47 protein-coding genes and 3 pseudogenes are annotated in these 57165 nt (G+C 72.1%); 30 read left to right on the top strand and 20 right to left on the bottom strand.

Features of this window, described 5'->3' with window-relative positions:
* Positions 1-546 precede the first annotated feature (546 nt).
* The 4 genes from J7I94_RS10685 (at position 547) to J7I94_RS10670 (ending at position 6244) form a co-directional block, all read left to right on the top strand.
* The gene (locus J7I94_RS10685) at positions 547-1632 is read left to right on the top strand and encodes a mechanosensitive ion channel family protein (protein ID WP_215166758.1); all 1086 of its coding nucleotides are present in this window, start codon (positions 547-549) and stop codon (positions 1630-1632) included.
* A gap of 159 nt (positions 1633-1791) precedes the next feature.
* Complete coding sequence (locus J7I94_RS10680; RefSeq protein ID WP_215166757.1) at positions 1792-4011, top strand: NADP-dependent isocitrate dehydrogenase; 2220 nt, start codon at positions 1792-1794, stop codon at positions 4009-4011.
* A gap of 128 nt (positions 4012-4139) precedes the next feature.
* Positions 4140-4925 (top strand): N-formylglutamate amidohydrolase, encoded by a 786-nt coding sequence (locus J7I94_RS10675; protein WP_215166756.1) that lies wholly within the window; start codon positions 4140-4142, stop codon positions 4923-4925.
* Between the two features lie 95 nt (positions 4926-5020).
* On the top strand, positions 5021-6244 hold the full coding sequence (locus tag J7I94_RS10670; RefSeq protein WP_215166755.1) for a cytochrome P450: 1224 nt from the start codon (positions 5021-5023) through the stop codon (positions 6242-6244).
* A 42-nt stretch (positions 6245-6286) separates the two neighbouring features.
* Here the strand turns inward: J7I94_RS10670 and J7I94_RS10665 are convergent, their stop codons facing one another.
* From J7I94_RS10665 to J7I94_RS10655, 3 genes are read right to left on the bottom strand one after another with little or no spacing between them, the layout of a single operon-like run.
* Positions 6287-6754 carry a hypothetical protein gene (locus J7I94_RS10665; protein WP_215166754.1) on the bottom strand — a complete coding sequence of 156 codons (468 nt, stop codon included), beginning with the start codon at positions 6752-6754 and terminating at the stop codon, positions 6287-6289.
* Complete coding sequence (locus J7I94_RS10660; protein ID WP_215166753.1) at positions 6751-7326, bottom strand: RNA polymerase sigma factor; 576 nt, start codon at positions 7324-7326, stop codon at positions 6751-6753. The genes J7I94_RS10665 and J7I94_RS10660 overlap by 4 nt, the downstream gene beginning before the upstream one ends.
* A gap of 59 nt (positions 7327-7385) precedes the next feature.
* Entirely contained in the window at positions 7386-8819 is a 1434-nt protein-coding gene (locus J7I94_RS10655; RefSeq protein WP_215166752.1) for a S8/S53 family peptidase, read from the bottom strand.
* Between the two features lie 149 nt (positions 8820-8968).
* Here J7I94_RS10655 and J7I94_RS10650 point away from each other — a divergent pair, with 149 nt between their 5' ends.
* Complete coding sequence (locus J7I94_RS10650) at positions 8969-11794, top strand: CHAT domain-containing protein (protein WP_251074963.1); 2826 nt, start codon at positions 8969-8971, stop codon at positions 11792-11794.
* 48 nt (positions 11795-11842) lie between these two features.
* On the opposite strand, the gene J7I94_RS10645 is transcribed toward J7I94_RS10650, so the two are convergent.
* Positions 11843-13648, bottom strand: coding sequence for a LuxR family transcriptional regulator (locus J7I94_RS10645; protein WP_215166791.1), 1806 nt, complete (start codon positions 13646-13648; stop codon positions 11843-11845).
* A 112-nt stretch (positions 13649-13760) separates the two neighbouring features.
* On the opposite strand from J7I94_RS10645, the gene J7I94_RS10640 reads away from it, so the two are divergent.
* Positions 13761-14846: a M12 family metallopeptidase gene (locus tag J7I94_RS10640; protein WP_215166750.1), complete on the top strand. Its 1086-nt coding sequence runs from the start codon at positions 13761-13763 to the stop codon at positions 14844-14846.
* Between the two features lie 293 nt (positions 14847-15139).
* Here J7I94_RS10640 and J7I94_RS10635 read toward each other — a convergent pair whose 3' ends face one another.
* Both J7I94_RS10635 and J7I94_RS39510 read right to left on the bottom strand, forming a co-directional pair.
* A complete protein-coding gene (locus tag J7I94_RS10635) occupies positions 15140-15436 on the bottom strand; it encodes an antibiotic biosynthesis monooxygenase family protein (protein ID WP_215166749.1) in 297 nt (98 codons plus the stop codon).
* A gap of 36 nt (positions 15437-15472) precedes the next feature.
* The gene (locus J7I94_RS39510) at positions 15473-15814 is read right to left on the bottom strand and encodes a cupin domain-containing protein (RefSeq protein ID WP_374198376.1); all 342 of its coding nucleotides are present in this window, start codon (positions 15812-15814) and stop codon (positions 15473-15475) included.
* A gap of 89 nt (positions 15815-15903) precedes the next feature.
* On the opposite strand from J7I94_RS39510, the pseudogene J7I94_RS39505 reads away from it, so the two are divergent.
* Positions 15904-16307: pseudogene (locus J7I94_RS39505) on the top strand (DUF475 domain-containing protein); the annotation flags it as partial.
* Between the two features lie 3 nt (positions 16308-16310).
* Here the strand turns inward: J7I94_RS39505 and J7I94_RS10620 are convergent.
* Entirely contained in the window at positions 16311-16727 is a 417-nt protein-coding gene (locus tag J7I94_RS10620; protein ID WP_215166748.1) for a MarR family winged helix-turn-helix transcriptional regulator, read from the bottom strand.
* Between the two features lie 105 nt (positions 16728-16832).
* Between J7I94_RS10620 and J7I94_RS10615 the strand changes: the two genes are divergently transcribed.
* The gene (locus J7I94_RS10615) at positions 16833-17756 is read left to right on the top strand and encodes an alpha/beta hydrolase (protein WP_308114537.1); all 924 of its coding nucleotides are present in this window, start codon (positions 16833-16835) and stop codon (positions 17754-17756) included.
* A gap of 42 nt (positions 17757-17798) precedes the next feature.
* On the opposite strand, the gene J7I94_RS10610 is transcribed toward J7I94_RS10615, so the two are convergent.
* The 3 genes from J7I94_RS10610 to J7I94_RS10600 all read right to left on the bottom strand — a co-directional run bounded on the left by J7I94_RS10610 (position 17799) and on the right by J7I94_RS10600 (position 22358).
* On the bottom strand, positions 17799-18587 hold the full coding sequence (locus J7I94_RS10610) for an OBAP family protein (RefSeq protein WP_215166746.1): 789 nt from the start codon (positions 18585-18587) through the stop codon (positions 17799-17801).
* 71 nt (positions 18588-18658) lie between these two features.
* Positions 18659-20218 (bottom strand): glycosyl hydrolase 53 family protein, encoded by a 1560-nt coding sequence (locus J7I94_RS10605; protein WP_215166789.1) that lies wholly within the window; start codon positions 20216-20218, stop codon positions 18659-18661.
* 118 nt (positions 20219-20336) lie between these two features.
* Complete coding sequence (locus tag J7I94_RS10600) at positions 20337-22358, bottom strand: beta-galactosidase (RefSeq protein WP_215166745.1); 2022 nt, start codon at positions 22356-22358, stop codon at positions 20337-20339.
* Between the two features lie 184 nt (positions 22359-22542).
* Between J7I94_RS10600 and J7I94_RS10595 the strand changes: the two genes are divergently transcribed.
* From J7I94_RS10595 to J7I94_RS10580, 4 genes are read left to right on the top strand one after another with little or no spacing between them, the layout of a single operon-like run.
* Complete coding sequence (locus tag J7I94_RS10595; RefSeq protein ID WP_215166744.1) at positions 22543-23856, top strand: ABC transporter substrate-binding protein; 1314 nt, start codon at positions 22543-22545, stop codon at positions 23854-23856.
* Positions 23853-24779: a carbohydrate ABC transporter permease gene (locus J7I94_RS10590; protein ID WP_215166743.1), complete on the top strand. Its 927-nt coding sequence runs from the start codon at positions 23853-23855 to the stop codon at positions 24777-24779. Before J7I94_RS10595 ends, J7I94_RS10590 begins: the two co-directional genes overlap by 4 nt.
* Positions 24776-25681, top strand: a complete 906-nt coding sequence (locus J7I94_RS10585; protein WP_215166742.1) for a carbohydrate ABC transporter permease — start codon at positions 24776-24778, stop codon at positions 25679-25681. The genes J7I94_RS10590 and J7I94_RS10585 overlap by 4 nt, the downstream gene beginning before the upstream one ends.
* Complete coding sequence (locus J7I94_RS10580; protein ID WP_215166741.1) at positions 25678-26709, top strand: LacI family DNA-binding transcriptional regulator; 1032 nt, start codon at positions 25678-25680, stop codon at positions 26707-26709. Before J7I94_RS10585 ends, J7I94_RS10580 begins: the two co-directional genes overlap by 4 nt.
* A gap of 291 nt (positions 26710-27000) precedes the next feature.
* On the opposite strand, the pseudogene J7I94_RS39500 reads toward J7I94_RS10580, so the two are convergent.
* Positions 27001-28248: pseudogene (locus J7I94_RS39500) on the bottom strand (MFS transporter); the annotation flags it as partial.
* Between the two features lie 167 nt (positions 28249-28415).
* Between J7I94_RS39500 and J7I94_RS10570 the strand changes: the two are divergent.
* Complete coding sequence (locus J7I94_RS10570; protein ID WP_215166740.1) at positions 28416-29048, top strand: TetR/AcrR family transcriptional regulator; 633 nt, start codon at positions 28416-28418, stop codon at positions 29046-29048.
* A 78-nt stretch (positions 29049-29126) separates the two neighbouring features.
* Here J7I94_RS10570 and J7I94_RS10565 read toward each other — a convergent pair whose 3' ends face one another.
* Positions 29127-29876 carry an SDR family NAD(P)-dependent oxidoreductase gene (locus tag J7I94_RS10565; protein WP_215166739.1) on the bottom strand — a complete coding sequence of 250 codons (750 nt, stop codon included), beginning with the start codon at positions 29874-29876 and terminating at the stop codon, positions 29127-29129.
* A gap of 127 nt (positions 29877-30003) precedes the next feature.
* Here J7I94_RS10565 and J7I94_RS10560 point away from each other — a divergent pair, with 127 nt between their 5' ends.
* Entirely contained in the window at positions 30004-30468 is a 465-nt protein-coding gene (locus J7I94_RS10560) for an Rrf2 family transcriptional regulator (RefSeq protein ID WP_215166738.1), read from the top strand.
* An 824-nt stretch (positions 30469-31292) separates the two neighbouring features.
* Here J7I94_RS10560 and J7I94_RS10555 read toward each other — a convergent pair.
* The 5 genes from J7I94_RS10555 to J7I94_RS10535 form a co-directional block, all read right to left on the bottom strand.
* The gene (locus J7I94_RS10555) at positions 31293-31556 is read right to left on the bottom strand and encodes a hypothetical protein (RefSeq protein ID WP_215166737.1); all 264 of its coding nucleotides are present in this window, start codon (positions 31554-31556) and stop codon (positions 31293-31295) included.
* Entirely contained in the window at positions 31556-32152 is a 597-nt protein-coding gene (locus tag J7I94_RS10550; RefSeq protein WP_251074949.1) for an aldo/keto reductase, read from the bottom strand. The genes J7I94_RS10555 and J7I94_RS10550 overlap by 1 nt, the downstream gene beginning before the upstream one ends.
* A 616-nt stretch (positions 32153-32768) precedes the next feature.
* Positions 32769-34121: an MFS transporter gene (locus J7I94_RS10545; protein ID WP_215166736.1), complete on the bottom strand. Its 1353-nt coding sequence runs from the start codon at positions 34119-34121 to the stop codon at positions 32769-32771.
* Positions 34093-34905 (bottom strand): thioesterase II family protein, encoded by an 813-nt coding sequence (locus J7I94_RS10540; protein WP_215166735.1) that lies wholly within the window; start codon positions 34903-34905, stop codon positions 34093-34095. The genes J7I94_RS10545 and J7I94_RS10540 overlap by 29 nt, the downstream gene beginning before the upstream one ends.
* A gap of 33 nt (positions 34906-34938) precedes the next feature.
* Complete coding sequence (locus J7I94_RS10535; RefSeq protein ID WP_215166734.1) at positions 34939-35628, bottom strand: FadR/GntR family transcriptional regulator; 690 nt, start codon at positions 35626-35628, stop codon at positions 34939-34941.
* A gap of 190 nt (positions 35629-35818) precedes the next feature.
* On the opposite strand from J7I94_RS10535, the gene leuA reads away from it, so the two are divergent.
* Positions 35819-37624, top strand: a complete 1806-nt coding sequence (leuA, locus tag J7I94_RS10530) for a 2-isopropylmalate synthase (protein ID WP_215166733.1) — start codon at positions 35819-35821, stop codon at positions 37622-37624.
* On the top strand, positions 37621-38445 hold the full coding sequence (locus J7I94_RS10525; RefSeq protein WP_215166732.1) for an ABC transporter ATP-binding protein: 825 nt from the start codon (positions 37621-37623) through the stop codon (positions 38443-38445). The genes leuA and J7I94_RS10525 overlap by 4 nt, the downstream gene beginning before the upstream one ends.
* A gap of 59 nt (positions 38446-38504) precedes the next feature.
* Here the strand turns inward: J7I94_RS10525 and J7I94_RS10520 are convergent, their stop codons facing one another.
* Positions 38505-39371 carry a hypothetical protein gene (locus J7I94_RS10520; protein WP_215166731.1) on the bottom strand — a complete coding sequence of 289 codons (867 nt, stop codon included), beginning with the start codon at positions 39369-39371 and terminating at the stop codon, positions 38505-38507.
* A 261-nt stretch (positions 39372-39632) separates the two neighbouring features.
* On the opposite strand from J7I94_RS10520, the gene J7I94_RS10515 reads away from it, so the two are divergent.
* The 12 genes from J7I94_RS10515 to J7I94_RS10460 all read left to right on the top strand — a co-directional run bounded on the left by J7I94_RS10515 (position 39633) and on the right by J7I94_RS10460 (position 52542).
* Positions 39633-40769, top strand: coding sequence for an MFS transporter (locus J7I94_RS10515; protein ID WP_251074948.1), 1137 nt, complete (start codon positions 39633-39635; stop codon positions 40767-40769).
* Between the two features lie 175 nt (positions 40770-40944).
* Positions 40945-41313, top strand: a complete 369-nt coding sequence (locus J7I94_RS10510; protein ID WP_215166730.1) for a cupin domain-containing protein — start codon at positions 40945-40947, stop codon at positions 41311-41313.
* Positions 41314-41366: 53 nt separating this feature from the next.
* Positions 41367-42902 (top strand): AMP-binding protein, encoded by a 1536-nt coding sequence (locus J7I94_RS10505; RefSeq protein WP_215166729.1) that lies wholly within the window; start codon positions 41367-41369, stop codon positions 42900-42902.
* Between the two features lie 37 nt (positions 42903-42939).
* Positions 42940-43365: a hypothetical protein gene (locus tag J7I94_RS10500; RefSeq protein WP_215166728.1), complete on the top strand. Its 426-nt coding sequence runs from the start codon at positions 42940-42942 to the stop codon at positions 43363-43365.
* Positions 43353-44510 (top strand): cytochrome P450, encoded by a 1158-nt coding sequence (locus J7I94_RS10495; protein ID WP_215166727.1) that lies wholly within the window; start codon positions 43353-43355, stop codon positions 44508-44510. Before J7I94_RS10500 ends, J7I94_RS10495 begins: the two co-directional genes overlap by 13 nt.
* Before the next feature lie 29 nt (positions 44511-44539).
* Positions 44540-44776 (top strand): phosphopantetheine-binding protein, encoded by a 237-nt coding sequence (locus J7I94_RS10490; RefSeq protein ID WP_215166726.1) that lies wholly within the window; start codon positions 44540-44542, stop codon positions 44774-44776.
* A complete protein-coding gene (locus tag J7I94_RS10485) occupies positions 44776-45516 on the top strand; it encodes an SDR family NAD(P)-dependent oxidoreductase (protein WP_215166725.1) in 741 nt (246 codons plus the stop codon). Before J7I94_RS10490 ends, J7I94_RS10485 begins: the two co-directional genes overlap by 1 nt.
* A 40-nt stretch (positions 45517-45556) precedes the next feature.
* On the top strand, positions 45557-46378 hold the full coding sequence (locus J7I94_RS10480) for a hypothetical protein (protein ID WP_215166724.1): 822 nt from the start codon (positions 45557-45559) through the stop codon (positions 46376-46378).
* 126 nt (positions 46379-46504) lie between these two features.
* Entirely contained in the window at positions 46505-47878 is a 1374-nt protein-coding gene (locus J7I94_RS10475) for an MFS transporter (RefSeq protein ID WP_215166723.1), read from the top strand.
* Positions 47871-49970 (top strand): molybdopterin oxidoreductase family protein, encoded by a 2100-nt coding sequence (locus J7I94_RS10470; protein WP_308114536.1) that lies wholly within the window; start codon positions 47871-47873, stop codon positions 49968-49970. The genes J7I94_RS10475 and J7I94_RS10470 overlap by 8 nt, the downstream gene beginning before the upstream one ends.
* The gene (locus tag J7I94_RS10465) at positions 49967-51301 is read left to right on the top strand and encodes an NAD(P)/FAD-dependent oxidoreductase (RefSeq protein ID WP_215166722.1); all 1335 of its coding nucleotides are present in this window, start codon (positions 49967-49969) and stop codon (positions 51299-51301) included. Before J7I94_RS10470 ends, J7I94_RS10465 begins: the two co-directional genes overlap by 4 nt.
* Entirely contained in the window at positions 51298-52542 is a 1245-nt protein-coding gene (locus J7I94_RS10460) for an FAD-dependent oxidoreductase (RefSeq protein ID WP_215166721.1), read from the top strand. The genes J7I94_RS10465 and J7I94_RS10460 overlap by 4 nt, the downstream gene beginning before the upstream one ends.
* Positions 52543-52544: 2 nt before the next feature.
* On the opposite strand, the gene J7I94_RS10455 is transcribed toward J7I94_RS10460, so the two are convergent.
* The gene (locus tag J7I94_RS10455) at positions 52545-53717 is read right to left on the bottom strand and encodes an IS110 family transposase (RefSeq protein ID WP_215166720.1); all 1173 of its coding nucleotides are present in this window, start codon (positions 53715-53717) and stop codon (positions 52545-52547) included.
* 265 nt (positions 53718-53982) lie between these two features.
* On the opposite strand from J7I94_RS10455, the gene J7I94_RS10450 reads away from it, so the two are divergent.
* Entirely contained in the window at positions 53983-54885 is a 903-nt protein-coding gene (locus tag J7I94_RS10450) for a 2-hydroxy-3-oxopropionate reductase (RefSeq protein WP_215166719.1), read from the top strand.
* 326 nt (positions 54886-55211) lie between these two features.
* On the opposite strand, the pseudogene J7I94_RS10445 reads toward J7I94_RS10450, so the two are convergent.
* A pseudogene (locus J7I94_RS10445) lies at positions 55212-56413 on the bottom strand (IS3 family transposase).
* 3 nt (positions 56414-56416) lie between these two features.
* Between J7I94_RS10445 and J7I94_RS10440 the strand changes: the two are divergent.
* The gene (locus J7I94_RS10440) at positions 56417-57151 is read left to right on the top strand and encodes a site-specific integrase (protein WP_215166718.1); all 735 of its coding nucleotides are present in this window, start codon (positions 56417-56419) and stop codon (positions 57149-57151) included.
* Positions 57152-57165: the final 14 nt, after the last annotated feature.

Here is a 57165-nt window from a genome sequence, read left to right as displayed (position 1 = left end):
GCGCGGCCGTGTCCCGGGGGGTCGCCTCCGGTACGGCGGTCTCGTCCCGTACCGCGCTCGTGTCCCGTACGGCGCTCGCCTCCCGCCCGGTCACGTCCCGCAGCACGCCTGCGTCCCGCACGCCCGCGTCCCGCCCGGTCGCGTCCCGCAGCACGCCTGTGTCCCGCACGCCCGCGTCCCGCGCGTCCTGTGCCCCCACGTACGACTCCTCGAAATGAACGACGCCTGACCCCTCGCTTCGCGCCCGAGCAAGATAACGCGGACGGTCCGGCCCGGGACCGCCGCCGTAGTACCCGGGCCGGGCCCGGTGCGGTGGTGCGGTACCCGTCGTCCGTACGGCCCGGTGGCCGAAGCCCCGCCCCCGGCCGGCGGGCGCGGTACGGTCCACCGGCCGGGATGCGGCAGGATGAGCGGTCGCGCCGCTCGAACAGATCACCGAGCGGTGTGATCGCCCTTCCGGAATCGAGCAGGTGACGACGTGACGAGACTTCACATCCGGCCGTCGGCGAGGGTCCTCGCCGCCGCTTCCCTCCCCGGAGGTGACCGGTGACCCGCGACCTCACCGTGGACGACCTGGTGGTGGCCGGCATCGCCCTGGCCGCCGGGCTGCTGGTCGCCTTCCTGCTGCGCGCGCTGCTGCGCTGGCTGGCCGGACACGCCGGCCGCACCCGCTGGAGCGGGGACGACGTGATCGTGGCCGCGCTGCGCACGGTGGCACCGTGGGCGGCGGTCTCGGGCGGGGTCGCCGGAGCCGCGGCGGCACTGCCGCTGAACCGCACGATCCAGCACACCGTCAACCAGACGCTGACGGTCCTCCTCATCTTCGTCGTGACGGTGTCCGCGGCGCGGGTGATCGCCGGGCTGGTGCGGACGGTCACGACCTCCCGCTCCGGGGTCGCCGGGTCGGCCACGATCTTCGTCAACATCACCCGGGTGCTGGTGCTGGCCATCGGCTTCCTGGTGGTGCTGCAGACCCTGGGCATCTCCATCGCCCCGCTGCTCACCGCCCTGGGCGTGGGCGGTCTGGCGGTCGCCCTGGCCCTCCAGGACACCCTCGCGAACCTCTTCGCGGGCATCCACATCCTCGCCTCGAAGACCGTGCAGCCCGGGGACTACATCCGGCTCAGCAGCGGTGAGGAGGGCTACGTCGAGGACATCAACTGGCGCCAGACCACCGTCCGCGACCTGTCCAACAACCTGGTCGTGATCCCCAACGGGCAGCTCGCCAAGACGAACATGACCAACTTCATGCGGCCCGAGCAGCAGCTGACCATCACCGTCCAGGTCGGCGTCGCCTACGACAGCGATCTGGAGCAGGTGGAACGGGTGACGGCCGAGATCGTCACCGAGGTCATGACGGAGATCACCGGCGCCGTGCCGGAGCACGAGCCGGCGATCCGCTTCCACACCTTCGGCGACTCCCGGATCGGCTTCACCGTCATCCTCGGCGTCGGCGAGTTCAGCGACCAGTACCGGATCAAGCACGAGTTCATCAAGCGGCTGCACCGGCGCTACCGCGAGGAGGGCATCCGCATCCCTTCCCCCGCCCGGACGGTCGCCCTCCAGCAGGGCGCGGTGGTCTTCCCCCAGCAGCGCACGGGCGAGGACGCCGCGCAGCCGCTGCACGACTGACGCCCGTGGCCGGAGCCGACGGGCGCCCGTCGGCTCCGGACCGGAAGTCCGGACCGGAAGTCCGGCCCGGGAACTCCGCGGCGGACCCCTGTCGAGACCAGGCCGGTCACGAGATATCTTGATGTCGAGCAATGTTGCAGACGTGGAGCGGAGCACCCGGTGACTGACTCGACCATCATCTATACGCACACTGACGAGGCCCCGGCCCTGGCAACGTATTCCTTCCTGCCGGTGGTCCGGGCGTACGCCTCGCAGGCGGGTGTCCCCGTGGAGACCCGGGACATCTCGCTGGCCGGACGCATCATCGCCGTGTTCCCGGAGTACCTCACCGAGGACCAGCGCATCCCGGACGCCCTCGCCGAGCTGGGCGAGCTGGCCAAGACCCCCGCGGCCAACATCATCAAGCTGCCGAACATCTCGGCGTCGATCCCGCAGCTCAAGGCCGCCGTCGCCGAGCTGCAGGCCCAGGGCTACGCGCTGCCCGACTACCCGGACGACCCGAAGACCGACGAGGAGCGCGACATCCGCGCCCGCTACGACAAGGTCAAGGGCTCCGCGGTCAACCCGGTCCTGCGCGAGGGCAACTCCGACCGCCGCGCCCCCGCCTCGGTCAAGAACTACGCCAAGACCCACCCGCACCGCATGGGCGCCTGGACCGCCGAGTCCAAGACCAACGTGGCGACCATGGGCGAGAACGACTTCCGCTCCACCGAGAAGTCCGTGGTGATCGCCGAGGACGGCGCGCTGCGCATCGAGCTGGCCGGCGACGACGGCAGCACCACCGTGCTGCGCGAGTCCGTCCCGGTGAAGAAGGGCGAGGTCGTCGACGCCTCCGTGCTGCGCGTCGCCGCGCTGCGCGAGTTCCTCACCGCGCAGGTCGCCCGCGCCAAGGCCGAGGGCATCCTGTACTCGGTGCACCTGAAGGCCACGATGATGAAGGTCTCCGACCCGATCATCTTCGGCCACGTGGTGCGCGCCTTCTTCCCGAAGACCTTCGCGCAGTACGGCGAGACGCTCGCCGCGGCCGGCCTGACCCCGAACGACGGTCTGGGCGGCATCTACAAGGGCCTGGAGTCCCTGCCCGAGGGCGCCGAGATCAAGGCGTCCTTCGACGCCGAGCTGGCCGAGGGCCCCGAGCTGGCGATGGTCGACTCCGACAAGGGCATCACCAACCTGCACGTGCCCTCCGACGTCATCATCGACGCCTCCATGCCGGCCATGATCCGCACCTCCGGCCACATGTGGGGCCCCGACGGCCAGGAGCACGACGCCCTCGCCGTCATCCCGGACTCCTCCTACGCCGGCGTGTACCAGGCCGTCATCGACGACTGCCGCGCCAACGGCGCCTACGACCCGTCCACCATGGGCTCGGTCCCGAACGTCGGCCTGATGGCGCAGAAGGCCGAGGAGTACGGCAGCCACGACAAGACCTTCGAGATCCCCACCACGGGCACGGTCCGTCTGGTCGACGCCGACGGCAACGCTGTCCTGGAGCAGACGGTCTCCGCCGGGGACATCTTCCGCGCCTGCCAGACCAAGGACGCCCCGATCCGCGACTGGGTGAAGCTCGCCGTCACCCGCGCCCGCGCCACCGGCGACCCGGCCGTCTTCTGGCTGGACGAGGGCCGCGCCCACGACGCCAACCTGATCGCCAAGGTCAAGGAGTACCTGCCGGAGCACGACACCGAGGGCCTGGACATCCGGATCCTCGACCCGGTCGAGGCCACCAAGCTGTCGGTGGAGCGCATCCGCCGCGGCGAGAACACCATCTCGGTCACCGGCAACGTGCTGCGCGACTACCTCACCGACCTCTTCCCCATCCTGGAGCTGGGCACCAGCGCCAAGATGCTGTCGGTGGTCCCGCTGATGGCGGGCGGCGGCCTGTTCGAGACGGGCGCCGGCGGCAGCGCGCCGAAGCACGTCCAGCAGCTGGTCAAGGAGAACTACCTGCGCTGGGACTCGCTGGGCGAGTTCTTCGCGCTGGTGCCGTCCCTGGAGCAGTTCGCCGAGGCCACGGGCAACACCCGCGCCAAGGTCCTCGCGGACACCCTGGACCGCGCGACGGCGACCTTCCTCAACGAGGACAAGTCCCCGACCCGTCGCGTCGGCGGCATCGACAACCGCGGCAGCCACTTCTACCTGTCCCTGTACTGGGCCCAGGAGCTGGCCGCGCAGACCGACGACGCGGAGCTGGCCAAGGCCTTCGCCCCGCTCGCCGAGACGCTCACCGCCAACGAGGCGAAGATCGTCGAGGAGCTGAACGCCGTCCAGGGCAAGCCCGCGGAGATCGGCGGCTACTACCAGCCCGACCCGGCCAAGGCCGCCGAGGTCATGCGCCCGTCGGCGACCTGGAACGAGGCGCTGGCGACCCTCGCCTGATCCTCACCCGGCCCGAAGGCAGACGGACACCCCGTCTCCGCCCGTGCGGAGGCGGGGTGTCCGTCTGTCCCGCCCCCTGTCCACGTCCTGTTTTCACGTCCTGTTTCCACGTCCTCACGGAGCAGTCCATGGCGTCCTTCGCACTCGTCCCCGGCGCCCCCGCGTCCCCCGTGATCCTCCACGTGCCGCACTCCTCACGGCACATACCCGCCGACGTACGCCCCGGCATCGTCCTGGACGACGCCGCGCTGGAACGGGAGCTGGACCACATCACCGACTCGCACACGGCACGGATCGCCGAGGCGGCGGCCGGCCTGGCCGGCCTCACCCCCTGGCGGTTCGTCAACGGGGCCTCGCGGCTGGTCGTCGACCCGGAGCGGTTCCCGGACGAACGGGAGGAGATGACGGCCGTCGGGATGGGCGCCGTGTACACGCGGACCTCGCACCGTGAGGTCCTGCGGGGCGACGGCACCGACCCGGAGCCGCTGATCGAGCGGTACTTCCGGCCGTACGCGCGGGCGATGACCGAGGCGGTGGCCGGCCGGCTCGCCGCCACCGGGCGCGCGGTGATCATCGACGTGCACTCGTACCCCACCGAGCCGCTGCCCTACGAGCTGCACGGTGCGGGGCCGCGTCCGCCGGTCTGCCTGGGCACGGACGGCTTCCACACCTCGCCCGAACTGCTCGCCGCGGCCCGGAAGGCGTTCGCGCCGTGCGGGGAGACGGGGCTGGACAGCCCGTTCAGCGGGACGTACGTACCGCTGGACTTCTACGGGAAGCGGGCCGAGGTCGGCGCGCTGATGGTGGAGATCCGCCGGGACACGTACATGACCGAGCCCGGCGGTCCGGCCGGCCCCGGACTGCCCCGGCTGGCCACGTCCCTGGCCGCCCTCGTCGACGCGGTCTCCGGCTGACCGGCCCGGCCCGCCCGCCCTGCCCCGCCCCCGGCCGACCATCGGCTGGAGCACTCCCGCGCGACATGGGCCCCCCGCCCGGTGAAGGTGGGGGAATGACGCAGGAGACCAGCACACTCACCGACCGGAACCCGCCCCCGGTGCGGGACTGGCCCGCGCTCGACCTGGACGGTACGGAGTTCGACCCGGTCCTCGCCGAGCTGATGCGCGAGGGCCCGCTGACCCGCATCCGGCTGCCGCACGGCGAGGGCTGGGCGTGGCTGGCCACCAGGCACGAGGACGTGAAGCTGATCACCAACGATCCGCGGTTCGAGCGGTCGGAGGTGACCCGCCGCCAGGTGACGCGGATGGCACCGCACTTCAAGCCCCGCCCCGGCTCACTCGCCTTCGCCGACCAGCCCGACCACAACCGGCTGCGGCGCGCGGTGGCCGGGGCGTTCACCGTCGGCGCGATGAAGCGGCTGCGGCCCCGGGCGCAGGAGATGCTGGACGCCCTGGTGGACGGCGTGGTGCGGGACGGGCCGCCCGCGGACCTGGTCGAGCGGGTCCTGGAACCCTTCCCGATCGCCGTCGTCAGCGAGGTGATGGGGGTGCCGGCCGCCGACCGGGAGCGGGTGCACTCCTGGACCCGGGAGATCATCTCCACCTCCGGCGGGGTCGAGGGCGCCGAGCGGGCCAAGAACAGTCTGTACGGCTGGATCACCGAGACCGTCCGGGCCCGCGCGCACGATCCCGGCGAGGACGTCTACTCCCTGCTCGGTGCCGCCGTCGCGCGCGGCGAGGTCGCCGAACAGGAGGCGATCGGGCTGGCCGGGCCGCTGCAGATCGGCGGCGAGGCCGTCACCCACAACTGCGGCCAGATGCTGTACCTGCTGCTCACCCGCCCCGAGCTGATGGCCCGGACACGGGAGCGGCCCGAGGAGCGGGGCGCCGTCCTGGACGAGCTGCTGCGCTACATCCCGCACCGCTCCTCGGTGGGCCTGGCCCGGATCGCGCGGGAGGACGTCGAGCTGCGCGGCCACCGCATCCGCGCGGGCGACCCCGTCTACGTCTCCTACCTGGCCGCCAATCGCGACCCGGACGTCTTCCCCGACCCGGACCGGATCGACCCCGGCCGGGACGCGGGCCCGCACCTGGCCTTCGGCAACGGGCCGCACTACTGCACCGGCGCCGTGCTCGCCCGGCTGCAGCTGGAGCTCCTCGTCGGCACGCTGCTGGACCGGCTGCCCGGGCTGCGGCTGGCGGGCGGCCCCGAGCAGGTCGCCTGGCGGCGCCGGACCATGATCCGCGGCCCGCGGACCCTGCCCTGCGCCTGGTGACGCGGGCCCGCGGACCCTGCCCTGCGCCCGGTGACCTACGGCTCAGGCGCGCAGCCACTCGGTGACGACGACCTCCCCGCCGGCCCGCAGCCGCAGCGCGAACGGGCCGGACGGCGGTGCCTCGTCCGTGAACCGTCCCATGTCGTCGGCCGCGAGCGACCGGGCCGTCCGCAGCCCGCTCAGCACCTCGATCCGGGCCGACTGCGGCGGCATCACCTGTCCGAACAGGCCCTCGGCGCTCACCTCGATGTCCAAGCTCACCTCCCCGGCGCGGAAGGTCAGCATCCGCGGCGGGTCCGTCTCGCCCCGGATGGGCAGGGCGTCGACGAGCGAGTCGAACGTCAGCTCGGCGAGTCCGGCGTCCAGGTCGCGCAGCGCGAACGCCTCCACGGCGATCCGGCTCAGCTCGGCCGGTATCGGGTCCAGGATGGCGGCCGCCTGCCGCAGTTCCTCCTCCAGCAGCGAGTCGTCGAACCCGTCGTCCACACTCTCGTCACGCATCTCGCTCATGCCGCCCCCCGGGCTTCCAGTCGCGCCCGCAGGCGCCTCAGACAGCGCTGACGCATCGGTCCGATGCTGCCGACGGCGATACCGAGCGCCGCCGACACCTCCTGATAGCTGGGCGGCGGCGACGCCATCAGCACACGCAGCACCTGCCTGCACCGCTCGCCCAGTTCCTCGAACTCCTGCCACAGCCACCGGACCCGCTCGCTCTGCGCGGCGGCCTCCTCGGAGTCGAGCACCGACTCCTCCGGTGTGAGGTCCTCGCTCACCCGGTCGAGCAGCTGCGGATCGTCCGTCGGCGTCCACCGACGGGCCGCCTTGAGCACCTTCAGGCACTCGTTGCGCGCGGTGCTGGCCAGCCAGGAGCCCGCCTTCTCCGGTTCCCGGATGCGCCCCAGGTGCTGGGCGAAGCGGAACCAGGCGGTCTGGTACACCTCGTGCGCGTCGGCGTCCGACAGCCGGTGCGCCCGCGCCACGGACCACACCAGCGGGCCCAGCCCTTCCACCAGCGCCTTCCAGGCCGCCGCGTCGCCGTCGGCGGCGGACTGGACGAGCGCCCCGACATCTGTACGGTCCACGGCCCCACCCCTCGTGTACGACACGCCATCGTACGCCGTGGAAGGGGCCGTTCCGCCCCTCATGCCCCGTCGGCCGGGGGTTCGACGGGGACCGGTCGCCAGGTGGGCGGCAGCAGCGCCGGTACGTGCCCGCCGCGCACCTCGGTGTACGCGGTGTTCGACGCCAGGAGCTGTCCCCGGGCCGTGCGCGCGTCGGTCTCCTTGTGCGCCGTCATGTGCGCGGCGATCAGGCCGGCGACGACGGGGGTGGCGAACGAGGTGCCGCTCCACTGCGCGTTCCCTTCGAACATCACCTGGTCCGCCTTGGCGGGCGCCTCGCCCGGCTCGCTCAGCAGGCCGGTGTGCCGGGGCGCCTGGCAGGTGCAGGCGTAGGCGGAGCCGTACCGGCAGGCGTCGTAGGTGGAGTGCTGGTAGACGTACGGGACGGGGGTGTCGAAGCCGGTGAGGGCGCTGGTGAGGCGCTCGCCGGGGGCGTACGCCTTGACCCAGGGGCCGTGGTTGGAGAAGCAGGCGCCGCCCTCGCCGTCGGAGCGCAGCGCGCCGACCGACAGCACGGAGTCCTCCCAGCCGGGCAGGTCGGCGTAGGCCGCGGGCCAGAACGGCGTGGCGCTGCCGTTGTTGCCGGCGGCGGCGACCAGGAGGGTGCCGCGGGTGCGCAGCTCCTCCATGAAGGCGTGCACGCCGAGCAGGCCGTCGGTGCGGCCGTTGGGGGTGCCGGCGGAGAGGCTGATGACGTCGGGCCAGCCGTCCTGGTCGACGGCCTCGAACAGCTTCTCGCCGAACTCGGACTCCAGGATCGCCCCGGCGTCGTTGAGGGTGTTGCGCACGGTGATGTCGGTGTTGGGCGCCACGGCCGCGAGGAGCCCGGCGATGAAGGTGCCGTGGCCGACGTACTGCATCAGGACGCCGGCTTCGTCCCACTCCTTGATCTGGAGGTCGCCCCGGGTGTGGGCGAGCAGCGGGCTGGACCGGTGGTCGCGCGTGAGGCCGGTGTCGATGACGAGGACGCCGACCGCCGAGCCGGGGTCGTACGGGGTGCCGGCCGCCGCCGGGTTGGGCGGTTCGGTGCGGGGCACCGGAACGGGCTCGTCGCCGGGGCAGGCGTTGACGGCGATGTGCACGACGTGGTTGCGGCTGACCAGACGGCGCTGTGCGCGGCCCTCGGCGGCGCTCAGGGACCGCAGGGCGTTCGCGACGGCCGGGTCGCCGGCGCCGGTGCCCTGGCCCGGGTCGCCGACCTGGATACGGGTGATGCCACAGCGGTTGGTCTCACGGCTCGCGCGGCGCACGTGGTCGGCGTCGAGCCCGGCGACGGCGGTGAAGTGCTCCCGGACGGTGTCCTCGACGACGCGTGCCTCCTCGCCGTCGCGGGCGAGGACGACGCCCTTCTCGTAGAGGAACTCGGCGGAGTCGTCGGGGCCCATCGCCAGCGGGACGTCGGGCATCGAGCGCTGGATGTGGTCGAACTGCTCGCGGAATCGCTGTGGTGCCATGGCGGGTCCTCTCCCCCGGAGGCGGCGTTCGTCAATCAGAGTCCGGAGACAGCTGATTGATACAGACCCGCACCTGTGTGACGTGGTGCGCTGCCACTACCATCCTTGAGGTGACAGCGGGAAGCGACTCGGTTTTCGATCTGCTGCCGATGGTGTTCGCGGCCCCGAACGAGGCACTGGCGAGGGCGGAAGGGCTTCTGGACGCCGCCCCGCCGCCGCTGCACGCCTCGATCGCCCATCAGGTGATCGGCATCTGGCAGCGGGACTTCGGCGACACCCGGCTGGCACTGGCCCATCTGCGGCGGGCCCGCGATCTGGCGGCCCGGGCGGATTCACCCGAAAGAGAGGCCGACGTCCTGGCCACTCTGGGGGTGGCGCTGGTGCACACGGGCCGTACCCGGCAGGGCCTGGCCGCCTTCGAGCGGGGCGTGGCGCGCGGGACCGGGCACACCCGGGCGCGGGTGCTGTACCGGCGGGCGTACGTGTGGTGGGTGCTGGGCCGGCACGGGGAGGCGCTGGAGGACGTACGGCGGGCGATAGTCGTGCTGCGGCAGGCCGGTGACGTCATCTGGACGGCGCGGGCGCTGACGCTGCGGGCGACGGTGCACCTGGCGCTGGGGGCGGTGGAGCGGGCGGAGGCCGACTTCGCGGCGGCGGAGGAGCTGTGGGGCACCACGGACCAGGAGCACGACAAGGCGGACGCGGTGGAGAGCCGGGGGCTGGCCGCGTTCCGGTCCGGGGACGTGCCGGCCGCGCTGCGGCTGCTCGACGAGGCGAGTGAGCGGTACGCGGCGCTGGGCACGCCGATGTTCATGCTGAACATCCGGCGCAGCGAGGTCATGATGGCGGCCGGGCTGGCCCCGGAGGCGCTGGCCGAGGTCGATCAGGCGATCACCGTCCTGGACGGCATCGGCGGGCAGTCCACCCGCAAGGCTGAGCTGCTGCTGGTCGCGGCGCGGGCGGCGCGGCTGGCGGGCGACGCGCAGACCGCGGTGGCGCGGGCGGCCGTCGCGGTGCGGCTGTTCGCGGCGCAGCGGCGCACCTGGTACGAGACGCACGCCCGGCTGGTGCTGATCGAGGCGCGGGTGGCGGCCGGGCGGGGTGCGGGGCGGCTGGTCGCGGACGCGGCGGCGGTGGCGGAGAAGCTGGCCTCGTTCGGGGCGCCGGCCGCGCCGGAGGCGTCGCTGCTGGCCGGGCGGATCGCACTCGACCTGGGCTGGACGGCGGACGCGGAACGCCACCTGGCGGTCGCCGCGCGCAGCCGGCACAGCGGTCCGCCGCTGGCCCGGATGACGGGCTGGGCGGCGCAGGCGCTGCGGGCGCGGGCGGCCGGTTCCACGCGCGGGGTGCTGGAGGCGTGCCGGCGCGGTCTGGACGTGCTGGACGACCACCGGATGACGCTGGGGGCCTCGGAGCTGCGGGCCCGGGCGACCGCGCAGGGCGCGGAGCTGGCGGCGCTGGCCCAGGAGGCGTCGCTGGCCTCGGGCGGGCCGCGGCGGCTGCTGGTGTGGAGCGAGCGGTGGCGGGCGACGGTGCTGACGGCGCCGCCGGCCCGGCCGCCGGCCGACCCCGTGCTGCTCAGCGACCTGACGGCGTTCCGGGAGATCGCGGCGCGGGCGGAGGAGGCCCGGATGGAGGGCCGTCCGGTGGCGGCGCTGGAGCGCGAACAGCGGCGCCTGGAGCGGGAGATCCGCGCGCGGACCCTGCACATGCGCGGGGAGGCGCCGGGCGGCGGGGACCGGTTCGACGTCGGCCGGCTGCTGGCGGCGCTGGGGGACGACGTACGGCTGGTGGAGCTGGCGGTGCTCGACGGCCGGGTGCAGGTGCTGCTGTGCGGGCAGGGTCGGGTGCGGCGGTTCGAGGCGGGGCTGCTGGCGGAGGCGGAGCGGGAGGCCGAGCACGTCCAGGCCGGGCTGCGGCGCCTGGCCCATCCCGGCGCGGAGGCCCGGCTGCCGGTGGTGGAGGCCGCCGGGCGCCGCCTGGAGGAGCTGCTGCTCGGTCCGGCGGCGGCGCATCTCGGGGCCGGACCGGTCGTGGTGGTACCGCCGGGGCGGCTGCACCGGGTGCCGTGGGCACTGCTGCCGGCGCTGCGCGACCGGGTCCTGAGCGTCTCCCCGTCGGCGACCAGCTGGCTGCGCGCCCGGGAGACGGCGCCCCCGTCCGGCGGCCGGCACATCCTGGTCCGCGGCCCGGGACTGGCCAGCGGCGGCGCGGAGGTCCCGCTGCTGGCCGAGGGGTACGGGGCACAGGCGATGCCCTCCGAGGGCTACGGGGCACAGGCGATGCCTTCCGGGGACTACGGGACGCCCGTGACACCCACCGGGAGCCACGGGCCTCGCGCCCCGCGCCCCGAGCCCGACCGCCTCCGTCACAAGGCGCCGGCGACGCGCGTCGACGGGGCCGGCAAGGCCGCTGCCGAAGGGAATGCGGCCGACGGGGCTGTGGCCGTCGGGAACGGGGAGCCGGGGTACCCGGCGCCGGGGCTTCCGGTCGCGCGCGGGGCGCCGGTCGTGCTGGAGGGCGACGGGGCCCGCGTGCCCCGGGTGCTGCGGGAGCTGGACGGGGCGGCGCTGGCGCACATCGCGGCGCACGGCACGTTCCGGGCGGACAGCCCGTTGTTCTCGTCGCTGCGGATGGCCGACGGGCCGCTCATCGTGCACGACTTCGAGCGGCTGGACCGCAGCCCGTACCGGATCATCCTGTCCTGCTGCGACACCGCCCGGTTCGCGTCGGTGGGCGCGGACGAACTGCTCGGCCTGGTCACCGCGCTGCTGCCGCTGGGCACGGCCGGGGTGGTGGCGTGCACGGCGCCGGTCAACGACGCGGCGGTGGTGCCGTTGATGCTCGCCCTGCACAAGGGCCTGGACGCCGGGCTGTCGCTGGCGGAGGCGCTGCGCGACGCGCGGGCCGCGCTGCCGGGGGACGCGGTGCACCAGGCCACCGGGTGGGCGTTCTCGGCGTTCGGGGCGGCCTGAACCCGGCCGCCCCTCGCGCCCCGTGCCCGGTGTGTGCCGGGTCCCCGGTCAGGCCGCCGCTCGCGCCCCGGGCAGCTCCACCAGCCACGGCAGCGCGCCCCGGTCGCCGCCACCGAGGCGGGCGTAGGCGCTGTAGAGGTGGTTGCCGACGGTCCGGACGGAGAGGGTGAGTCTCTCCGCGATCTGCCGGTTGCTCAGTCCGGCGGCGGCGAGGGTGACGATCTGCCGCTGCCGGGCGGTGAGTTCGCCGAGGACCAGCCCGGACAGGGCCGGGGTCCGGGCGCCCTGGCAGCGGCGGGCCAGGGCGACGGCCCGGGTACGGGCGGTGCGCGCGGCGCTCGGGTCGCGGTGGACCCGTGCCGCCTGGGCATGCGCCTCCGCCGCGAACAGCAGGAAGCCCCGGCGCTCCAGCTCCCCGGCGGCCCGGTCCAGGGCCGGTCCGTCGCGGCGTGCGAGGGCGTCCGCGTGGGCGGCGAACACCCCGGTCAGCCGTCCGGCGGCCCGCTCCGGCACGCCGAGCCGTACGGCGTCGTAGGCGTCGTCGGCCACGGCGGCCAGGGCCGCGTCGAGGTCGCCGCGCGCGGCGGCGGACCAGACGGCGGCCCCGCCGTCGGACACTCCGCCGTCGGACACGGCTCGGCCCGACTGCGCTGCGGCGAGGGCGAGTTCGGTACGGCAGACAGGGTCGCCGGGGGACGAGCGCAGCCCCTCGCGGGCCCATGCCGCGGCTTCCCGCAGCCGGCCGCGCAGCCGCGCGAACCGGGCCCGCACGGCCGCGTCGCCGGCCGGTACCCGGGCCCCCTCGGCGACCAGCCACTCCCCCACCGGTGCCTCGGCGTCGCGTACGTCGGCCCGCTCGACGCGCCGGGCGAGGGCGGCCGTCTCCGCCTCCAGGGCCCGTCCGCAGCCGCCGGGGGCGCGGGTCAGCCGCCGGGCCCGCAGCCGGCCCGCGGCGGCGCGCAGCACCGGGCCGTGCAGGGGATGGGCGAGCCGTACCGTGCCGTGCTCGTCGTCGACCTCGACCAGGCCCTCGGTCTCCAGCCGTTCCAGCACGTCCAGGTCGAGGTCGTCCAGGGCGGGCGCCAGGGGTTCGGCGAAGGCCAGCCGCTCCAGGGTCTCCCGCTCCTCGGGCGTGCGGCGGCCGAGGGCGGGGGCGGTACGTTCCCGCAGGGTCGCGGTGACCGGCACGGGGCCGCGCCAGCTCCACTCCCCCGTCTCCGGGACCGTGCTGAACGGGCCCCGTTCGCGTACCGCGCCGAGCAGTTCGCGCAGCAGCCGCAGGTCCCCGCGGCACAGGCGGTGCAGCCGTCCGGCGGTGAGCGGTTCGGGGGCGGTGCCGACGGCCGCCGTGAGCAGGTCGGCGGTCTCCTCGCGGGGCAGCGGTTCGAGGATGAGACGGGGCAGCAGTTCGCCGGTCCACAGCCGGGAGACCGCCTCGGGCGCGGCGGCGGTGTCCGTCACGACGACCAGCAGCCGGGTGCGGCCGTGCACGGCGAGTTGGTGGACCAGGGCGGCCGAGGAGTCGTCCAGCAGATGGGCGTCGTCCACCACCAGCAGCCGTACGCCGGAGAGCAGTTGGACCGCGCGGTGCAGCGTGACGGGTTCGGGCAGCAGGTGGGCGAAGGCGGCGAACGGCAGGTGGCGGGTCTCGGGTGTGCCGGCCGCGCGGACGTGGTCGGTACCGCGGAGGGCCTCGGTGACCAGCCGGGTCTTGCCACGGCCCGCCGGGCCGGTGATCACGGTTCCGGGCCGGCCCGCGGTCACCGACCGGCGTACCAGCTCCAGTTCGTCCGCGCGTCCGGTGAACGGCCAGGTCCCGGCCGCCGGTGTCCTCGCGCCCCGCTCCAGGGGCATCACGTCGAAAGTCGTCACGACAAGGAGAGTCCGGTTGCTCAATTCTGATACAGGGGCAGTTGAGTAGACCTCGACTCAGGCGCCGGGGCCGCCCGGACGGCACGCTGATCACATGACCGCCCGCTACTGCTCGCTGCCGCAGCAGCCCGCCCCCGCGTTGCCGCCGGGGCTGGCCGCCGAGCGGCTCGGCGCGCTCGTCGGCGGGCGGCGGATGTGGGTCAACGGCACTGTGCTGCACTACTACTTCTTCGACGGTGACGCCGACGCCTCGGTCATCACGGTCCCGGGTACGGGCCGTACGCGCCGGGTGCCGTGGGCCGGGAGCGAGGAGCAACGCGAGCTGGTGCGGTCCTGCTTCCGTGAGTGGCGGGACCTCGGTATCGGACTCGTCTTCACCGAGGTCGGCGACCGCTCCGAGGCGGAGCTGCGGATCGGTTTCCAGGCGGGCGACGGCTCGTGGTCGGCGGTGGGGAAGGACGCCCTCAAGGTCGGCCTGAACGAACGCACCATGAACTTCGGCTGGGACCTGGCCGCGTCGGGGGACCGCTGCACGGCCCTGCACGAGATCGGGCACGCGCTGGGGATGCTGCACGAGCACCAGAGCCCGTTCGCCGGGATCCACTGGGACGACGAGGCCGTCTACGCGGAGCTGTCCGGCCCGCCGAACCACTGGAGCCGGGACCGGACGTACTTCAACATACTGCGCAAGCTCGACGCGGACGAGGTCAACGGGGCCGTCTGGGACCCGCAGTCGATCATGGAGTATCCGTTCCCGTCCGGGCTGGTCCTGGAGCCGGAGCAGTACCGCGGCGGGTTGCACCCGCCCGGCACGCTCTCGGCCGCCGACAAGGAGTTCGTCCTGCGCTGGTACCCGCCGGCCGATCCCTCCGGGCCGACCGCGCTGGTGCCGTTCCGCTCGGTGCCGCTCGGGCTGGGCGCGGGTGAGCAGGCCGACCTGGTCATCGAGCCGCCGGAGACCCGCGACTACACCGTGGCGGTCTTCGGTGAGGGCGACACCGTCGTCGTGGTCTTCGAGGAGCGGGAGGGCGAGCCGCGCTTCCTCGTCGGCGAGGACGACGGTGGCACGCCGCACAACGCCAGGCTCAGAACACGGCTCGTCAAGGGCCGCCGCTACGTCGTCCGGGTCCGCCTGTACTCCTCGTGGGGTCCGGGCGAGACGGCGGTCATGTGCTGGTGACAGCACGGGCCGTCACACCGGAAGGGGAGCGCCACTGACCGGCGCCGGGGAAGCGGCCGGATCGCGTTGCCTTCGGGGGAGGGAAACGCGGTCCGGTCGCGCCGCGCCGGGTCCGCCGCACGGGGGTCGGCGGACCCGGCTCTCGCCCTGAGGGGTTCCAGTGTCTCTCCGTACCGGCTCAGCCTGGTCCCGAGGCTCGGCGCGGGAGCCTCGACGGGTGAGGGCGCGCGGCCGGTGGCACGGATCACCGGTCCCCGACGCGGATCATGCCGCGGTTCGGTACGGGGCCGGCGTCATGGTGCGAGGACGGAATATACGTCTTCGACCTGCGGCGGAGCCGCGTAGTGCGGGCCGGCCATGGCCCGCCGGCGGGCGAAGCCCCCGGAGCCGCGGAAGGTGACGGTGTGGTGCTCGACCGTCTCCCACCGGACCGTCAGCCGGTAGCGGGAGGGATGTTCGACACTGCGGTGCAGGTCGACTCCGTGGCAGCCGTCGGCCGCGAGGAAGAAGGGCAGGGCCTGGGCGACGGCCTCCTCGAACTGCTCCTCCTGGCCCGAGTGGATCTCGATCTCGGCGATCTCGGTGATCACGGTGCTGGTTCCTGCTCTCGGGATACGTCGGTCCGGTCAGTCGCGGTGCGTGGCGGCCTTGTTGTGCTCGGCGTCGACGCGTGCGGTGACACCGGTCTCGACGAGGGTGCGGGTGGCGTCGACGGAGGCGTAGATCCACAGGATCCGCATCGGCTCGGTGGCGGAGGCGTCGCGGAAGCGGTGGGGAGTGCCGGCGGGGACGTAGGTGGTGTCGAAGCGGGTGACGTGTTCGGTGCCGTCGATCTCGACGACGGCACCGCCTTCGAGGATGGTCATGCTCTCCGGGCAGTTGTGGGTGTGCAGGGCGATGCCCGCGCCGCCCTCGAAGAGGGTCTGGCCGGTGAGGAAGACCTCCGCGCCGACGGCCCGGGTGACCAGCGGGATGGTGCGGGCGCCGCCGCCGCGGCTGAAGGAGGTCAGCTCGGCCGGGCGCAGGACCGCGGGCTCGAAGGAGGCGAAGCAGGGCCGTGCTGCCGATCTCCGCGATGACCTTCGCCACCCACGGCCACCAGCACGGCGGCACCCACGTCGACAAGGCCGAGACCGCTGCTGGCCGGCATCGCGGGCCTGATCACCTACCTGATCGTCGGCGGACTCTCCGGCTTCTTCGAGGACAAGCTCGCAGAGGAGGAGGAACGCGAGCACGAGGCCGAGGAAGCCGCCGCCCGCTCGGGCAGGCCCAAGTCGGCGGTCGCCCGCCGGCGAGACGGCGTTCTTCATGTTCCTCTGCCTGGAAGTCCTGGACGCCTCCTTCTCCTTCGACGGGGTGATCGGCGCCTCCTTCTGGTCCTCCGTACGCCGCGACAAGCGGCTCGCCCAGGCCGAGGGGCCAGGAAACAGCGAGAAGGCGGAAGTCTCCTCCGGAGTGTGAGTCTCAGGCGGGCGGGGCGAGCAGGTCCTGGAGGATGCGCCGCAGCTCGGCGCGGTCCTGCGGAGTGATCCTCGCCAGCCTGCGGTCGTACTCCGCCGCGAGGGCGGCGAGCGCCCGGTCCCGGGCCTCGACGCCCTCACCGGTCAGGACGAGCCGGTGACGCCGCAGGTCCTCGTCGTCGATCTCGCGCCGGACGAACCCCTTGGCGACGAGGTTGCGGACATAGACCGTGACGCTCGCCTTGGGCAGCAGCAGTGCCGTGGCGATCTCGGCCGGGTACCGCGACGCTTCCACCTCGGCCAGCACGAAGAACTCCTTCGTCTCCAGCCCCAGCTCGGCCAGTTCCGGCGTGCAGGCGTCCATCACGACGCTCAGCAGCCGCTGGTTCAGCGTCCACAGCTGCGCCCCGTCGACCGGCATGCGGTCCCCCATCAAGAATCGAAGTGGTACGGTCCTGTATTAGTTTCAAACTGTACCAGTAGACGTTCCGTACTGGACGATGACGGAACGACAACCTCACGAAGGGTGCCCGCCATGCTCCAGCACATCACGATCCCGCGAGGGCCGATCCACCTCGCGGCCGACCTCCACCTGCCCGACGACGCCGACAGCTCCACGCCGCTGCGCGCCGTGGTGCTTTCCACGCCCGGCAGCAGCGTGAAGGAGCAGATCGGCGCGAACTACGCCTCGCGCCTCGCCGCCCGCGGTATCGCGGCGCTCGTCTTCGACCCCGCCCACCAGGGGCAGAGCGGAGGCGAACCCCGCGACCTGGAAGACCCCTACCGCCGAGGCGAGGACATCTCCTACGCCCTCGACGCGCTGACCACGATCCCCGGTATCGACCCGCATCGCGTCGGCGTCCTCGGCATCTGCGCCGGAGGCGGCTACGCCGTGCACACCGCCCGCACCGACCACCGCATCAAGGCCGTCGGCACAGTCGTCCCCGCCGACATCGGCACCGCGTTCCGCGGCTTCCAGCCCGACGGCCCGGCCACCGCGCTCGACGCCCTCGCCGACGCGCGCACGGAGGAGATCCGCTCCGGCGAGCCGGCCCGGGTGAACTGGCTGCCCGACACCCTGGAGGACGCCGCGGCGGCCGGGCTGACCGACATCGACACCACCCAGGCGATCACCTACTACCGCACCGAACGGGGCATCGCCGAGCACACCACCAACCGCCGCCTCGCGCGCGGCGACTCCCTCCTGCTGGGCTACGACGCGTTCCACCTGGTCGACCCGCTCATGACCCAGCCACTGCAGGTCATTCTCGCCGGACGCGTCGGCACCACCGGCTCCTACGACGCCGGCATGCGGCTGTGGAAGACGGCACCCAATCCCGTCGACCTCATGGTGATCGACGGCGCCGGACACTACGAGATGTACGACGAGCCCGAGTACGTCGACGCCGCCGTCGAACGGCTCGCGCGCTTCTACGTCGCCCACCTGTGAGGCGTCCGGCCGCGCGCGGGACCGGCCGGGCCGGCGCGGCGGCTACCGTTTGAAGTCGACCTCTTCGAGGCGGGTCCGTACGGTCCGGCCGCTCTCCCACGCGTTGGCGCCCGGTGCCACCTCCGGGACCGGGATGTCCGCCCGGCCGCGCCGCTTGCGGGACGTCGAGACGCCGAGCCTCTCGTCCCGGGCCCGGACCAGTTCCGGCGCGAGCTGTCCGTCCTCGGTGAAGCCCATCATCAGCTGCGGGATGCCGTAGGGGAAGTCGTCGCGGTCGTACTGCCAGGTGTGGAACGTCTTGCCGTAGGTCGTCACGAGATCCTCGAAGTAGGCGTGCTCGGCCATGTCGGGGATGCCCGGGGCGGTGAGGGTGCCGGACTTCACCTCGTAGTGGTGGCTGTGCCACAGCCGTTTCTCGTCCTCGGGCAGGCCGCGGAACCGCTCCTCGCTGATGATGTACTCGATGCCGATCAGACGGGCGTCGGGCGCGTTGCGGTCGAAGATCACGCACTGGTGCAGGTCGTGCTGGAGATGGATGCAGAAGTGCGTGGCTTCCACCTGTCGGCCCATGTCGTCGGCGTACATGTGGAAGCCGTCGAGGTAGGTGCTCATCGCGTCGAGCGGGTGTTTCGGCTGCATGGCGCCGGCCGCGAGGTCCAGCGCGCGGTGCTTGAGCGGGTGTCCCTTGCCGGTCTTGCTGATCGTGGCGGCCTTGCGGCCGAACAGCAGACCGGCCGCAGCCGTCACACCCGCCGCGACACCGATGCCGATGCTCGCGGCCGGCCCCCGGCCGGAGCCGTGAGTGCGGGATGTGCCGTGTGTGAGTGCCATGCGCCGCGAGTACCCGGAACACGGTGTCCCACGTCCGGTGCGGCACGATCTGCCGGGAGCCGGGGGACGCGTCAGCGGTGGCCGAACCAGCTCATCGCCGGCAGGGCCCGGTCGTCGTAGCCGAAGAGGGCCTGGTTCTCCCAGCCGTTGCCTGAGGCGGGGTCGGTGGGGTCCCAGCCGTTGCCGGTGACGGCGGTCCAGGTGGCCTCCCAGTAGAAGACGCCCAGGCCGCGGCCGTTCGGTACGGCCTCCACGATGCTCGCGATGTCGTTCATCCACCTCGTCTGTCCGGCGGGGGTGGCCGGGTAGCCGGGGACGAGTTCCCCGTCGAGGTCGATGATGTTCTCCTGCGCGTCCTCGCTGTCGAGGCGGAAGGGGTAGGCCGTCTCAGCGACGAAGACCGGCTTGCCGTAGCGGGTGGCGGCGTCGTCCAGGGTGGTCTGGAAGTCGGACAGCGTCCCGTGCCAGTACCCGTAGTACGACAGGCCGACGGCGTCGAACCGCACGCCGTTCGCGACGGCCGAGTCGAACCACCAGCGGGTGCCCTCCAGGTCACCGCCCTCGGCCAGGTGCAGCGCCACGGTCGTGGCGGGGCTGACCGCCTTGGCCGCGTCGTAGCCGGAGTTGAGCAGTCCGGCGAGCTGCGGCCAGTTGGCGGTGGAGCCCTCGTCCCACAGCATGCCGCCGTTGATCTCGTTGCCGATCTGGACCATGTCGGCGGTGGTGCCCTGGGCCTTCAGCGCGTTCAGCACGTCGTACGTGTGGCTGTACACGTCCGTCTTCAGCTGGGCGTAGGAGTGCGAGGCCCAGGCGGCCGGCTTGGTCTGCTTGCCCGGGTCGGCCCAGGAGTCCGAGTAGTGGAAGTCGACCAGCAGCTTCATGCCCTGCGCCTTGATCCGCTTGGCCAGGGCGAGGACGTGGGCCTTGTCGTTGTAGCCGTCGGCCGGGTTCACCCAGACCTTCAGACGGGCGTAGTTCATGCCGGCGGACCGCAGGACGGTGAGCGGGTCGGCGGTGGAGCCGGAGGCGGTGCGGTAGGTCCCGCCCTTTGCCTCGCTCTTGGCGAGGGAGGAGATGTCGGCGCCGTGCACGGTGGTGCCGCCGGTGCCGGGGGCGAAGGTCAGGTCGTCGACGTTGATCCAGTTGCCCGCGTTGGCGTCGCTGTTGATGCTGACGGTGCACTGGTGGGTGGTGACGGTGACCGGCACGACGATCCGGATCCAGCCGCTCGCGGAGACCGGGAGGCCGGTGCGCTGTTCGGTGCCGCCGCAGTTCTTGAGCGCTATGTACGCGGAGTTCTGGCCGCCGCCGGAGCGGACCCAGGCGGTGAGCCGGTAGCTGCCGTTGGCGAGGCCGGAGAGGTGCTGGTAGGTCTCGACCTGGTAGGCGGTGGACGCCCAGTGGCTCAGCCGGTAGCCGCCGCCGTGACCGCCCGCCTCGACGTAGGAGGCGCCGGCCGAGCCGTGCTCCGACCAGCCGGCGGGGGTGGCCGCGCCGGTGCCGTCGGCTTCGAAACCGCCGTTGGTGAGGGTGCTCGCCGCCTGGGCGGCGGGCGCGGGCGCCAGGGTGAGGGCGAGCCCCGCGGCCAGCGGCAGCAGCAGGGCTCTGAGCGTGCGTCCGGGATGGAACATCATCGTCCGTCGTCCCTTCGACGTAGGGGAAGGTACCGGGCGGAGGACGCGTGGCCCTCCGCCCGGGGGTGGTGCGGGCGGTCCCCGGCCTGCGGAACGTGCGCCGGGGACCGTTCGTTCAGCCGTCGAGCCGGACGACCCGTACGGCCCCCGCGGGGACCTCGATGCGGCCCGCGGCGCTCTCGCCCGTCAGCAGTTCGGTGCCGGGCGTGTCCAGGGGCACCTTGGCGTCGGTGCCGGTGTGGTTGATCACGAAGAGGTAGCTGCCCGACCCGCCGGCGCGCCGCACCACCTCGACGTCGCGGGGCAGGTCGGGACGGGCCGGGACGCGCGCGTCCTCGCCGGCCCGGGCCAGCACCGCGTCCAGGCCGTCGGCGCCGAGGCGGGTGGAGACGTACCAGGCGGTGCCCTCGCCGAGGCGGTGCCGGGTGACGGCGGGCCGGCCGGCGGCCGGGCCGTCCGCGTACGTCCACACGGTCTCGGCGCCGCGCGGGACCACGAACTCGGTCCAGACGTCGGCGGCCAGGCCGGTGCCGTCGGGGCCGGTGACCCGGACCGTGTCGCCCTCCAGCAGCGGTGCGAACTCCTCGACGGTCAGGCCGAGCACGTCCCGCAGCGCGCCGGGGCAGGCACCCTCGTGGACGGCGTCGTGCTCGTCGACGACACCGGAGAAGTACGACACCAGCAGCGTGCCGCCGCCCTCCACGTACCGGGTGAGGTTGCGGCCGGCCGCCTCGGTCATCAGGTACAGCGCGGGCACCACGACCAGGGGATAGGCCGACAGGTCGGCCTCCGGGTGGGCGAAGTCGACCGTCAGGTGACGGTCGTAGAGCGCCTCGTAGAAGGCGTCGGCGCGTTCGCGGGCGTCGTGGTCCTCACTGGGCCGCCACTCCAGGTTCTGCGCCCACCAGGAGTGCCAGTCCCACAGGACCGCCACGTCGGCGACGGTGCGGGTGGAACGGATCTCGCGCAGTGCGTCGAGCGACGCGCCGAGCCCGACGACCTCGCGCCAGACGCGGGTGTCGGTGCCACCGTGCGGCAGCATCGCCGAGTGGAACTTCTCGGCGCCGCGCCGGGACTGCCGCCACTGGAAGAACATCGCGCCCTCGGAGCCGCGGGCCACGTGGGCGAGGGAGTTGCGGGCCATCTGGCCGGGGGTCTTGGCGGGGTTGCGCGGCTGCCAGTTGACGCCCGAGGTGGAGTGTTCGAGCAGCAGCCAGGGGGCGCCGCCCGCCACCGAGCGGGTCAGGTCGGCGGCCATGGCGAGGTTGACGTGGGTGCGGCGGCCGTCCGTGATCAGGTAGTGGTCGTTGGTGACCAGGTCGACCTCGCGGCCCCAGGCCCAGTAGTCGATCGAGTCGCACTGACTGAGGGCGGTCATGAAGTTGGTGGTGACCGGGACGCCGGGTGAGAGGCGGTGCAGGATGTCGCGTTCCGCGCGGAAGTTCTCGCGGATGGTGGCGTCGGCGAACCGCTTGTAGTCCAGCGCCTGCGCCGGGTTGCCGACCGTGGGGGTCAGGCGCGGCGGGTTGATCTCGTCGAAGCCGCCGTAGCGCTGGCCCCAGAAGGCGGTGCCCCACGCCTCGTTGACCGCGTCGACCGTGCCGTACTCCGCCGCCAGCCAGCGGCGGAAGTGCGCGGCGCAGGAGTCGCAGTAGCAGGCGGAGACGGGGACGCCGTACTCGTTGTGGACGTGCCACAGGGCGAGTGCGGGGTGGTCGGCGTAGCGCTCGGCGAGCCGGGTGGTGATGTTCGCGGCGGCGGCCCGGTAGTCGGCGTTGCTGTGGCAGATGGCGCCGCGGGAGCCGAACTCGTAGCGCCTGCCGTCGGCGGTGACGGGCAGCGCCTCGGGGTGGGCCCGGAAGAACCAGACCGGGGGGACCACGGTGGGGGTGCCGAGGTCGACGCGGATGCCGTTCGCGTGCAGCAGGTCCAGCACCCGGTCGAGCCAGCCGAAGTCGTACGTCCCCGGCGCGGGTTCCAGCAGCGCCCAGGAGAAGATCCCCACGCTCACCATGGAGACGCCGGCCTCCCGCATCAGCCGGACGTCCTCGGTCCAGACGCTTTCCGGCCACTGCTCGGGGTTGTAGTCCCCGCCGAAGGCGAGCCCGGTGAGGCCCTTGGGGGTGGTCTCCGGCATGTAAGTCTCCCGGTCGATCGATCATTTGGGAACGTGCACACACATGGTGGGCGGTGCGGGCCCAACATAACCGCACAGCAACAACCATTGACAAGTGTCCGGGACGTTTCTCTACTGTGAACGCTCACAGACGCATGGCAGGTCCTCGTGACGTGCGAGGACCCTGTTTTCAGGGGAGATTTCCATGCCGCACACGAAGCACCGTCGCCTCGTGGCCACCGCCGTCGCCGTCGCGCTCGGCGCCACCGCGCTCGCCGCCTGCGGATCGGAGGACGACGAGGCCGGCTCGGGTCCCGTTTCGCTCACGTACTGGACCTGGACACCCGGCATGGACAAGGTCGTCGACCTGTGGAACAAGGGGCCGGGCAAGAAGGAGCGGATCAGCGTCACGGTGAAGAAGCAGGCGTCCGGCGACACGCTGGTCACCAAGATCCTCACCGCGCACAAGGCCGGCGAGGCCCCCGACCTGGTCCAGGCCGAGTACCAGGCGCTGCCCACGCTGGTCAGCAATGACGCGCTGGCCGACATATCCGGCGAGGTCGGTGACGCGAAGGCCGCCTTCGCCGAGGGCGTCTGGCAGCAGACCACGCTGGGCACCGACGCGGTCTACGCGGTGCCGCAGGACATCGGGCCGATGATGTTCTACTACCGCGCGGACCTGTTCAAGAAGTACGGCCTCGAAGTCCCCGCCACCTGGGACGAGTTCGCCGAGACCGCCCGGGCGCTGAAGAAGAAGGCCCCGGAGGTGGACCTCACCACCTTCTCCGCCAACGACTCCGGCCTCTTCGCCGGCCTCGCCCAGCAGGCCGGCGCCAAGTGGTGGACCACCGAGGGCGAGAAGTGGAAGGTCGGCATCGACGACGCGGCGACCAGGAAGGTCGCCGAGTTCTGGGGCGGGCTCGTCGAGGAGGGCGCCATCGACAACCAGCCGATGTACACCCCGGCCTGGAACAAGGCGCTCAACACCGGCAAGCAGATCGCCTGGGTCAGCGCCGTGTGGGCCCCGGGCACCCTGACCACCGCCGCGCCCGACACCGCCGGCAAGTGGGCCATGGCGCCGCTCCCCCAGTGGTCCGGCGGCGAGAACGTCACCGGCAGCTGGGGCGGCTCCTCCACCGGCGTCACCACGGACTCCGGCGACAAGGAGGCCGCCGCGAAGTTCGCCACCTGGCTGAACACCGACGGCGAGGCCCTGAACGCGCTCGCCGAGGAGAGCGGCATCTACCCGGCCGCCACCGCCGCCCAGACCAGCGGCGCCTTCGCCGAGCCGCCGGAGTACTTCTCCCGCCAGGAGGACTTCTGGAGCAAGGCCGCCGAGATCGCGGGGACCACCGCGCCGTCCGCCTGGGGCCCGAACGTCAACGTCGCCTACACGACCTTCAAGGACGCCTTCGGCGCCGCCGCCAAGAACAAGTCGGACTTCACCGCCGCCCTGGCCGCCATGCAGGACGACACCGTCGCCGACCTGGAGAAGCAGGGCTTCGAGGTCGCCCGGTGACCAGCACGGCACGCCGCAGGCCGTACGGGGTACGGACCGCCCCGTACGCCTTCCTCCTCCCCGCGACGCTCCTGTTCGTCCTGTTCTTCGCGCTGCCCATCGGCTACGCGGTCTGGCTCAGCTTCCGCAAGGTGCGGGTCTCCGGTCTCGGCCTGGGCTCGGGCGCCCGCACCGAGGTCTCGGCCGGTCTGGAGAACTACACCGCCGCCCTCACCGACAGCGAACTGCTCAGCGGCGCCCTGCGCGTCCTCGGCTACGGCGCGATCGTCGTCCCCGCGATGCTGGGACTCGCGCTGCTGTTCGCGCTGATGCTCGACTCCGAACGGGTACGGCTCGCCCCGCTCACTCGGCTCGCGATCTTCCTGCCGTACGCAGTCCCCGGCGTGGTAGCGGCGCTGCTGTGGGGCTTCCTGTACCTGCCGGACGTCAGCCCGTTCTACTTCGTGCTCGACCGGCTCGGCCTGCCGCAGCCGGATCTGCTGGACGGCGGTCCGCTCTACCTCGCTCTGTCGAACATCGCGGTGTGGGGCGGCACCGGCTTCAACATGATCGTCATCTACACCTCGCTGCGGTCCATACCGGCCGAGGTGTACGAGGCGGCGAAACTGGACGGCGCCGGCCCGCTCCAGATCGCGCTGCGCATCAAGATCCCGATGGTGGCCCCCTCCCTGGTGCTGACCTTCTTCTTCTCGATCATCGCCACGCTCCAGGTGTTCAACGAGCCCACCACCCTCAAACCCCTCACCAACTCCGTGTCCACCACCTGGAGTCCGCTGATGAAGGTGTACCAGGACGCCTTCGGCAAGGGCGACATCCACGCCGCCGCGGCCCAGGCCACCCTCATCGCGCTGGTCACGCTGCTGCTGTCCTTCGGCTTCCTGCGGGCCGCGAACCGTCGTCAGAAGCAGGAGGCGGCCCGATGAGTTCCCTCGCCCTGCGCGAGTCCGCGTCCGCCGCGGGCACCACCCCCGACGCCGCCCAGAGGCCCCCGCAGCGCCGGCGGATCGGCCTGCTCCCGACCGTGACGCTGCTGCTCGGCGCGGTCTACTGTCTGCTGCCCGTGGCCTGGGTGGTGATCGCCTCCACCAAGTCGGGCAGCGAGCTGTTCTCCACCTTCACCTTCCTGCCGGGCAGCGGATTCACCGAGAACCTGTCCGACCTCAGCGCCTACCGCGACGGCGTGTACTGGCAGTGGATGGGCAACTCCGCCCTCTACGCCGTGGCCGGCGCCCTGCTCTCCGCGACCGTGTCGGCGTGCGCCGGGTACGCGCTGGCGGTCTACCGCTTCCGCGGCCGGGAGGCGATGTTCAACGTGCTGCTGGCCGGGGTGCTGATGCCGCCGGTGATCCTCGCCGTCCCGCAGTACCTGCTGCTGGCCCAGGCCGACCTGACGGACTCCTACCTGTCCGTGCTGCTGCCGCAGATCCTCTCCCCGTACGGCGTCTACCTGGCCCGTGTCTACGCCGCCGCGACCGTCCCGGCGGACGTGGTCGAGGCCGGGCGGATGGACGGCGCGAGCGAGTGGCGGATCTTCACCCGGATCGCGCTGCCGATGATGGTGCCGGGCCTGGTGACGGTCTTCCTCTTCCAGTTCGTGGCGATCTGGAACAACTTCCTGCTGCCGTACATCATGCTCAGCGACGACGAGAAGTTCCCGATCACCCTCGGCCTGTACACGCTGCTGGAGCAGGGGGCGAACACCCCCGCCCTGTACACGCTGGTGGTCACCGGCGCCTTCCTCGCGGTGTTCCCGCTGGTGGCGCTGTTCCTGGTCGTCCAGCGGTTCTGGAGTCTGGACCTGCTGTCCGGGGCCGTAAAGTCATGACCATGAGCAAGGCAGGGGGCCGGCCCAGACCACCGACCATCCACGACGTGGCGCGCGAGGCGGGTGTCTCGCGCGGCACCGTCTCGCGCGTCCTCAACGGCGGGCACTACGTGAGCCCGGCGGCGCAGGAGGCGGTCAACGCCGCGATCCGCAGGACCGGGTACGTGGTGAACCGGCACGCGCGCTCGCTGATCACCGGCCGGTCGGACTCGGTGGGCTTCCTGCTGACGGAACCCCAGGAACGCTTCTTCGAGGACCCCAACTTCAACGTCCTGCTGCGCGGCTGCACCCAGGCGCTGGCCGCGCACGACATCCCGCTGCTGCTGATGCTGGCGGGAACGGACGACGAACGACGGCGCATCACGCGGTACATCACCGCGGGGCACGTCGACGGAGTGCTCCTGGTCTCCAGCCACTCCGGCGATCCGGTGGCGCAGGAACTGCTGGAGGCGGGGGTGCCGCTGGTCGCCTGCGGCAAGCCGATCGGGCTCGGGTCCAAGGTGAGTTACGTGGCCGCGGACGACCGCGACGGCGCCCGGGACATGGTCCGGCATCTTCTCTCGCTCGGGCGCCGCCGGATCGGCATGGTCACCGGTCCGCTGGACACGCCCGGCGGTGTCGAACGGCTCGCCGGCTACCAGGAGGAGCTGACCGGGGCGGGTCTTCCGGTCGACGACCGGCTCATCGCCTCCGGCGACTACAGCCGGGCCAGCGGCGAGGCGGGCGCGGAGCTGCTGCTCGCCCGGGCGCCCGACCTGGACGCCGTGTTCGTCGCCTCGGACCTCATGGCGCAGGGCGTGCTCGCGGCGCTGCGGCGGGCCGGGCGGCGGGTGCCGCAGGACGTGTCCGTCGGCGGCTTCGACGACTCCCCCGCCGCGCCGGCGGCGAGCCCCGCGCTGACGACCATCCGGCAGCCGTGGGACCGGATCAGCTCGGAGATGGTCCGCGTGCTGCTCGCCCAGGTCGGCGGCGAGGACCCGGCGGCGGTGATCCTGCCGACGGAGCTGGTGGTACGGGAGTCCGCCTGAGCCGCTGTCCGGCCCGGCCACGGTCCGCGCCGTGCCGGCCGCGGGGCACCCGCTGATCCTGCCCAGGACACCGGTCGGCCCGCCCGCGGGAACGCCTCCGCGGCCTTCACGGACCCGTGGTGGACCGGCCCGCACACCAGCGCGCAGCGCAGGGCCATCAGGCGTAGCGTCGGGTACGGACCTGCTCCTGGAGTGCCTGCACGTGTAGAGCAGCTGGTTGGCCAGGGTCAGGAAGACCTGGGTGAGCAGGGACGACAGGCCGTTCGCGGCGGCCTGTTCCTCGGCGGAGACCACCGACACGATCATGGCCTGCTGTCCGGCCATCAGGATGCCGCCGCCCAGGCCCATGACGACGCCGGTGACGATGATCTGCGCCGCGTCGCGGTGGTAGAACCCGGCCAGGACGAGCCCCGCGGCGAGGACGACGAGTCCGGCGTACCAGACGGCGCGCGGGCTGACCGACCGTACGGCCCGGCCCACGCCGACGCCGGCGGCGAAGGTGACGAGCCCGGCCGGGATGCCGATGAGGGCGTTGTGGGTGGTGGACCAGCCCAGCCCGTCGGAGACGTGGGGAATCGCCGGGTAGAGGGCGAGGAAGATCAGGATGGCCTGGGAGGCGAAGAACGCCGCCTGCGGCACGGAGGAACCGAGCAGGACGGTGGCCAGCGACCGGCGGCCCAGCATGCGCAGATCGAGTATCGGGGCGGCGGACCTCAGCTCCACCACGACGAACACGGCCAGTGCGGCCGCGCCCGCGCACACGGCGGTGAGTACTCCCATGGAACTCCAGCCCCAGTCACGGCCCTGGCCGATTCCGAAGACCACCAGGGCGAGGCCGCTGCCGAGCAGCAGGGCGCCTGCCACGTCCAGGCGTCCGCCCGCGGCCCGTCGCGGGGTCTCGGGCACGCCGAGCAGGGCCGCCATCGCGACGACGGTCGAGACGACGAGGAACCAGAGCGCTCCACGCCATCCGAAGGCGTCCAGCAGCCAGCCGGACATCAGCGGGGCGAGCATGCTGAGCACACCGACCGAGCCGGCGACGGTACCGAGGGCCATGGCGACCTTGCGGGGCGGGAACAGGTCACGGACGGCGGCCAGCACGAGGACCGCGACGGGACCGTACAGGCCGCCGACCACCCGGCCGACGACCATCACCGGATAGTTCGGTGCGAGCACGGTGACGAGGTCGCCCACCAGACCGGCCGCGGTCAGGGTGATCATCACCCGTCGTTTGCCGTGCACGTCGCCCAGGCGTACGGCGAACGGTGTGGCCACGATGGTCGCCAGCGTGAACGCCAGGCTGAACCAGGCGATCTGCGTGGTGTGGAAGTGCTGGGCGATCTGTGGCTGGGCGTTCGCGGCGATGATGCCCGCCACCACCAGCAGTTGGCCGGGCCAGATCAACGCCACCAGTTGCCGGACTTCCGGGGCGGTCCAGCGGGAGGCTTCGGAGGCGGACCGTGTGGGGCCGGCCGCATCGGGGTCACCGGGCGCAGCGAGTGCCGTGGGCGGCTGCGCCGGGTCGGGCGAAGTGTTCATGGTCGCTCCGAAGGAAGGTCGGCGCTTCGTCACGCCGAGGTTTCCGACCGATGATGCGAAGCGAAAACCAAGTACGCTAGGTTTTCGGTAAGTGATACAGATCACAGCGAGTCGAGATGGCCGGCCCGCCCGCCTTCCCGCTGTCCCGACTGGCTACCGTGAGCCTCATGACCAGCAACCCCGGCAGCCGGCGTGGCAGTTACTCGGTCGGTGTCGCCCGCCGCCAGAAGATCGTGGAGGCCGCCGCGCGCCGGTTCGCGGTGGAGGGCTACCACCGCACCGCGCTCACTCGCGTCGCGGAGGATGTCGGGATCACCGAGGGCGGCCTGCTGCACCACTTCCGGTCCAAGAAGCATCTGCTGCTGGCCGTCATGGAACACCGCTTCACCGTCGACGCGGAGTGGTGGACACACCTGCCGGACGACGCGAGCGGACGTGACATCCTGCGCGCCATGGTGGCGGCGACCGAGCGCCGCCTTGCCGAGGCCGGGCTCATCGAGCTGTTCGTCCTCACCTCGGCCGAGGCCGCGGATCCCGCGGGTGCCGCGCACACCCTCTTCGCCGAGCGTTACCGGCGCGCCGTCGACGAACTCGCCCAGCGTCTGGGCAAGGCCATGGAGCGCGGCACACTGCGCGAGAACACCGACTGCCGAGCCGTGGCCCGCGAGTGCATCGCCGTCAGCGACGGCCTCCAGTTGCAGTGGGTGATCTCCGGCGGGACGCTCGACCTGGTCGACGCCGTCCGCATCCACGCCGATCGCATCGCCCGCACCGTGCTTCCGGACGGCCTCGGGCTCTGACCGGCCGTCGAGCGGCGCACCCCGAAGGGCGGAACCGACACGGTCCCGCCCTTCGGGGTGCGCGGCAGAGATCCGGGTTCAGGCGTTGTAGCCGCCGTGGGCGTCCAGCACCGCGCCCGTGACGTACGACGCGGCCGGGCTCGCCAGGAAGGCGATCGCCGCGGCGATTTCGTCGGGGTGCCCCATGCGCTGCAGGGACAGCGAACCGACCAGGGCCTTGAGGGTCTCGGGGTCCGGCGGCTGCATGCCGCCCTCCATCAGTCCGGCTTCCACGACGTTGGCCGTGATGTTCCGGGGCCCGAGGTCGCGTGCGACGCCCATGGTGTACCTCTCGATCCCGGACTTGGTCGCCGAGTAGTCGGCGAGGCCGGGGGCGCCGACCCGGGAGCCGAGTCCGGAACTCACCGTGATGACGCGGCCGCCCGTGCGCAGCACTCGGGAGGCGGCCCGGATGACGGCGATCACACCGAGGTAGTTGGTGGCGTGCATCCGGTCCAGTGCGGCGGTGTCGGCGTCCGGGTCGTCCACCGTGCCGGCCACGGAGATCGCCGCGTTGTTGACGAGGATGTCCAGGCCGCCGAAGTGCGCGACCACGTCGTCGATCAGCGCCGGCGCCCGGCTCGTGTCCGCCTGGTCGGACTGGAAGGCGACGGCCTTGGCTCCCTTGCCGTGCACCTCGTCGACGACGGCCCGCGCCTGCTGCTCGGAGCTGACGTAGGTGAAGGCGACGTCGGCGCCCTGCTCGGCCAGCAGCCGTACGGTCGCGGCCCCCAGCCCGCGCGACCCCCCGGTCACCAGGGCGACCTTGCCCATCAGTGGCTTGCTCATTCTTCTCACCTCGTTGATTGACCCTTTCGGCAGTCGCAACGCTAATTGTTACGACAGTCTGATGCAACCTTCGCTGTTACGACTGCGCTGTCGTAACATGAAGCGTTGCGGCCGAGAGGAGGAGTCCATGAGCGCCAACAGCAGGCTGACCATCGCCGCCCACGCGCTGGCCTGGATCGGCCTCTACCAGCGCCAAGGCCATGAGGTCGCCACCTCCGAGCAGATCGCGACCAGCGCGAACACCAACCCGGTGGTGATCAGACGGCTGCTCGGCGAGCTGCGCAGGGCCGGGCTCGTGGAGTCCCGGCGGGGTGTGGGCGCGGGCTGGTCGCTGGCACGCGAGCTGGAATCGATCACCCTCCTCGACGTGTACGAGGCAGTGGAACCCGGCCCGCTGTTCGCCATGCACCGCACCACCCCGGACCAGGAATGCGTGGTGGGTCACGGCATCCAGCCGGCCATGCGGAGCATCTACGAGGGCATCGAGCGGACCCTGAGGCACGAGCTGGCCCGCGTCACGCTCGAGGACGTACTCCGGGACGTACTCGCGGCACCTCGCCAGCGCTCTGACCGCACACCTCCTCCGGAGTGAGCGGGTGCGGGGCCATTGATGCCGGCTGCCTTGCCGAGGCATCCACCTGTGCTCGGCTCGTGCAGCCGCTTTCCGACCGCAGCAATCCGTTGATCACGGCGTTCCCCGCCCCGGTCGCAGTCGAGGGCCAGCAGGTTGTGATCCCCGGGCGCCTCTACAACGACGAGCCGCCACCCGATGCGGTGGCGTCGCTTTCGTCGCGCCGCCAACAGCTTCTGCACTGCCTGTACTCAAGGCACTGTGACGGTGTGGTCGGACAGCGTCACCTGGAGAAGAGCGTTGGTTCCACGGACCATTCCACGGACCCCTGGGTCGTCCCCTTCGTCGTGCAGCTGGTCGGCGAGTACGTCCTGGAGATCAACTCAACGGCGGGTCGTGAGCTACCGGAGCTGCTGCTACCGGGGCACCTGCACGAGTTTTCTGGGCTCCCCGGGGTGCACTCTTCTCGACCTCCTACGGGCCCGCTGCCCTCCGACGCGGCAGGGCGTCCCTGGCCCAACCTCGCTCCCGCCGGTACCAGGTTGGACGGTTACGGCTAGCGTATGCCGGCGTGAAGTTCCCAAGAACGATCAAGGGCCGGTTTCGGATCTCTCCGAAACCGGCCCTGACCTGCGACTGTCTCCAGTCGGGACGACAGGATTTGAACCTGCGACCCCTTGACCCCCAGGAGTATGCGTGATCCCTTTTGTCACCACATCCGGCTGGAAATCAGGGTGCGCAGCGTGCGGTAACTGGCGTGTCGTGCAGGCATGCGCGCACCGTGTGGTCCCCAAATGGTCCCCAGTTGGGTCCAGGGTGCGTCGCAGAAGTGCTGGTCGGAGCCATCAACGAGTGGCTGTGACCAGCACTTTTGAAACGCACCCTAGTTCGCCGGAGGGGTCGGCGAGTACCCGGTAGCCGGCTTCCTCCGGCGTCTGCCCGTCGTACACGCCGCCCACGGGCAGCATCAGCATGCCGCAGAGGTCGACGGCGGTGACGCAGTCGGCGCCGACCGGGACGAACAGCGAGACGCCGACCACCGGTGGCCGCCAGTTCTCGTAGGCGGCGTGACGGCGCTGCGTGGGCGGGTTGGCTTTTGAGGCGGGCATCAGGCCGGATCCTTCTGCACTGCAGCCACGATCTCCTCGAGGTGCCGGGGCGGGCTGGTGCTAGGGATGGGGGCGACGTGAGAGCCCTGGGAGAGAAGCCAGTACAGCGGAGCGGCAGGTCCGTGGGCTTGGGCCAGGATGCCGGCGTCCAGCGGCCGGTAGGCCACGTACGGGATGTTCAGGTCGCGGCACATCTCCACGGCCGGGTCATCGCAGTCGGTGGTGTTCAGCACGTTCTGCACCGCTGCGACGGGAATGTAGTTGAGCACGTAGCGAATGTCCTCGGGCGTGACCTTCGACAGGCCGATGTGTCCGATCTTCCCCTCCTCCTGCAGAGCGTGCAGCACGGCGATCTGGTCGTCGCGCGATACCTCGGGGTCGATGCGGTGCAGATAGCACAGCTCCAGCCGCTCCATCTTCATGCGGCGGAGGCTCGCTTCGACGCAGGCCCGCAGGTAGAAGGGGTTACCGAGCGGCTTCCACTGGCCAGGAGCGGGGCGGACCATGCCGACCTTGGTGGCGATCAGCAGGTGGTCAGGGTAGGGGTAGAGCGCTTCCCGGATGAGTTGTTCGACGGTGTGGGTGAAGACGCCCATGACGCGGGCTCTGCTGTCCGGCTGGCCCGTCTATCTCACCAGCGCGGCCGCGATGGCGATGCTGGCCACCGCGGAACTGGTCCTGCCGGCCCTGCTGGAGGACCGGCACGGTCCGCGTGCAGAGCCTGGTCCTGCTCACCGCCACCGCCGGCTGCGTCTGCCTGATCACGCTGCTGCCGGGGCTGCCGGGCATCGCCGCCGGCCTGCTCCTGGCCGGGGCCTTCCAGGCGGGTGTCATGGTCACCCGCGATCTCAGTCTCCGCGCACGCCTGCCCGAACACACCCATGCCGCCGCCCACTCCGTGATGTACGCGGTCCAAGGGCTGGGGTACAGCGTCACCGCGTCCCTGTCCGCCGTCGCCCTGGACGTGTCGACTCCCACCGTAGCGATTCTCGGCGGCGTCGCCATCACCCTCGTCATCACCGCCGTCAGCGCGGCAGCCGAACACGGCCCCGCGTCCGGGCCACTCGAACGGCCGGGCAGTCGTCCCGCCGACGCGGACACCGACCGGCGCCGTCAGGAGCCGAGGAGTGAGGTGACAACTCTGAACTTGTGCCGGGGTCCTGGCCCGGCGCGTAACGGTCGGATCTTCCCGTCGGTCCGCCGATCCGCGGATCAGGACGACGTGCCGAGGCCCCGCTCCCGGGTCTCCGGCAGCGAGAGCAGGCACGCCAGCGACACCACCGCCATCGCGCTCATGTACCAGCCGACCGACGCCGATCCGAACGCGGACTGCAGCCGGGTCGCCACCAAGGGCGCCACCGCGCCGCCCCCCACCCCGCCGAGGCTGTAGGCGAGCCCGGCCCCGGAGTAGCGCAGCCGGACCGGGAACAGTTCGGGCAGGAACGCTCCCATGGGCCCGTAGATCACTCCCATGAGGAACAGGGTGCCGCCGAGCCCGAGCACGATCAGCGGCAGCCGGCCCGTGTCCAGCAGGGGGAAGAGCAGCGGGCCCCACCCGGCCGCCGCGACCGTGCCGTACAGCGCCATCGGCCGCCGCCCCAGTGCGTCGGACCGGGTCGCGGCGAGCCAGGTACCGGCAGCGAGGAAGACGACGGCCGCCATCGAGGCCAGCAGCATGGGCGTACGGCCGATGCCGAGTGTCTTGGTCCCGTACGACAGGCAGTACGTGGTCGCCGTGTAGAACAGGCCGTACGTCACGATCATCGCGCCGGACCCGAGGAGCAGTTCCCGGGGACGGTCGCGGAGGATCTCGGCGATCGGGACCCGGGCGGTCCGGTGGCCGGCCGCCGCCTGCCGGAAGGACGGGGTCTCGCTGATCTGCAGCCGGACCACCAGACCCACCCCCACCAGGACCAGGGACAGCAGGAACGGCACCCGCCACGCCCACTGCCGGAAGGTCTCGTCGCTCACCCAGGTGGAGAGCAGCAGGAAGACTCCCGTGGCGCCAAAGAAGCCGACGGACGGCCCCAGTTGGGGAAAGCCCGCATACCGTCCCCGGCGGCCGGCCGGCGCGTGTTCCACGGCCAGCAGGGCCGCGCCGCCCCACTCCCCGCCCAGCCCGAGGCCCTGGAGGAAGCGGAGCAGCACCAGCAGCGCCGGAGCCCAGGCACCCCAGGTGGCGTAGGTGGGAAGCAGCCCGACCGCCGCGGTGGACAGCCCCATGAGTAGCAGGGAGACCACCAGTACGGACTTGCGGCCCAGCCGGTCCCCGAAGTGGCCGAACAGGACGGAGCCCAGCGGACGGGCGACGAAGGCCACGGCGTAGGTGGAGAAGGAGGCGAGCACCGCGTTGACGGGGGAAAGGTTGGGGAAGAACGCGCCGTCGATGACGAGCGCGGCGGCGGTGCCGTAGATGTAGAAGTCATAGAACTCGATCGCGGTGCCGACGAAGCTGGCGACCGCGACGCGGCGCAACTGGCGTGGATCGTGCGGCTGTTGGGGTGCGGTGACGCCAGGAGCGGCGGAGTCCGCCCGCTCATCCGGTGTGCGGTGTCCGTGCGGCATGGGTGTCCCCCTGGTGGGTCGGATCGGTCCCCGGACCGGCCGTCATGACGTGGCGCAGCAGCTCCGCGACCTCCGCGGTGTGGGTATGGGTGAAGAAGTGGCCGCCGGAGAAGGTGTGCACGCGCAGCGGTGCGGTCGTGTGCCGCTGCCACGCCTGCATCCGCGGCTCGTCGGTGAGGGGGTCATCGGCCCCCATGAGGGCGACGACACGGCAGCCGACGGCGGAGCCGGGCCCGGGGCGGTAGCGGCGGTGGGCGCGCAGGTCGGCGCGGATGACCGGCAGGAACATGCGGCGCAGCAGCGGATGGTCGAGCAGAGCGGCGTCGGCTCCGCCCAGCGACCGGATCAGCTCGGTCAGTGACGCGTCCGCGTCCCCCGCGCCGTCGTCGTCGAAGCCGGGCAGTTCCAGCCGGGAAGGGGCGGGGTGGCCGGAGGCCACCAGGACGGTGTGCCGCTGGTCGGGCAGGCGCCGGGCGACCTCATAGGCCACCGCCGCGCCCAGGCTGTGCCCGAAGAGGAGCAGGGGACCGTCGGCGCGGACCGTGGCGAGCGCCCCGGCCACCTGGTCCGCGAGGACGTGTACGTCGGTGAAGAAGGGTTCCCGCCCGCGTTCCGCGCGTCCGGGGTAGCGGACACCGGCCGTCGACGCGAAGCCGGCCAGTCGTGCGGCGAGCGGCTGACAGGAATCGGCGGAGCCGCCCGAGTGCGGGAAGAACAGGGCCCGCCACGCGGTGGCGGGCGGCACGGTCTGCGGGTAGCGGCGTATCCAGGGTTCGGCGTCCATCGTGTCCACCGTTCTCGGAGGTGGGTGTGGGGGTCACAGGGAGTGCAGCAGGGCGAGCGTCCGCTCCAGTTCCTCGCGCAGCGCGGCCCCGGCGACCGCGGCGTCCCGTTCCTCCACCGCTGCCACCAGGGCGGCATGGCCCTCCTCGCCGTGGTGCGGGTCCCCGGAACGCAGGTCCAGCAACTCGACCAGATCCAGCAGCCGTTGCTTGAGGATCGGCACGAACTGGGTGAACAGGCCGGTCAGTACCGGGTTGTGCGCCGCGGCGACCACGGTCTCGTGCAGCGCGATGTCGGCCTCGACGAACGCGGCGTTCCCGGCGGTCCCGGCGGCGCGGCGGGCGGCCAGCGCGTCCCCGAGGGCGGCGATGTCCTCGTCGGTGCGCCGCCGGGCCGCCAGCTGCGCGGCCGCCACCTCGATCAGCACGCGGACCTCGTACACATCGGTGATGGCCGCCTGGCGCAGCTGCGTGGACCAGTCCTCGACGGGTGTGGTGGCGATGACGAACACCCCGGAACCCTGGCGTGCCTGCACCAGCCCGGCGCCGGCGAGAGCCCGCAGCGCCTCGCGGATGGTCGAGCGCCCCACGCCGAGGGACTTGGCCAGGGTGGTCTCGCCGGGCAGCCTGGTCCCCACCGGCCACTCGCCGCTGGTGATCTGCTCGCGCAGGTTCGTGGTGGCCTGTTCGACCAGAGGGGACGGACGCAGGGCGCCTAGTGACATGTGACGTTCACCTTCCCACACCTTTCGGGTTGTCTGAGGAGCTGAGTTGTCGTTACTGTACCCGCATGCTGCTGCACGAGCTTCTTCTCCTCGGCTGCCGCTGCGGGGCCTGACACATGACCGGCACCCCGCAGCGGGGTTCCGGGCTGAGCCGGTCTCCGGAAAGCTGACTGAAAGAAGTTCCGCACCGATGGCTTCCTCCCCCCTCCCGCACGGCACGGCGTTCCCCACCCTGCGCACCCCCTCCGGTGACCTCCCCGCGGACGCGCCCCGCTGGAACCCCCAGCGTCCGAGCGCGATGCCGCACCAGCGCTACCAGTCCGCGCACGAGCGGGTCGCGCTGCCGCTGACGGACCGCCGCTGGCCCTCGCGCCAGCTGGAGCGCGCTCCGCTGTGGGTGCCCGTCGACCTCCGCGACGGCAACCAGGCACTGGCCGAACCGATGGACACCGAGCGCAAGCGCCGGATGTTCGACCTCCTGGTCACCATGGGCTTCAAGGAGATCGAGGTCGGCTACCCCTCCGCGAGCCAGACCGACTTCGACTTCGTCCGGCACCTGGCCACCAGCGGCGCCGTCCCCGACGACGTGACCGTCTCCGTGTTCACCGCCGCGCGGCAGGACCTCATCGACCGGACCGTCGCCTCCGTCGAAGGGCTGCCCCGCACCCTCGTCCACCTCTACACCGCCACCGCGCCCACCTGGCGGGACGTCGTCCTGGGCCGCTCCCGCGAGGAGGTGCACGCGCTGATCCACGAGGCCGCCACCTACCTGCTGCGCCGCGTCGAGGAACGGCCGCACGCCGACATCCGGTTCGAGTTCTCCCCCGAGGTGTTCAACCTCACCGAACCGGACTTCGTACTGGAGGTGTGCAACAGCCTGTCCGAGCTGTGGGAGGCCAGCCCCGACCGGCCGGTGGTGCACAACCTGCCGGCGACCGTGGAGATCGCCACTCCCAATGTGTACGCGGACCAGATCGAGTACATGGACCGCCATCTGGCCCGCCGCGACGCGGTGATCCTCTCGGTGCACCCGCACAACGACCGGGGTACCGGCGTGGCCTGCGCCGAACTCGCGGTCCTGGCGGGCGCGCAGCGGGTGGAGGGGTGCCTGTTCGGCAACGGCGAGCGCACCGGCAACGTCGACCTGGTGACGCTGGCGCTGAACCTGTACGCGCAGGGCGTCAACCCGATGGTCGACTTCTCCGACATCGACGCGGTGCGCGAGGTCGTGCAGTACTGCAACCGGCTGCCGGTCCACCCCCGCCACCCCTACGGCGGCGACCTCGTGCACACCGCCTTCTCCGGCACCCACCAGGACGCCATCTCCAAGGGCTTGGCCCACCACGCCAAGCGCGCCGCCGAGCTGGGGGTGCCGGCCGAGCAGGCGCCGTGGGCGGTGCCGTACCTGCCCATCGACCCGGGTGACATCGGCCGCACCTACGAGGAGGTCATCCGGATCAACTCCCAGTCCGGCAAGGGCGGCATCGCCCACCTCCTGCACACCCACCACGGCCTGGACCTGCCGCAGAGCATGCGGCCGGACTTCTCCCGCACGGTGCAGCAGGTCACCGACTCGACCGGCGAGGAACTGTCGCACAAGGAGCTGTGGGAACTGTTCCGCACCACCTACCTCGCCCCCGCCCTGGACGGCCCGGCCACCCTGGAGTCCTGGCACACCACCGAACCCGCCCCCGGAGAGCACCGGTTCACCTGCACCCTGCGCACCGGCGACCGGGAACACCGCTGCGCGGGCACCGGCAACGGACCCCTGTCCGCCTTCGCCGACGCGCTGAGCGGCATCGGCGTCACCGTCGACATCCTCGGCTACACCGAGCACTCCACCACCAGCGGCCCCAACAGCCCCGCCGTCGCCTACGCCGAGTGCCGCGTCGACGACGTGGTGCGCTGGGGCGCCGGCTGGGACACCTCGGTGCTCACCGCCTCCGTGCACGCGGTGATGGCCGCCGTCAACCGTTCCGGACGGGTCGCCTCGTGAGCACACCCCCGGTTCTGTCCGTGCGGGACGTGGACGTCGTACGCGACGGCAACCCCATTCTGCACGAGGTGTCACTGACCGTCCGGGCCGGCGAGCACTGGGCGCTGCTGGGCAGCAACGGCGCGGGCAAGAGCACCCTGCTCGGTCTCCTCGGGGCACTGACCCATCCCACCCGGGGCCACGTCGAGGTACTGGGCCACCGCCTGGGCCGGGTCGACATGCGCCAGTTGCGCTCGTACGTCGGCCATGTCAATCCCCGGCACGACCTGCGGTCGCCGCTGAAGGTGCACGACGTCGTACTGACCGGCCTGACCAACACCCTGGAGCGGGTCCCCCGCTGGCAGCCGACGCACGAGCAGGTCGCCGAGGCCGACCGGCTGATCGCCCTGCTCGGCCTTGGTGAGCGCCGCGACGCCCGGTGGCCGACCCTGTCCCAGGGCGAACGGGGCCGTGCGCTCATCGCGCGGGCCCTCATGCCCAGCCCGCGGCTGCTGCTGCTCGACGAGCCCGCCACCGGTCTGGACGTGGCCGGCCGGGAGCAACTCATCGAGCGGATCGACACCCTCCAGCACACCTACACCGGTCTGGCGTCGGTGCTGGTCACCCACCATCTGGAGGAACTCCCCCCGGGGACGAGCCATGTGATGCTGTTGCGGGACGGGCGCTGCCTCGCCGCCGGCCCGGCCGACGAGGTGCTGACCAGCGACCGGGTCAGCGAGTGCTTCGACCATCCGGTCCGGCTCAGCCGCGTCGACGGACGCTGGAGCGTCCGGGCCGGCCGCCCGGCGCGGAGACCGGGGCTGGCCACAGCGTCGGTGTGACGGGGACGGTCCGTGGTGGTGCGGTCCCTCCCCGGCGGGGCGCACCACCACGACAGACCCTAGGAGTGCTCGGCCAGCGCTTCGCCGGCCTTCTCGACGGTGGTGAGGGCCCGCTCCCAGTCACCGTCGAAGTGGGTGGCCAGGGCGTGCAGCCAGCGCTCGACGCCGAAGCCGACGCAACTGGTGGAGGCCGGGCCGCCGTCGGGCAAGGAGATGGCGCACCGCTCGCCGAAGAACGTGTGATGGACGTTGACGGAGGCGATCGCCATGTCCTGGTAGACGTACTCGTGCTTCACGGGGACGATCTGCTGGAAGGCGGCCCGGTCGCCGCCCTGGTCGTAGAACGGGTCGGCGGCCGCGCGGCGCTCCAACGGCAGACCTGTCGCATCGGCCAGGGCGTCGAGGAACCGCGCCGAGCGGTCGAGGTGGGCCGTGACCTGCTCGGCCGTGCCCAGCGCGACGACCTCGCGCATCCGGAACGCCTTGAGCCGGCGCAGCGCGTCGAAGTGGTCCTCGTCGCGGAAGCACTGTCCCAGCAGGGTCACCAGCTTCCCGGCCGCGGGCACCTGTCCGCCGCGGTGGTGCAGATACACCCCGTAGCAGGCGCTTGAGGGCAGGGCGAGACCGGCCGCCCGCAGCGAGGCGGGGCCGAACGCCCCGGCGGCGGCCTCCGTCCCGATCTTCTCGACGCCGGCCGCGGTGACGTCCAGCGCCGAGGAGACCAGCGCCAGTTGAGGGAAGTTCTGGTACACGTCCAGGCCGGCCAGGTCGGCGACCGGGAGGAGCGGCGGCACGGTCAGCGCGACCGCGCCGGCCGTCTCGGCCCATCGGACCCAGATCCGGTCCAGTGCCTCGGCCAGCCGGGTCGGTGCCTCCTCCAGCGTGACGAGTCCTTCGGACACCCGGACACCGGTCGTGATGCTCATCCCAAGCTCCTTGGCGTGAGGGGCCGATCCAGCGCTGCGCCGGGTCAAGGCCCTGGTGGACATGGGCTTTCCGCGCTCCGCGGCAGTCGCTAAGGTAACACCTCTGAGGACCTGAGCACCTGAGTGATTCCAGACGATCAGATGAAGCAAAACCAGAAAGAGAGATTCTCGGTGAAAAAGGGACAACTCGGCTTCTTAACCGGAACCCACGCGGTCAACGACCTGTATCAGGGGGTGATCCCCGCGATGCTTCCGTTCCTGATGACCGAGCGTCACTACAGCTACGCCGCGGTCTCCGGACTGGCCTTCGCGGCGAGCGGCGTCTCCAGTCTGTTCCAGCCGCTGTTCGGCATCCTCTCCGACAGCAAGCCGCGCGCCTGGCTGGTTCCGGCCGGATCGGTCACCGCCGCCCTGGGCGTGGTCGCGGCCGGCCTGTCCGACTCCTACCTGCTGACCTGGATCTTCGTCGCGCTGGCCGGGATCGGCATCGCGGCCTACCACCCGCCCGCGACCAGTCAGGCTCGCGCGGCCGGCGGTTCCTCGCAGAAGGCGATGAGCATCTTCTCCGTCGGCGGCACCGTCGGCGGCGCCGTGGCCCCCTCCCTGGTGACCGTCGTCATCGGGGCGTCCGGCTTCGATGCTGGCTATCTGCTGGCGGTGCCCGCCCTGGTGATGCTGGCCCTGTGGGTGCTCAAGGGCCCCTGGATGCGGTGGCGCGGCTACGAGGAGGCGGCTCCGCTGATGTCCGGCGCAGCCGGGAGGACGGCGGGGGACGGCAGCGAACGGACCGACGACTGGCGCGCGTTCGGCCGTCTGGTGGTCGTCATCATCGGCTGGTCCATCCCCTACGTCACCGTCACCTCACTGCTCTCCCTGCACGCCCAGCGCGACCTCGGCCAGTCCGGGGCGGCGGGCGCCGTGGCACTCACCTCGTACACGGCCGCCGGAGCCGTGGGCACCCTGCTCGGCGGCTGGATCGGGGACCGGTACGGCCGGATGACCTCGGTGCGGGCCGGCTACCTGGTGGCGCTCCCGGCCCTGGCCGGCGTCGTGTGGGCGCCCTGGTTCCCCGTCCTGGTGGTGTGCGCGGCGCTGTTCGGGGCCGCCATGTTCCTGCCGTTCGCCGCGCAGGTCACCCTCGCGCAGGACTACCTGCCCAACCGGCCCGGCACGGCCAGCGGTCTGACCCTGGGGATGGCCATGGCCGCGGGCGGCCTCTGTTCGCCCGCGTTCGGCTGGCTGGCCGATAACAAGGGTTTGCCGTCCGCCTTCTACGCGCTGATCGCCGTGTTCGTCATCCCCGTCGCCCTCACACTGCGCCTGCGCGACCGGGTTCTGCCGGTGATCGGCGCCCGCTCCACGGCCGCCGTCGAGACCGCCGACTCCGCCGCGCAATGATGATCTCGGCCACTTTGCACTCCTGAATAACTTTTTACTCAATCAAAAAGGTGCCCAGCATACGAGATACCCATTGCACGTAACCTCGTGGTTACGTAGCGCGTGTCGCGCAATCGCAAGTGTTCCGCCAAAGCCGTCCAAGCCGTCAAAGCCGTACTTCAATAAGGAGAAATCCATGAAGATCGACTGGGATGACCATGAGGAACTCAAGGCGGAAGGCATCGCAATGTCGCGACGATTCGCCTTCGGGCAGGAAATGTCCTGCCTCAAGGTGGTCGCCGACCAGGCCGGCGATCTCAACCTCCCGCCGCACTGGCACGAGAACGAGCAGTGGGTCGTGGTCACCGAGGGCTCCATCCGCTTCGTCTGCGACGAGACCGAGTACGAGCTCAACTCCGGTGACGTGGCCTACATACCGTCCCGCCAGCGGCACACGGCCACCTTCGTCGGGCCGGAGGGAGCCGTGCTCATGGAGTTCTCGGCGCCGCCGCGGCTCGACCTCGCGCCCGGCTCGATCATGCCCTCCTCGATGAAGTTCGACTGAGGTCCACCGCACCGCTCACCACCTTCTCCGGTCACGTCTATGGGGGATCGATCGTGCGAAGCAGTGTGTACGGCAGGACCAATACAGAGAAAACCATTCACGAGGTATTCGAGCACGTCGCGCGGAAATACCCGGAGAGAGCCGCGCTGGTCGCCGCCGACCGTACGGTGACCTACGCGGAGCTGGCCCGAGCCGCCCGGCACATCGCCCACCGGCTGGCCGGCCTGGGCGTCGGGCCCGGCAGCGTCGTCCCGGTCGCGGCCCGCCGCTCACCGGAGCTGGCCGCGGTCCTGCTCGGCGTCCTGATGGCCGGCGGGGCGTACGGCGTCATGGACGTGCGGTGGCCGCCGCCGCGCGTCACGCGGCTGCTGCGCACCATGCGGCCCGCGGTCGTCCTGGCGGACGCCTCGGGTTCCGCCCGGCTCACCGAGGCGGGCGTGGCGCACGTCACCTTCCCGGAACTGCGCGAAGCGGCCACCGCGGCCGGGTCCGCCACCGGCCTGCCGCGGGTCTCGCCGGACGCCTGCGCGACCCTGTTCTGGACGTCCGGGAGCACCGGCAGCCCCAAGGCCGTACTGTCCCCGCACCGGGCCACCACCAGGCTGTTCACCGGGGGCGGATTCATGGACTTCGGTGACCGGGCGGTCATGATCCACGCGGCCGCCGTGGCCTGGGACGCCTTCAGCCTGGAACTGTGGGGGATGCTGCTCAGCGGCGGCACCGCGGTCGTGCACGAGGACGATCTCCTCCTGCCGCCCGCGATCCGCGCCTTCGTCCAGGACGCGGGTGCCACCCACCTCTTCCTGACCCCGTCCCTGTTCGACGTGATCGTCGGCGGCGACCTGTCCTGCCTGGCCGGGCTGCGCGCCGTCCTGCTGGGCGGGGACAAGCCCACCCCGGCCAACTGCCGCGCGCTGCTCGACGCCTTTCCCGGCATCGAGCTGTACAACGGGTACGGCCCCGTCGAGTCCTGTGTGTTCGCCACAGTGCGCCGTATCACCGAGGAGGACACCGAGGACCCGGCCGGCATCCCGGCGGGCCTGCCCGTCCCCGGTACCGGGGTGCACGTCCTGCGGGACGGGGTGCCGGTGCTACGGGGCGAGACGGGCGAGGTCGCGATCGGCGGGGCGGGGATCGCCCTCGGCTACCTGGACGCGCCCGAACAGACGGCGGCCGCCTTCCGACACCTCACCGTCGACGGACAGCGGTGTCCCGTCTATTGCACCGGCGACCAGGGCCGGCTGGACGACTCCGGCGTCCTCCACCTGAGCGGGCGAAAGGATGCCCAGCTCAAGATATCCGGCCACCGGATCGAACCGGCCGAGATCGAGTCCGCCGTCCGCACGCTGGGCAGTACCCGGTCGGTGGTCATGCCGGTTCCCGACCGCAGCGGAATGCATCGCATCATCCTATTCGCCGAGTCTCCTGCGGAGGCCATGACGGAACAGGAAATGCTCGGCCGGCTCCGGGAGACTCTGCCGTCCTACATGGTTCCCTCCGCCGTGCATTTCGTCCCCTCAATGCCGCTGCTGGACAACACGAAAATCAACAAGCGAGAGCTCTCGGCGCGCTTCGGTTATACCTCCTGAGCGCGCTTCCAGAATTCCGAACCAAAGGAATCGATACGTGAGCACGCATGCCCAGACGGAAAGGAAATTCTCCGTCGCGCTGGAATCCATTCAAAGCAAACGCCGGATCGAGCGAGCCATGGAGGCGGCGAACGCCCTCCTCGACCGGTATGCCGCAGAGCCCGACCGCGTGCAACGCCTGACGCTCGCACACGAGCTGATCCGACGTAACTTCACGCCGGAAATAACGCTCACCTTCGGCGACCTCACCCTGAGCACCGGGACCCCGGGAAGTGAATTCACCGGCGAGTTCATTTTCGATTGCAAACTAAATGGGCCGGACGGAACCAGTGGCTCGCTCGTCGCCGCCTACACGGCTCCCGGCTCCCTGGGGCTGACCGGCCCCGAGTGGCTGTCGGCGATGCGGCTGCTGGCCGGTATCGCCGCCCTCGGTGCCGGGGGGTGGATGACATGCCCACGCTAACCGCAGTCGGGTCCCCGGCCGCTCTCCTGGCCCGGCCGTACTGGTACCGGCACCTGCCCGCCGGCACGGACGTGCACCGGCTGGACGAGGGGCTCTTCGCGGTGACGGGCAACGCGGCCGTCCAGGAGGTGCTCGCCCACCCCCTGATCGTGGCCGAGCACCCCCTCAAGGCCAGCGCCCGTGCCTTCGGCCCCAATGTGCTCGACGCCGACGGCCCCAGCCACCGGGCGTTCCGGGCCCTGCTGGCGCCCATCCTGTCCGCCGGGCGGATCGCCGAGTACAAGCGGGCGCTGATGCCCGCACTCGTCCGCGACCTGGTCGACAGCATCGCGGGCGTCGAGACCGACACCTTCTACGACACGTACGCGCACCGGGTGCCGTACGGCATCGTGTGCACCATCCTCGGCATCGACGCCTCCCTGGAGAATCGTTTCCACCGGCTGACCCGTCCGCTTGCCCGGCTGCTGGACTACCCCACCCGGGAGTCCGACGAGACCCACGCCAACGCCGGCGAGCTGCTGCGGCTGATCGAGGAACAGCGGGCGGCCGGGGCGGGCGGCGCGCACTCCCTGCTGGAGACGATCGAGCGGACCCGGGACCGCAAGGGCATCTCGCTGACCGACAGCGAGGTGCGCTCCACGGCCCTGCTGTTCTTCCTGGCCGGCACGGAGACCAGCAGCGCCTTCATCACCTCGCTCGTCTACTGCATGGGACGCGGCATCTTCGACCTGGCCGAACTCCGGGACGAGGCGGTCCGGGACGCCTACCTCGAGGAGGTGCTGCGGCTCTACCCGCCGGTCCAGACGATCGTCCGCTTCGCCGCCGACGACCTCACCGTCCAGGGGGTGACCGTGCCCCGGCACTCGGCGGTCCTCGCCTCGGTCGCCGGCGCCAACCGCGACCCCAGGGTCTTCGCGCACCCCGACCGGTTCGAGACCGGCCGGAGCCTCAAGGGCTCGATCCCCTTCGCGGTCGGCGCGCACGCCTGCCCGGGCGCCATGCTCGCCAAGACGGAGTTCTCCCTGATCGTCGAGGAACTCCTGACGCGCTGTTCCGAGGTGGTCGTCACCCGTGACGGCCGGGGCATGGAGAGCCAGTCGTTCGCCCACCCCACCGACTTCTCCGTCGAGTTCAGGACCAGGTAACCCGCACCAGGTTACGGAAAGAGGGCACCGTGGAAAGCAAGATCGCGTCGCTGCGCACATGGCTGAACGGCCTGCACGACCGGCCGCTCGACATCAAGGACGACACCGACCTGATCCAGTCGGGCGCTGTCACCAGCCTCCAGTTCGTGCAGATGGTGATCGAGATAGAGCGCCTGCACGGCCGGAAACTCGACCCGAGCGTGATCAACATCGACTCGATGCGCACGCTCGAGGCCATCGACGCGGCCGTCTTCCAGGCCGCCTGATGGCGGGGCACACCCCCCGGGTGGCGGTGGTCTCCGGAACCTCCTCCGGGATCGGCGCGGCCGTGGCGGAGGAGTTCCTGCGCCGTGGCCACACGGTCGTCGGCCTCTCCCGGCGCGGCAACCCGGACCTGGCCGAACGGCCCGGCTACCACGACCGTCTCGCCGACCTGCGCGACGGTGAGGCGGTACGGGCCGCGCTCACCTCGGCGGCCGACGTCATGGCCGACGGCGTCGCCGCTGTCGTGCTCAACGCCGGCGCCTCGCCGGACCCGGCCGACCTGGTCAAGGTCGACTGGGAGACGGCGGCGGACACCTACGAGACCAACGTCCGCACCGCGCTCAACCTGGTCCAGGCCACCGCTGGACCGCTCAAGCAGAACGGCGGCGGCTCCCTGACCTTCGTCGGGGCCAGCCTGGCCAACGGCTACCGTCCCGAGCGCTTCGCCTACGCCGCGAGCAAGGCCGCGATGACCACCCTGATGCGGGCCTGCTCGGTCGAGTTCGCCGACGACGGAGTCGTCGCCAACGAGGTACGGCCCGGCCCGGTGGCCACCGCCATGACGATGGCCGGGCTGGACAGCGAGGTGAACGACCAGATCCTGCGCGCCATCAACGCGGGATTCGGCACCGACTGGCTCAAGTCCCCCCGCACCGTGGCGGAGTGGATCGTCACCATCGCCGAGTTCCCCTCGAACGGCCCCACCGGCCAGGTCTTCAACTACAGCCGCAAGGTCCTGTAACCCAACGCGGAATCCCGCGACCTCAGAAAGGCAGACCGCCATGTCGAAGCACCCCTCCGCCGAGCAGCTCCTCGACCTGTTCAACTGGGCCTCCCCGGCCATGCTCGTCACCGACACCGAGGGCGCCGTGGTGCTGGCCAACAAGGCCGCCACCGAACTCCTCAAGGACAACGCCGCGGCCGGCGCCGGGCTCCCCGGCGCCCTCGGCATCGACGACTACGCCGCGTTGCTGGCCGCCGGCGCGCCGGTGGAGAACCTGGCCGCGTCCTTCGCCCACCCCGACTTCCCGTCCGGGTACGCCAACGTCGGCTTCGGCGACGTCGACGGCGCCACCTACGGCTTCTGGGCGCTGCGCCCGGTCACCACGCACCCCACCCCCTCCCCGGCCCCCGGCGAGGGCTCCTCCACCGCCCAGGCGTGGATCAGCCAGGTCGACCGGGCCAGCACGGCCTACACCCCGGCCGGCGCCGACGCGGTCCCGTTCATCCAGGCGTACTACGACCGCTGCCCGGTCGCCATCCACCTCATCGAGGAGGACGGCACGGTCGCGCACGCCAACTGGAAGGACATCGCCATCGTCGGGGCGAGCGAGCAGCCGGACACCTATGTCGGCCACCACATCCGGCGCATCTACGCCGACCAGGACGTCGTCGAGGACTTCCTGGGCCGCTGGGGCGAGGACGCGCCGATCATCGACTTCCGCGCCGACTTCCTCAACCAGGGCGAGCGGGTGCCGGTGGTGATCTTCTCCACCGCCAACGTCGAGGGCGACAAGCTGAAGAACACCCGCTGCTTCGTCTTCCCGGACAGCCACCCGGACCGCGAGCGGGACCGGGTCAAGGCACTCGACCTCAGCTTCTGACGCCTGCGCGCGAGGCGCCGCGCCCTGACCGGGACGGCGCCGTCCGACCCTGACGCAGGGCCCCGGCGAGCGATCCTCGCCGGGGCCCGTCCGAGCCCACGAAGCCCGCCCCACACCGGAGTGAACATGGCTCACACCCCTGCCCGACAGGGCTCCCGGCTCACCGGCTGGGACCCCGAGGACGAGGACGCCTGGCACCGGGGAGGCCACCGCATGGCCCGCCGCAACCTGGTGCTCAGCGCCCTGGCCGAGCACGTCGGATTCTCCGTATGGTCGCTGTGGTCCGTACTCGTTCTGTTCATGTCCCCCGGGATCGGCCTTGACTTCGGCCCGGACCGCAAGTTCCTGCTGGTGGCCACACCCACCGTCGTCGGTTCGCTGCTGCGGCTGCCCTACGCCCGCGCGGTCACCCGGTTCGGCGGCCGCGACTGGACCGTGTTCTCCACCGCCCTGCTCCTGCTGCCGACCCTGGCGGCCGCGTACTTCGTGCAGCGGCCCGGCACCCCCTTCTGGGTGTTCCTGGCGATCGGCGCCCTGGCGGGCGTCGGCGGGGGCGGCTTCGCCTCCTCGATGACCAACGTCGCCGCCTTCTACCCGCGCCGCCTCCAGGGCTGGGCCCTCGGCGTCACCGCCGGCGCCGGCAACCTCGGGGTCGCCGCCGTCCAGCTGGTCGGCCTGCTGGTGCTGTCGGCCGCGGGCGACACCCATCCCGCGTACGTCGCGGCCGGGTACCTGCCGCTGATCGTGGCGGTCGCGCTGCTGGCCGCCTGGAAGATGGACAACGTGGACACCGTACGGGCCGAGCCCGGGGCCCAGCGCGAGGCGGTCCGGGACCGCCGCACCTGGTGCATATCCCTGCTGTACATCGGCACGTTCGGCTCGTTCATCGGATACGGCTTCGCCTTCGGTCTGGTGCTGCGCCACGAATTCGCCCTGACCGCCCGCGAAGCCGTCGGCTACACCTTCCTGGGCCCGCTCCTTGGCGCCTTCTCCCGACCGCTGGGCGGGGTCCTCGCCGACCGCCTGGGCAGTGCCCGGGTGACCTTCTGGGCCTTCCTCGGCATGGCCGCCGGCACCGGCGTGCTCGTCGCCGCCGCCCATGACGGCTCCTTCGCCCTGTTCGTCACCGGCTTCACCGTCCTGTTCGTGCTCACCGGACTCGGCAACGGCTCCACCTACAAGATGATCCCGGCCCTGTTCGCGCGGCAGGCCGAGCACGAGGTGACGGTCGGCGCCGACGCGGACCGGGCCTTCGCCCGCGCCCGGCGGCTGACCGGCGCGGTCATCGCCGTCGCCGGTGCCGTCGGGGTGCTCGGTGGCACCGCCGTCAACGTCGCCTTCGAGCTGTCCTACACCGGCGGCTCCCCCGCCCCCGCTTTTCTCGCCTTCCTCGCCTACTACGCGTTCTGTCTGGCCGTACTGCGGACCCTGCGGCCGGGCCGCGCCCCCGCCGGGTACGCCCCGCACCCGGACGCCGCCAAGGAGACGAGCCGTGTCTGAACTTCCCGCACCGGTGCCCGAAGTGAGCACCCACTGCCCGTACTGCGCCCTGCAGTGCGGCACCCGGCTGCACGGTGACGCGGACGTCGGTGTCAAGGTGAGCCCGGCCGACTTCCCGGTCAACCGGGGCCGGCTGTGCCAGAAGGGCTGGACCGCCGCCGACGTCCTGCACACCGCCGACCGGCTCACCCGGCCGCTGGTCCGCGGCCCGGACGGCCGGCTCCGGCCCGCCTCCTGGGACACCGCACTGGACATCGTGGCCCGGGGCCTGCGTGTTCTTCGCGACCGGCACGGACCGGACGCCCTCGCCGTGCTCGGCGGCGGCGGCCTCACCAACGAGAAGGCGTATCTGCTGGGCAAGTTCGCCCGGCTCGCCCTGGGCACCAGCCAGATCGACTACAACGGCCGGTTCTGCATGTCGTCCGCCGCCGCGGCCGGCAACGCGGCGTTCGGCCTCGACCGGGGCCTGCCGTTCCCGGTCACCGACCTGCGCGACGCCGACACCGTCCTGCTGGCGGGCGCGAACGTCGCCGAGACCATGCCGCCGCTGCTCCAGCACCTCGACCGAGCCCGGCTCATCGTGGTGGACCCCCGGCGCACCGCCACCGCCGAGCGGGCCGCCCTGCACTTGCAGCCGGTGCCCGGGACCGACCTCACGCTCGCGTTCGGCCTGCTGCACATCGCCGTCGCGGAGGGCCTCGTGGACCGCGAGTACGTCCACGAGCGCACCGCCGGCTTCGACACCGCCGCCCGCCGGGCGGGCGCCTGGTGGCCGGAACGGGTCGAGGAGATCACCGGTGTCCCCGCGAGCGCGCAGCGCCGGGCGGTGCGGATGCTCGCCGAGGCCCGCGGCGCCTATGTGCTCACCGGCCGCGGCGCCGAACAGCACAGCAAGGGCACCGACACCGTCGCCGCGTTCATCAACCTGGCACTCGCCCTCGGACTGCCCGGCCGGACCGGCAGCGGCTACGGCTGCCTCACCGGGCAGGGCAACGGCCAGGGCGGCCGGGAACACGGCCAGAAGGCCGACCAGCTGCCCGGCTACCGCTCCCTCACCGACCCGGCGGCCCGCGCCCATGTCGCCGGCGTCTGGGGCGTGCCACCGGACACCCTGCCCGGACCCGGCCGCAGCGCCTACGAACTGCTCGACGCGCTCGGCCGGGCCGATGGACCGAAGGCGCTGCTGGTCCTGGGGTCCAACCCCGCCGTCTCCGCGCCGCACGCCGCGCACGTCACCGGCCGGCTCGCCGCCCTCGACCTGCTGGTGGTGGCCGACTTCGTGCCCTCGGAGACGGCGCGGATGGCCGACGTGGTGCTGCCGGTGACGCAGTGGGCCGAGGAGGAGGGCACCCTGACCAACCTCGAGGGCCGGGTGCTGCGCCGCCGCGCGCTGTTGCCGCCCCCGCCCCCGGTCCGCAGCGACCTGCGGGTCCTGCACGACCTCGCGGTACGCCTGGGCGAACCCGGCGACCGCTACCCGACCGACCCCCGCGCGGTGTTCGAGGAACTGCGCGCCGCCTCCCGCGGCGGCCGGGCCGACTACTCCGGCATCACCTACGACCGGCTGGACGCCGGGGAGGCGCTGTACTGGCCCTGCCCCGACACCCCGGACGCCCCGCACCCCGGCACGCCCCGCCTCTTCCTGGACCGGTTCGCGCACCCCGACGGCCGGGCCCGATTCGCCGATCTCGACCACCGGGCACCGGCCGAGGAGACCGGCCCGGCCTTTCCGCTGTACGCCACCACCGGCCGGGTCCTGGCGCACTACCAGTCCGGCGCCCAGACCCGCCGGGTCGCCGAACTCACCGACGCGGTGCCCGAACCCTTCGTGCAGGTGCATCCCGACACCGCCGCCCGCTGCGGCCTGGCCGACCGGGGCCTGGCCCGGGTCGTCTCCGCACGCGGCGGCATGACGGCACGGGTCCGCACCGACGCGACGATGCGTCTGGACACCGTGTTCGTGCCCTTCCACTTCCCGGACGAGGGCCGGGCCAACCTGTTCACCCATCCGGCCCTGGACCCCCGCAGCGGCATGCCCGAGTTCAAGGTGTGCGCCGTGCGGCTCGCCCCGCTGTCAGGAGTGACACCTTGAGCGCCCCGCCGAGCATCCTCGTGGCCGGTGACGGACCGGCGGCGCGGCGGCTGACCCAGCGCCTGCGCGACCACGGCCACCCGGACGTCCGTACCGTGCCGGACGACGGTTCCGGCACCCCCGGCCCGCCGTCCGCCGGGGTGACCTGGATCGACCGGGCGCGCCGCCTGGTCCGGGCCCACGTCGGCGGCCGGGAGACCGTGCACTCCTACGACACCCTGGTCCTCGTCCCCCGGGCCCGGCCGCGCCTGCCCGACCTGCCGGGCCTGGTGGACCGCGCGGGGTGCCTCACCGACGGCGTCGTCGCCCTGGACGGGGCCGCCCCTGCCCCGGTGCACGTCCCGGGCGCGGCGGCCGTCCTCGGTGACGGGCCGTCGGCGGTGGAGACCGCCAGCGCCCTCGCCGCCCGCGGCGTCGACACCACCCTGGTGTGCTCCTCGCCGCAGCCCCTGTCCGCGTACCTCGGCGCGGCCTGCGGCGCCCTGCTCGCCGAGGAACTCCGACGCGCCAGGGTCAGCGTGCGGCCCGCCGCCGTCGCCGTACGCCGGACCCCGGGACTGCTGCACCTGGCCGACGGCACCGCCGTCGGTGCCGACACGCTCCTCCTGTGTGCCGGCACCGTCCCCGACACCCGGCTCGCTCGCGCCGCCGGCCTGCGCGTGCGCCACGGCATCGTGGTGGACGAACGGCTGCGCACCAGCGACCCGCGCATCCATGCCATCGGCGACTGCGCCGAAGCCGGCGGCCGGGTCCGGCCGGGTCCGGGCGCCGCCTGGGACCAGGCCGAGACGCTCGCCGCGATCCTCGGCGGCCACGCCACGGCCTACCGTCCGGGGCCGTCCGCGCTGCGGCCCCGGATCCACGGGGCGGACGTGGCCGCGTTCGGGACACTCGCCGACCTGGACCGCCCCGGCTCCCGGCTGATCGGCCTCACCGACCCGGCCGGCCGGCGCTACGCGCGGCTCGCCCTGCGCGGCGACCACGTCGTCGCCGCCGTACTGCTCGGCCTGCCGGAGGCCATCGCCACCATCGGGCTCTGCCACCGGCACGGCCGGCCGCTGCCCTCCGACCGGCTCGGCCTGCTGCTGAACCTGGAGCCCCGGCGGACTCCGGACCGTGGCTCCGACGACGACTCCCCGGTCTGCCTGTGCAATAACGTTTCCCGGCGCGCCCTGCGCGACGCCTGGCGAGCGGGCGCCCGTACGGCTGCGGCCCTCGCCGGGACGACCCGCGCCACCACCGGCTGCGGTGGCTGCGGCCCGGCCGTGGCGCACTTGTGCGGAGTCTGGGCGTCCGGGCTGCGCGACGGCGAACTGGAGGCGGCATCGTGACACGGACCCTGCTCGTCGTCGGCCACGGCATGGTGGGCCACCGCCTCATGGAACAGCTCCGGGCCCGGGACCCCGCCCGGACCTGGCGCGTCGTGGCCGTCGGGGAGGAGCACCACCTCGCCTACGACCGCGTCGGCCTGTCCGCGTACCTGGACGGCAAGAGCCGGGGCGACCTCACGCTGGTCGGCGCGGACCTGCTCAACGACCCACGGGTGGACCTGCTGCTGGGCAGCCCGGTCACCGAGGTGGACCGGGCCGCCCGCACCGCGCGCACCGCTCACGGCGCACACCTGCGCTACGACGCCCTGGTCCTGGCCACCGGTTCACGCCCGTTCGTCCCCCCGGTGCCGGGCCACGACCAGGCCGGCTGCTTCGTCTACCGCACCTTCGACGACCTCGACGCCCTGCGGGCCGCGGCGCGACCGGGACGGCCGGGCGTGGTCGTCGGCGGCGGGCTGCTGGGCCTGGAGGCGGCCAACGCCCTGCGGCTGCTCGGCATGCGCGCCCGGGTCGTGGAGAACGGGGCCCATCTGATGCCGGCCCAGCTCGACGCGGGCGCCGCCGCGGTGCTGCACCGGCACGTCGCCGGCCTGGGGCTCGGCCTGCACTGCGGCACGTCCGTGGCGTCGGTCGACGCCGGCCCCGACGGCCGGGTGACGTCCGTGACGCTCGGGGACGGCACCGTGCTCGACGCCGACGTGGTGGTGTTCGCCGCGGGTGTCCGGCCGCGGGACGAACTGGCCGGGCCGCTGGGTCTGGCCCGGGGCGGGCGCGGCGGGTTCGCCGTGGACGCCTTCTGCCGTACCGCCGACGAACGGGTGTGGGCGATCGGTGAGTGCGCGGCGGTGGACGGCCGCTGCCACGGCCTGGTGGCCCCCGGGTACCGCATGGCGGACAGCGTCGCGCGTCAGCTGACCGGGGACGTCCCCGAGCCGTTCGACGCCACCGACACCCCCACCACCCTCAAACTCCTGGGCGTCACCGTCGCCACCGTCGGCAGCGTCCAGGCCGGCCACGGACAGGCGGTCGAGGCGGTCTTCGCCGAAGGCACCGACCGGTACGCCAAGGTCCTGCTGAGCCGGGACGGCGGCGCCCTGCTGGGCGCCGTGGTCGCCGGCGGCACCGGCCCGTCCGTCGCGATCCGCTCCCTCGTCGGCCACCGGCCGCCCCCGGACCTGGAACACCTGCTGCTGCCCCGTTCCCCTTCCGCAGCCCCGCCCGAAAGGACTTTCCAATCGTGATGTCAGGCCGCTCCCGTGACGGGTGGTGAACCTTGGTAGCACTGCCCCTCACGGATCATCGCCCACAGGACGTTGAGGCGTCGGCGGGCGAGCGCGAGCAGGGCCGGCTTGTGGCCCTTCCCCTCGGCCCGTTTGCGCTGGTAGTACGCCTTGGAGGCGGGGCATGTCGTGGTGCTGACCATGGCCGAGAGGTACATGCTCCGCGGCAGGCCACGGTGGTATCGCTTGGGCCTGCGAAGGTTGCCGCTGACGCGGCCGGAGTCGCGGGGTCTGGGGGCGAGGCCGGCGAAGCCGGCCAGGCGGTCGGCACTGCCGAAGGCGTCCATGTCACCGCCGGTGGCGGCGATGAAATCGGCTCCGAGCTTGGGGCCCATGCCGGGCAGGCCGCGGATCACCTCGGCATGCGGATGCTCGCGAAACCGGGCCTCAAGCAAGGTGTCAAGCTCGGCGATCTCCTCATCGAGGGCCATCACCCCCTTCGCGAGGCGGGCGACCATGGCGGCGGCCAGCTTCTCGCCGGGCAGCGCGGTCTGCTGGGCCTGGGCGGCCTCCACGGCCGTCTTCGCCAGCGCGGCGGCGCCGCGGACCTTGCGGTTCTTCAGCCAGGTCTCGATCCGCTTCGCGCCCGCGCGGCGGATCGCGGCCGGGGTCTGGTAGCCGGTCAGCAGCATGACCGAACCCTTGTTGACAAGCTCCAGCGACCGCTCCAACGCAGGGAAGATCTCCTGCAGTTGGGCCCGGAGGCGGTTGATCTGCCGGGTGCGGTCGAAGACCACGTCCAAGCGGCGGGTCGTCAGGGTGCGCAGGTCGACGGCGATCTCGTCGCCCGGCCGCAGCAGGCCCAGATCCTTGCGCATGCGGGCCTGGTCGGCGATGACGAAGGCGTCCTTCGCATCGGTCTTGCCCTCGCCGCCCTTGTAGGTGGCCGCGGCCCGGTAGACCGCCAAGCCGGTCAGACAGGCCATGGGCTGATCGTGGTTATGCAGCAGGCCGATCAGCAGGGCGGCACCGCCGTGGTTGAGGTCCACGGCCCACAGCACGTCGGTGGATATCGCCAGGACCTCGCCGATCAGCTCCAGCAGCTCGGCCTCGCCGTTCAGAACCCGGCGGGACAGCAGCCGTTCACCATCCGCATTGATCACCACGCGGTGATGGTGTTCCTTGCCGATGTCCACCCCCGGCCCAGATCTCGGGCACGTTCCCCTCCGCCAGTTCGCCGTGTCACATCACACCCGCAGACGACCTCGCCGACGTTGTCCTACAGCGGCGATCAGAGTCGCGTCTCCCCATTGGCGGTCGAGCCGTCGCGGGGCTCCGGGCGGCCAAGTCCTTTGAGCCATCCGACGGCGGCCCGCTCATCAGCCATACCCAGAACCCCTGGGCCCTCCGATCTTACGAATGACCGGAGCGGACCCACGTCTAGAAAGGTAGGACCCCGCCTTGAACAGGATCGCCTTCCTCGGCCTCGGCACCATGGGCGGCCCCATGGCCGTCAACCTCGCCGCGGCCGGACACACCGTCTACGGCTGGAACCGCAGCGAGGGCCGGACCGGCCCCCTGATCGAGGCGGGCGGCCGGCCGGCCGCCACGATCGCCGAGGCCGTCCAGCACGCCGACACGGTGATCACGATGCTGCCGGACGCTCCCCAGGTCGAGGAGGTCGCCTACGGTGCCGACGGCATCCTGGCGCACGCCCGGTCCGGCACCCTGCTGATCGACATGTCCACCATCGCCCCGCGCAGCTCGGTCCGGCTGGCCCGCGAGGCCGCCGCGCGGGGGGTGCGGGTGCTTGACGCCCCTGTCGCCGGTGGCGAGACCGGGGCGGTCGAGGGCACCTTGTCCATCATGGTCGGCGGGGCGGCCGCCGACGTCGCGGCGGCCGGCCCAGTCTTCGAGGCCCTGGGCAAGACCGTCACGCACTGCGGTCCGCACGGTCTCGGCCAGACGGTGAAGGCCGCCAACCAACTGGTCCTGGCCATCAACCTCCAGGCGTGTGCCGAGGCGGTGGTCTTCCTGGAGAAGGCGGGCGTGGACCTGGAGGCCGCCTTCGACGTACTGGACGGCGGCCTGGCCGGCTCCCGGGTCCTCACCCGCAAACGGACCAACTTCCTCCACCGCGACTACAAGCCGAGCTTCACCGTGGGCCTGCACCACAAGGACCTGGGCATCGTCACGGAAACGGCCCGCGAACTCGGCGCCGCAATCCCGCTGGGCAGCATCGCCGCCCAGCTGATGGGCGCCGCCGTGTCCCGCGGCGACGGCCACCTCGACCACTCCGCACTGCTGCGCGGCGTGGAACTGCTCAGCGGCCACGGCACGCCGCACGACCCGGAGGGCGTTTAGCCTCGATCCACCGACCGCTACCTTGTGGATAACGTTTCTGGAAACGAGGACGTGCCTCGTGAACTTCGATGACGGGAGCTCTTCAGGCTTCCAGCACGCACGATCGCAAGGCACTTCCGAGATGCGAGTTTCCCACACGCCGGCGGCGGTCTCCGCCGCGTTCAATGAGCCGAATCTGATCGCGCATGGCGGGCTGGTCCCGGTGATGCGGCTGGCCGAGCGGTGCGGGCTGTCCCGGCCGGTGGCCGAGAGGGTGAAGCTGACCGGCGCGAGCAACAGTGCGGGGGCGGCGGCAGAGGGCCTTGACCCGGAATCTTGGACACGGGCTATGCGGCTTGGGCCAGGGTAGTTGATGTTGTGTCGAGTGCTGTCTCGTAGGCGATGGGACTGCGTTGTCCGAGGCGGGAGTGACGGCGTCGGGTGTTGTAGCGGTGGAGCCAGCGGAACGCGTCGAGACCGGCCTCATGTTCGCTGGGCCAGCGCTTTCGGCCCTGAAGCGTCTCGCGTTCGAAGGTCGCGTTGAAGGACTCGGCGAGCGCGTTGTCCGCCGAGCTGCCGATCGCGCTCATCGACTGGCGGACGCCGCCTGGCGGCAGGCGTCGGCGAAGGACCGGCTGGTGTACTGGGCCCCGTGGTCGGTATGCATGACCGCCCCTGCGAGGCTGCCGCGGGTCCGCTCGGCGGCGGACAGGGCATCGGTAACGAGGTCGGTGCGCATGTGGTCCGCGATCGCCCAGCCGGCGAGGCGGCGTGAGGCGAGGTCGATGACGGTGGCCAGATACAGGAACTTCCCGCCGTCCAGCGGGAGATAGGTGATGTCGCCGACGTACTTCGTGTTCGGCTCGCTTGCCGTTCAGTCGCGGCCGACGAGGTCCGGGGTCTTCGCCGCGGCCGGGTCCGCGACAGTGGTGCGGTGTCTGCGGCACGAGCGCACGCCTGTCAGGCCGATGCTCCGCATCACACGTGCGATCCGCTTGTGGTTGACGCGCTCGCCCGCCTCGCCGGAGCTCGGCAGTGATCCTGGGGACGCCGTAGGTGCCGTCCGACTCGCGGTGCACGGCCCGTATCCGGGCGGCGAGGCGGGCGTCGGCCGCCTGCCGGGCGACCCGGTCCGCGGCTGTGCGACGCCAGTAGCAGAAGCTGGAGCGGGCGATACCCAGGATGGTGCACAGCCGCTTCACGCCGTAACGGCGCTGATGGTCAGCGACGAACTGGAAGCGGTTCACCAGCGCGTCTCCCCGGCGGCATACTTCGCCGCCTTCCGCAGGATCTCGCGCTCTTCCTCCAGGTCACGGACCTTCTTCCGCAGAGCGGCGTTCTCCGCCTCCAACGGCGTCGGCGGCTCGGCCGGCACTTCCGCCCGGCGCCCCCGGGACCGGCTCGCTCCGGCCGCTCGGACCCAGTTCCGCAAGGTCTCGGGGTTGATCCCCAGATCGGCGGCGACCTGCCTGATCGTCGCCTCGGGTCGCGACTGGTACAGCGCGACCGCGTCCGCCTTGAACTGCGGCGGATGGTTCTTCATGACCACGAGATGTCCGTTCTCAGATCCTCGGGATCCAGTGTCTCGTGTGTCCAGGATCAAGGGTCAAGGCCCGAACTCGACGACCCCCGCTCCCTCGCCCTCCCCGACTTCACCACTCTCCAACGCCTCGCCCACGCCCTCATCGAACGCTCCCACGGCCACTACCCGGGCTGGGGAGAAGTCGTCCTGTTCGCCGGATGCACCGCCGCCCGCATCGGCGAAGTCTCCGGCATCCGCGTCGGCGACATCGACCCCCAGAGCTGGATCTGGACCGTCCGCCACCAGACCACGCCCGCCCCCGGCGGCCTCACCGACAAGGGCAAGCGCACTCGCAAGGTCCCCCTCATCAAGGAGATCCGCCCCCTGGTCGCCCAGCGCCTCCTGCCCGCCGGACCCGACCCCGACACCCGCCTGTTCACCGGCCCCCGCGGCGGACGCATCTCCACCGCTGTCCTGCGCGACGCCACCCACTGGGACACCGTCGTCACCCAACTCGGCTACGAACACCTGCGCCGCCACGACCTGCGCCACACCGGACTCACCTGGTTCGCCGACGCCGGAGCCCCCGTCCACGTCCTACGCAAGATCGCCGGACACGGCTCCCTCATCACCACCCAGCGCTACCCGCACTCCGACCTCCGCCAGATCATCGACGCCCGCGCCGCGCTCACCACGCACCTCACCATGGTCCGCGCCCCCAAGACCCTGCCGGCCCTGCCGGCAGGCCCCCGCCGCACCCGCTAGGGCCTGTCGTTTGG

It is taken from the genome of Streptomyces sp. ISL-12 (assembly GCF_018614415.1).
GTDB lineage: Bacteria > Actinomycetota > Actinomycetes > Streptomycetales > Streptomycetaceae > Streptomyces.
Note: the sequence above shows the minus strand (reverse complement) of the source record. Positions and strands in the feature narration are given on the sequence as shown.

Excerpts from the sequence above, each read along its gene's own strand:
- J7I94_RS10675 (WP_215166756.1), top strand. The coding sequence starts at position 4,140 with ATGGCGTCCTTCGCACTCGTCCCCGGCGCCCCCGCGTCCCCCGTGATC.
- J7I94_RS10670 (WP_215166755.1), top strand. The coding sequence starts at position 5,021 with ATGACGCAGGAGACCAGCACACTCACCGACCGGAACCCGCCCCCGGTG.
- J7I94_RS10665 (WP_215166754.1), bottom strand. The coding sequence starts at position 6,754 with ATGAGCGAGATGCGTGACGAGAGTGTGGACGACGGGTTCGACGACTCG.
- J7I94_RS10655 (WP_215166752.1), bottom strand. The coding sequence starts at position 8,819 with ATGGCACCACAGCGATTCCGCGAGCAGTTCGACCACATCCAGCGCTCG.
- J7I94_RS10650 (WP_251074963.1), top strand. The coding sequence starts at position 8,969 with ATGGTGTTCGCGGCCCCGAACGAGGCACTGGCGAGGGCGGAAGGGCTT.
- J7I94_RS10645 (WP_215166791.1), bottom strand. The coding sequence starts at position 13,648 with ATGCCCCTGGAGCGGGGCGCGAGGACACCGGCGGCCGGGACCTGGCCG.
- J7I94_RS10640 (WP_215166750.1), top strand. The coding sequence starts at position 13,761 with ATGACCGCCCGCTACTGCTCGCTGCCGCAGCAGCCCGCCCCCGCGTTG.
- J7I94_RS10620 (WP_215166748.1), bottom strand. The coding sequence starts at position 16,727 with ATGCCGGTCGACGGGGCGCAGCTGTGGACGCTGAACCAGCGGCTGCTG.
- J7I94_RS10610 (WP_215166746.1), bottom strand. The coding sequence starts at position 18,587 with ATGGCACTCACACACGGCACATCCCGCACTCACGGCTCCGGCCGGGGG.
- J7I94_RS10605 (WP_215166789.1), bottom strand. The coding sequence starts at position 20,218 with ATGTTCCATCCCGGACGCACGCTCAGAGCCCTGCTGCTGCCGCTGGCC.
- J7I94_RS10600 (WP_215166745.1), bottom strand. The coding sequence starts at position 22,358 with ATGCCGGAGACCACCCCCAAGGGCCTCACCGGGCTCGCCTTCGGCGGG.
- J7I94_RS10595 (WP_215166744.1), top strand. The coding sequence starts at position 22,543 with ATGCCGCACACGAAGCACCGTCGCCTCGTGGCCACCGCCGTCGCCGTC.
- J7I94_RS10585 (WP_215166742.1), top strand. The coding sequence starts at position 24,776 with ATGAGTTCCCTCGCCCTGCGCGAGTCCGCGTCCGCCGCGGGCACCACC.
- J7I94_RS10580 (WP_215166741.1), top strand. The coding sequence starts at position 25,678 with ATGACCATGAGCAAGGCAGGGGGCCGGCCCAGACCACCGACCATCCAC.
- J7I94_RS10570 (WP_215166740.1), top strand. The coding sequence starts at position 28,416 with ATGACCAGCAACCCCGGCAGCCGGCGTGGCAGTTACTCGGTCGGTGTC.
- J7I94_RS10565 (WP_215166739.1), bottom strand. The coding sequence starts at position 29,876 with ATGAGCAAGCCACTGATGGGCAAGGTCGCCCTGGTGACCGGGGGGTCG.
- J7I94_RS10560 (WP_215166738.1), top strand. The coding sequence starts at position 30,004 with ATGAGCGCCAACAGCAGGCTGACCATCGCCGCCCACGCGCTGGCCTGG.
- J7I94_RS10555 (WP_215166737.1), bottom strand. The coding sequence starts at position 31,556 with ATGCCCGCCTCAAAAGCCAACCCGCCCACGCAGCGCCGTCACGCCGCC.
- J7I94_RS10550 (WP_251074949.1), bottom strand. The coding sequence starts at position 32,152 with ATGGGCGTCTTCACCCACACCGTCGAACAACTCATCCGGGAAGCGCTC.
- J7I94_RS10545 (WP_215166736.1), bottom strand. The coding sequence starts at position 34,121 with ATGCCGCACGGACACCGCACACCGGATGAGCGGGCGGACTCCGCCGCT.
- J7I94_RS10540 (WP_215166735.1), bottom strand. The coding sequence starts at position 34,905 with ATGGACGCCGAACCCTGGATACGCCGCTACCCGCAGACCGTGCCGCCC.
- J7I94_RS10535 (WP_215166734.1), bottom strand. The coding sequence starts at position 35,628 with ATGTCACTAGGCGCCCTGCGTCCGTCCCCTCTGGTCGAACAGGCCACC.
- leuA (WP_215166733.1), top strand. The coding sequence starts at position 35,819 with ATGGCTTCCTCCCCCCTCCCGCACGGCACGGCGTTCCCCACCCTGCGC.
- J7I94_RS10520 (WP_215166731.1), bottom strand. The coding sequence starts at position 39,371 with ATGAGCATCACGACCGGTGTCCGGGTGTCCGAAGGACTCGTCACGCTG.
- J7I94_RS10515 (WP_251074948.1), top strand. The coding sequence starts at position 39,633 with ATGACCGAGCGTCACTACAGCTACGCCGCGGTCTCCGGACTGGCCTTC.
- J7I94_RS10510 (WP_215166730.1), top strand. The coding sequence starts at position 40,945 with ATGAAGATCGACTGGGATGACCATGAGGAACTCAAGGCGGAAGGCATC.
- J7I94_RS10495 (WP_215166727.1), top strand. The coding sequence starts at position 43,353 with ATGCCCACGCTAACCGCAGTCGGGTCCCCGGCCGCTCTCCTGGCCCGG.
- J7I94_RS10485 (WP_215166725.1), top strand. The coding sequence starts at position 44,776 with ATGGCGGGGCACACCCCCCGGGTGGCGGTGGTCTCCGGAACCTCCTCC.
- J7I94_RS10480 (WP_215166724.1), top strand. The coding sequence starts at position 45,557 with ATGTCGAAGCACCCCTCCGCCGAGCAGCTCCTCGACCTGTTCAACTGG.
- J7I94_RS10475 (WP_215166723.1), top strand. The coding sequence starts at position 46,505 with ATGGCTCACACCCCTGCCCGACAGGGCTCCCGGCTCACCGGCTGGGAC.
- J7I94_RS10440 (WP_215166718.1), top strand. The coding sequence starts at position 56,417 with ATGTCCGTTCTCAGATCCTCGGGATCCAGTGTCTCGTGTGTCCAGGAT.